Genomic DNA, 56,431 nt, shown 5'->3' on the forward strand with positions numbered 1-56,431 from the left:
AACGACTTTCCAGGCATTCCCATAGAAGAGGCCACTTATGCTCGATGCGACCATGCAGACCCAGCTCCAGCAATATCTCGCAAACCTGCGCGAGCCGATCGAGCTCGTCGCATCGCTCGATGACAGCGAGAAGAGCGCGCAGACGCGCGAATTGCTGACCGAGATTGCCGAGCTGCACGACATGGTCAGCGCGCAGTTCGATGGCACGCATGAACGCACGCCCAGCTTCATCATTCGCCGCGCCTCCGATGCGGACAAGTGGGTGCGCTTCGCAGGCCTGCCGATGGGGCACGAGTTTACCTCGCTGGTGCTCGCGCTGCTTTGGGCTGGCGGCCACCCGCCCAAGGTCGATGCCGACCTGATCGAACAGGTCCGCGCCCTCGAAGGCGATTACGATTTCGAGATGTTCTTCTCGCTCAGCTGCCACAACTGCCCCGACGTGGTGCAGGCGCTGACGCTGATGGCGCTCGAGAACACCCACATCACCGCGACCCTGATCGAAGGCGGCACGTTCCAGGACGAAGTGGAGGATCGCGGCGTCCTTGCGGTCCCGGCGACGTTCCTCAACGGAGAAAGCTTCTTCAACGGCAAAATGGAACTCGCCGAAATCCTCTCGAAGCTCGATAGCGGCGCAGACGAAAAGGCCGCCGAGAAGCTGTCGGCCAAGGAACCATTCGAAGTGCTGATCATCGGCGGCGGCCCCGCTGGCGCAGCCTCGACCGTCTATACCGCGCGCAAGGGCTTTCGCACCGGTATCGCGGCTGAGCGCTTTGGCGGGCAATTACAGGATACGCTCGGGATCGAGAACCTGCCCGGCACAAGCTACACCGAAGGGCCGAAGCTGTCGGACGCCCTCAAGTCGCAGACGCTCGAGAACGAGATCGACCTGATGGATCTCGCCCGCGCGGTCCAGCTGAAGCCCGCGAGCGAAGCGGGCGGGATGCACGAGGTTACGATGGCGAATGGCGCGGTGCTGAAATCGCGCGCGCTGATCCTTTCAACCGGTGCGCGCTGGCGCAATCTCGGCGCGCCAGGCGAAGCCGAATACCGCAACAAGGGCGTGGCCTATTGCCCGCATTGCGACGGCCCGCTGTTCAAGGGCAAGAAAATCGCGGTCATCGGCGGCGGCAATTCCGGCGTCGAGGCGGCAATCGATCTTGCGAAAATCGTCGGCCATGTCACCCTGATTGAATTCGACACCAAGCTGCGCGCCGACGAAGTACTCCAGCGCAAATTGCGTTCGCTCTCCAATGTCGAGATCATCACGAACGGCCAGACCACCGAAGTCACCGGAGACGGTGCGCGGGTGGACGGCCTCGTCCTCAAGGATCGCGAAAGCGGCGAGGAACGCCGGATCGAGCTCGAAGGCGTGTTTGTCCAGATCGGCCTTGTGCCGAACACCGAATGGCTCGAGGACACCGGCCTTGAACTCTCCCAATACGGTGAGATCGTGATCGACCGGCACGGCGCGACGAACCTGCCCGGCATCTATGCCGCGGGCGATGCGACCACCGTACCGGACAAGCAGATCGTGGTGGCGATGGGCGAAGGCGCAAAGGCAGGCCTCGGCGCGTTCGACTACCTCATCCGCAACGAGCCGGTCGAGGATATCGCACAGGCGGCATGATTAATCGTGCAAACCCATCCGGGCCAACAATGTCCTTGCTGAGGCGATCGTAGATCGTATCGTTCTAGCCGTGGCGGTCGCCCTGAGGCCGTTTGGCCGCCGGTGCGTTCGGAAGCTTTCTGCCTGCTGAAGCGGACATTCAAGCTTGTTCAAGCGCGTATTCGCTAGATGACTCTCATGCAGAAACAACTTGGCCTTCTCGCCCTTGCGCTTGGCGCTGCGGCGCTTGTTCCCGGCTCGCTTGTCGCCATGCCTCCTGCCAGCGCGTGGGAGATCGGCCCGTGGGTGCGGGGCAAGAACTATTCCGTCGGGATGCCTGAAACCCCGCGCGAGAACCGCGACGGATCGATCACCGTTGATTTCCCGCAGGCCGGGCGCGGCGAATGGGATGCCCTGACAACCTCGATCCGCCCGCTCGAAGGCGTGCAGACAATCACCGTGCGCTACCGCATTGACGCCCCGCGCAGCACGCGCTTCGTCGCTGTCGAGAAGCCGCGGGAGGCCGCGACCGTTTCGCTGTATTTCCAGCAGGCAGGCGACAATTGGACCGGGCGCGGCAAGTTCCAGTCTTACCGCTGGTATGCGCCATTAAACGGAGTCGTCCCGCTTTCGGCGGGTGAGCATTCGATCACGGTCAGGCTCGATGAGACGTGGACAAATGTGATGGGTCAGTCTTCCGCAAAACATGTCAGGGGCTTCAACACAGCGCTGGCGAATACATCGACCCTTGGTCTCGCCTTTGGATCGCGCACGCGCCGCAGCCACGGCGTCTTTGCTACCGGCCCGGCACGCTTCACGCTGCTCTCGGTCGAATTCGACTGATTGCGAACACGTCCGGTCGCTCATCTACTCAATCAATCAATCTTCGCGCATTAATCGATTGGACTGATTAGCCCGCTTCCATCATCCTCCTGACATCAAGCTCGGGTAATCCCGAGTCCTGAGAGAGATCAGAGGAGAGAGACATGGACGCGAAGACAGGCGATATGAGTGGTTGTCCCTTCAGTGGGAACGGCGAAATGCGCACCCTGCTGGGCCGTACCAACAAGGATTGGTGGCCCGAGGCAACGCAGCTCGACATCCTGACCGAACAAGGCAAGAGCGCCAATCCCTACGGCGAGGATTTCGACTATGCCGAGGCTTTCAACACGGTCGATTACAAGGCGCTGAAGGATGACCTCACCGCGCTGATGACCGACAGCCAGGATTGGTGGCCCGCCGATTACGGACATTACGGCCCATTCTTCATCCGCATGGCGTGGCACGCCGCCGGTACTTACCGCACCGGTGACGGGCGCGGCGGTGCGGGCACGGGCCAGCAGCGTTTCGCTCCGCTCAATTCCTGGCCAGACAATGGCAACCTCGACAAGGCGCGCAGACTGCTGTGGCCGATCAAGCAGAAATATGGCCGCAACATCAGCTGGGCCGACCTGTTCATCCTCACCGGCAATGTAGCAATTGAAAGCATGGGCGGACCGGTCTTCGGCTTCGGCGGCGGCCGTGCGGACGTGTACGAGCCCGAGAGCGTTTACTGGGGCACCGAAGAGCAATGGGTGAACGAAGGCGTCGCCACGCGCATCCAACCGGATGCCGGCAAGGCGCTCGAAAACCCGCTCGCCGCGATCCAGATGGGCCTGATCTACGTCAATCCGGAAGGACCCGGCGGTGAGCCAGATCCCCTGCAAAGCGGGCGCGATATCCGCGAAACATTCTCGCGAATGGCGATGAACGACGAGGAAACTGTCGCGCTTACCGCTGGCGGCCACGCCTTCGGCAAGGCGCACGGTGCAGAGCCTGCCGACACGTTCGGCGGCGCGCCCGAAAGCGAAGCGCTCGAACTGCAGGGCTTTGGATGGCTCAACGACGAAGACGAAATTGGCAAAGGCCATATTACCACCTCGGGAATCGAGGGCGCATGGACGCCGAACCCCACGCAGTGGGGCGGCGACTACTTCCGCTTGCTGTTCAAATACGAATATGAACTGGTCGAAAGCCCGGCAGGCGCGAAACAGTGGACGCCGATCGATCCGGACGAGTCCGACATGGCGCCCGATGCGCGCGATCCTTCGAAGAAGGTTCCGACCATGATGACGACCGCCGACATGGCGATGAAGATGGACCCGGAGTATCGCAAGATCTCCGAACGCTTCCGCGACGATCAATCAGCACTCGACGATGCGTTCGCGCGCGCGTGGTTCAAGCTGTGCCACCGTGACATGGGACCGAAGGTCCGGTATCTTGGCCCGGAAGTGCCTGAGGAAGACCTGATCTGGCAGGACCCGATCCCGGCTGGCACGCAGCCTTCGGCGGGCGCGGTTTCCGACTTCAAATCCAAGGTGCTGGATAGCGGCCTCAGCGTCAGCGAGCTTGCGAAAGCGGCATGGGCCTCGGCGTCTACCTATCGCAATTCGGATCATCGCGGCGGCGCCAATGGTGCGCATATCCGCTTTGATGCGATGAAGAACTGGGAAGCCAACGATCCCGATGAGCTGGGCAAGGTTCTGTCGAATCTGGACGAGCTTCGCGGCGACATTTCGATGGCCGATGCCATCGTGCTGGGCGGCGCGGCAGCGGTCGAAAAGGCGGCAAAGGATGCAGGCTACGACGTCAGCGTCGATGTCACGACCGGACGCGGCGACGCGACCGAGGAGCAGTTCGACTCCGAAAGCTTCGAGCCGATGGAGCCGTTTGCCGATGGCTTCCGCAACTACCTCAAGACCAAAGCGAACGTCCGCACCGAGGACATGCTGATCGACAAGGCGCACTTGCTGGGCCTATCGATCCCCGAACTGACCGTGCTGGTCGGCGGGATGCGGGCGCTCGGCGCGAATTCGGGCAATACCAGCCACGGCGTCTTCACGGACCGCGTAGGCCAGTTGACCCCGGACTTCTTCACCAATCTGCTCGACATGGGCAACAGGTGGACAATCGTCGATGGCAGCGGTGACGAGGAATATGTCGGCAGCGACCGGCAGACCGGCGAAGAAAAGTTCCGCGCCACCCGTACGGACCTCGTCTTCGGGTCAAACTCGCAGCTTCGCGCGCAGGCCGAAGTCTATGCCGAGGCGGGCAGCGAAGAGAAGTTCGTGAACGACTTCGTGGCCGCCTGGACCAAGGTGATGGACGCCGACAGGTTCGACCTCAGCTACGCCAGGTATCACTGAGCGATTTGGCGATAACCCTGATCCCGGGTGGGTCAGGGTCGCAAGAGACCTCCGGCAGACATGCCGGGGGTCTTTTTGCATGAGAGCCGGATGATTGGGATCACCGCCGCCGTTTCAGCACGAGGTAAAGCGCGCCCTCGCCGCCGTGGCGGATATGCGCGCGGCGCACGGCGGCAATGCTTTCGGCGTGGTGACTGGCCGCGATCCAGTCGAGCAGTTTCGCACGGATCGCGCCGCGCTTGCTGCTCCGGTCCGCGGGGTCGACCGGGCGCTCTCGCCCCGCAATCACCAGCACGAGCCGCGCATCCATCGCGCGCGCCTGATCAAGGCCGCTGACGATCCGCCCATAGGCGCTGTCGAGCGTATGGCCATGCAGGTCGAGCGTGTAGTCGGGGGCGATCTGCCCGGCCTTGAGCTTGCGGTTCCAGCCCGAATCGAGCTCGGAGGCGAACATCCGGCGCGGCGCGGCTGGCGCATTGCGCGTCGCGATCGGCGCTCTCTGCGGACGGGTGGGCTGGATGGGAGCAGGAGCCGGTTTTACAGGAGTTCGCGGTGTCACTGGCTTATCCTTGGGCAGGCCCGGTGCCTTGCGCCCGGCAAGCGGCGTGACACTGCGGGCGAGCCGTGCCCAGGCCTCCTGCTCATCGCCGCTCAGGCCGCGCGAGAAACTCACCGGCTTTCGCGAAGGCGGACTGCACTGGCCTTCGGCAGCAGCAGCAGCGCCTTGCCGCGCCCGCTCATCCCTCCTGCGATGGTCCGCGCCTCTGGCCCCGCGCCCCAGAACGTGTCGAAGCGATTGGCACCCTTGATCGCGCCGCCCGTGTCCTGCGCGATCCAGAGCCCGTCAGCCTCGCCCCGGTCAAGGTCGAGCCAGACCGGCGATCCCAGCGGCACGAAGCGCGGATCGGCGGCGACCGAGCTCTCGCGCCGGACAGGGACACCGAGTGTGCCCAGCGGGCCGTCTCCGGTCAGTTCGCGGAAGAAGATCCAGCTCTTGTTGAGCCGCATCAGGTTGCGCCCTTCTTCAGGATTCTCGCGGATATAGGCCATGATCCCCTGCATGGATCCGGCATACTGGCCCGGCCCATCGCCCAGCAGGCCGCGCTCACGCATGACGCCGCCGATCCCGGTATAGCCGCGCCCGTTCTGCCCGGCATAGCCGATGCGTATCACGTCACCCGATGGCGTGCGCAGGCGGCCTGAACCCTGTATCTGGAGGAAGAACAGCTCGACCGGGTCTTCGGCCCAGGCGATCACCGGGACTTTACCCTCCAGCGCGCCCTCTTCGATTTCGGCGCGCTCGTAATACAAGACGAAATCGCCGTTTTCGTCATAGCGGCCCAGCGGCGGACGCCCGGTTCGCTCGGCCTCGGGCATGTCTGCCGGCCATGCGCGCACGAGGTCGCTGGGCATGGCATAGACCGGCGTGTTGAAACGCGCGCTGCGAGTGCGGCTGCCTGAGATTTCCGGTTCGAAATATCCGGTGGCGAAAGCATCGCCCTCGCCCACTTCGACCGCTTCGAAATAGGTTTCGAAGAACGAGCGTGCGCGCGCGGATGGCCAGGTGCCCGCAGCCGCGCACGCAGGTTGCCAATCGGCATTGCGGGTCAGCCCGCTCGCATCGTCGCGGCGAAGCACTTGCGGGCAGGATTCGATGAAGCTCGAAAGCGCGGCGCGCGCGTCATCGGCTCCGAATCCGAGCGAGGCGATGGAAGGTCCGGCGGCTATACCGGCCAGCAATGCGCTTGTGGGGGCTGGCGGGACCGGCATATTGGAAGCGGGCGGAGCAGCGCCGGGCACGATCCGACCGCACCCGGCAAGCAAAAGCAGTAATGCCAATGCTGGCCAGCTACGCATTCGAATGTCCTGTGTCTTGCAGGGCCGGGAAGGCCTGCTGCCCAATCAGCCTTCGTCGGTTTCGTCGAGCACCCAGTTGGGATCGCGTGCGCCGACATTGCGCGAGAAGGTCCACACATCGCGGCTCTCGATCGCATCGTCGAGCGATCCGGCAACCACATTGCCATCCTTGTCGCGCGTGACCGCAGCGATATCGGCAACGAACAGCATTGCGATGCGGGCCATGCGGCCGTCCATCGATGCAGAGTGAATGCGGGTTTCCTCAACCCGGATCAGCTTGTTGTCGACCGTGTGCCCAGCCTCTTCGCGCGCGTCAATCGCTGCGCTGAAACCGGCATAGACATCGTCATCGCACAATTCGCGCAGGGTTTCCTTGTCCCCGGACCAGAATGCCTCGAGCACCATTTCGTAAGCGCCTTTCGCGCCTTCGATAAAGCTTGGCAGGTCGAAAGACCGGTCGGCATCGGCAATTTCGCGAACGCCGCGTTCTACGGCGGGCATGACACCCTCAAGCTCGGCCACGCGCTGCGGAGCGGCGGGCGCTGCGCCCTGCGGCTGCTGCGCTTGCGGCTGAGCATTCTCGCCCGCATCGAAACGCTGCGGGATCGATTCCTCTTCATGCTCGGCCCGGCGGCCAAGCACCGAATACAGCCGAAGCCCCAGAAATGCGGCGATCATGGCGAGAATGATGATTTCTAAAATCACGATATTGGTCCGATTACCTTTGCAGCCGGTCACGCCGGCCTTCATACAGTCGGGATACACGACAGGGCGTTAACGATACCTGTTCGCCTATCCGGGCTTTCCCGGGGATTCTCCCGAAAAAAACGTTACGTGCCTTAAATAGGCATCAATTACAATTCGCCAACGCCCATTAGGTTGCACTCTCGTGCGAATTTCGCGAGTTTCGTCCGGTTGCTTGCACCTCCCGCGCCTGCTAGGCGCGCGCCGCAACAATTGACAAAGTCTCCTGCTCTTGCCCGAAGGCGAGCTTAGCACATTTCAGTACCTCATATCCGAAAGATCCAAAGACATGGCCGACGAAGGCGACATCCTCACCAACCTCGACAACCAGAATGCGGGCGCAAATGGCGCTGACAACCAGCCGACCGCCGCAATCATCACGCAATATGTGAAGGATCTCTCGGTCGAGAACCCGAACGCTCCGGCGGTGTTCCAGTGGAAAGAACAGCCCGCCATCGATGTCCAGTTCAATATCGGCGCAGAAGCGCAGAGCGACGAGGTCCACGAAGTCACTCTGAAGATAAACATTTCCGCGAAATCGGCAGAGGGCACCGCCTACCTGATCGAGCTGGATTATTGCGGCCTTGTCGGCATTCGCAACGTGCCCGAGGATCAGGCGCACGCATTCCTGTTCGCCGAAGCACCGCGCATCCTGTTTCCGTTCGCGCGCCGCGTGATCGCCGATGCGGTCCGCGATGCCGGATTTGCGCCGCTGATGGTCGACCCGATCGACTTCAATGGCCTCTATGTCCAACAGCTTCAGCAGCGCCGCCAGGGCGAAGGCGCAGAGGGTGCCGCTCCGCCCGCTGAAGGCAACGCGTAATCGCGTGAAATCGCGGGCCTGACGCATGAGCCTGCTTAAGAACGTCGGAACCATAGGCGGGCTGACGGCGGTCAGCCGCGTCTTCGGTTTCGTGCGCGACATCCTGATTGCGCGCGTGCTCGGCGCGACGGCGATGGGCGATGCCTGGCAGCTTGCCTTCATGCTGCCCAACATCTTTCGCCGCCTGTTTGCCGAAGGGGCCTTTGCCAGCGCCTTCGTCCCGCTGTTCAACCGGCGGATGAAGGAGGATGGCGACATGGGAGAGGCGGAGAAATTCGCCACGTCCGTGCTCGCGGTTCTCCTGCCGATCCTGATCGTGTTCGGCGCAATCGCCCTCATCGCGATGCCGTGGGTGATCGACTTCTTCGCGCCCGAGGGACTTTCCGACGAAGCCGGTAATCTCGAAATCGCGGTTTTCATGGGGCGGGTCACGTTCCCGTATCTGCTGTTCATGAGCATCGCGACGCTGGTTGCCGCAGTGCTCAATTCGCTGTCGCGCTTTGCCGCCGCCGCTGCTGCGCCGGTGCTGCTCAATATCTGCCTGATCGCTGCGCTGGCGTACGGCCTGACGCTCGGCGGGGACCTGGAGGCGCGCCGCATGACCGCGCAGGCGATGGCATGGGCGCTGTCGCTGTCGGGCCTGCTGCAAGTGGTGTGGCTCGGGTTTTTCATGCGCCGCGCGGGCTTTCGCCTGTCGCTGGCCTTCCCCCGGATCACCCCGGGTGTGAAGGAGCTTGGCATCCTCGTCGTCCCGGCGATCTTCGGTGCAGGCGTGTATCAGATCAGCCGGTTCGTCGACCTATTCTTTCTCTCGACCCTGCCGGTCGGCAGCTACACCTATTTGCAGATGGCCGACCGCTGGAACCAGCTTCCGCTGGGCATTATCGGGATCGCGCTGGGCACGGCGATCCTGCCCGCACTCTCGCGCTATCTCGGGCGGGAGGAGAACGAGGAGGCCGCGCGCCTGCAGTCCAACGCTATCGAACTCGCGATGCTGCTGACCGTGCCGTGCGCGGTCGCGCTGTTCTTTACCGGGACCGCTTTCGTGCGGGTCTTCATGGCGGGGCAAGCCTTCACGCAGGAGGATGCCAGCGTCACCGGCCTCGTCGTGCAGGGGCTCGTGCTAGGCCTGCCCGCCTACGTGCTGGTCAAAGTGCTCACGCCCAATTTCTTCGCGCGCAAGGATACCCGCACCCCGGTCATCACGGCGGCAATCTCGTTGGTGGTGACTATCGGACTCAACATCATGCTGGTGCCGATCTACGGCGTGACAGGGCTTGCCATCGCCGGAGCCGTCGGGGCGTGGTGCAATATCCTTCTGCTCGGGGGCATCCTCCATATCCGGCAATTCTACCGCATGGAGCCGCGCCTCGTCTAGCCGCATCGTTCGCATCGCGGCCGCCGCAGCGGTAATGGGCGCAGCGCTGTATTTCCTGATGGAGCAGATCGGTCCGTGGTTCACGGGGTCGGTGGCAGAGAAAGCCGCCGGGATCGCTGCGATCCTCGGCACGGGCGCGGTCACCTACGGGTTCGGCGCGGTGGTGCTCGGCGTGCTCGACAAGGCGACGCTTCAGCGCCTAATGCGCCGACAAGGTTAGATAGAAAGAATTCTGAATGAGAGTCGTCTCCGGCATCCAGCCCACGGGCAAGCCGCATCTTGGCAATTACCTCGGCGCGATCGTCAATTACGTGAAGCTGCAGGAAGAGGCGCGTGCCTCGGGCGGGGAGTGCTTTATCTTCCTCGCCGATCTCCATGCGATCTCGCAGCCGCATGACCCTGCCGAGCTGACCACCAACACCCGCGAAATGGTCGCGACGCTGGTAGCCTGCGGGGTCGATCCGTCGAAGACAGTGCTGTTCAACCAGGCGCAGGTTCCCGCTCATGCGGAGCTGCAATGGCTGCTCAACGGCACGGCGAGGATGGGCTGGCTGGGCCGCATGACGCAGTGGAAAGACAAAGCGGGCAAGAACCGCGAAGGCCAGTCGATTGCGCTGTTCACCTATCCTGTCCTGCAAGCCGCCGACGTGCTGCTGTATCAGGCAACGCATGTGCCGGTGGGCGAAGACCAGAAACAGCATCTGGAACTCGCCCGCGACATCGCGCAGAAATTCAACACCGATTTCTGCGCCGAAGACGCGCCGCTGTTCACCCTGCCCGAACCCTACATCCCGCCCGCCGCCGCTCGGATCATGTCGCTGCGCGACGGCACGGCAAAGATGAGCAAATCCGACCCGTCCGAAATGAGCCGCATCAGCCTTACCGACGATGCCGATACGATCATGAGAAAGGTCAAGAAGGCCAAGACTGATCCCGAGCCGCTGCCCTCGGAGAAAAAGGGCCTCGAAGGCCGCGCCGAAGCGCTCAACCTCGTCGGGATTTACGGCGCGTTGACTGGCAAGAGCGTGGACGAAGTGCTCGCCGATCATGGCGGTCAGGGTTTCGGCGCGTTCAAGCCTGCGCTGGGCGAAGTGCTGGTCGAAACGCTTAGCCCCATCAATGCGCGGTTCGCGGAATTGAAGGACGATGAGGAAACTCTCGACGCGATCCTTGCCCGCGGAGCAGCACAGGCGCGCGAGCACGGCCTCCCGACGCTCGACAAGGCATACAGGGCGCTTGGGCTGGTGCGCGGCTAATCGCCCTTCACGCGCGTTCAAACGCGGTTCAGACCAGTTCTTTACAGTGCACAGGCTCAGTGACAGATTGACGATTGAGGTCAGGGCCTGCGATGCGGGTCCAGCAAGGGGAAAGCGCGGCTTCACTGGTGGATGCACTTACGTGTTTAATGGATAGGGTACGTTATGACTAAACCGCTTAAGACCACCGCCACTCGGTTGGCACTCCCGCTGCTGCTTGCAGCCGGGCTTTCCGCCTGCGCGCCTTCGTTTAAGGCCGATGTGTCGCGCTTTGCTTCAACTCTCCCCGCACCGCAGGGCCAGACCTTTGCGGTCGTTGCCGAAGACCCCAAGCTTGCCGGCGGGCTCGAATTCGCGCTCTACGCCGACATGGTTGCGGACGAGATGCAGCGCCTTGGCTATAGCGAGGCGTCGTCGCCCGCCGATGCGAGCCTGCTCGTGCGGTTCGATTATGGCGTCGATAATGGGCGTGAGCGCATTCGCACCAACAATGTCGGCGCCGGATTCTACGATCCGTTCTTCGGTCCATGGGGCCGCGGCTTCGGCTTCCGCCGCGGCTATGCATTCGGCTTTCACGACCCGTTCCTCGCCGGGCCGCAGGTGCGCAGCTACACCGTCTATGTCAGCGATATCGACCTGAAGATCGATTCGACCGCCACGGGCGAGCGACTGTTCGAAGGTCAGGCGCAGGCCGCATCGCGGTCCAACCGTCTGCAGACGCTTGTGCCGAACCTTGTCGACGCCTTGTTCACTGATTTTCCCGGGAATTCCGGCGAAACACTGCGGATCACGATCAAGGATGACGGAAAAACCGTGCGCGCGGTCGATTAATCGGTTACGTTGCATTCGTCACAACCCTTGGACGGGAACGAAAGGGCGGCGCAAGGGATCAGCGCCGCCCTTTTTGATTCCAAAATCGTTAAGGTGGTCAGGGCTATGAAAGCCTGATGCGCGCGCTTCCGCTCCTTTCCGCACTGATCATTTCGTTGTTCACCGCGACTGCGGCGCACGCCTGCGCCGTGAATCTGCCGGTCTCCATGCGAATCGAACGGGGCCTCGCTCAGGGCCACATCAGCGGCATCGCCATAGTCTCCGTCGAAAGCGCGCGGCACATCGCCGATAAGCAAGGCGACGCGTATCCGTGGAAGGCGAGCGCCGCGATCATCCGGACCGTCCGGGGCTCTGACCTGCCTGCAACCGCCGAATTCGAGCGCGGCTGGGGATCCTCGGCATGCGAATGGAACAGGCCGCCGCTGCCGGAAAAGGGTGACCGCTGGGCGGTCTATTTCTGGAAGGACCGCGCGGGCAATTACAAGCCCTGGCTTGCCATGCCGGTAAGCGAGGCGCGCGAATTCGATCCTGCTTTCCCGAACGGCTATTGACTAAAGCGCCGCGTGGCCCCCAGTCGACCCGAAACCGCCCGCGCCGCGCGTCGTCGCGTCCAGCTCCTCAACCTCGCTCCACGCCGCCTGCACCACCGGTGCGAGCACCAGCTGCGCCACGCGGTTGCCGCGCGCGATTACGAACGGCTCGCTGCCGTGATTGATCAGGATGACCTTTAATTCGCCGCGATAATCGCTGTCGATCGTGCCGGGCGTGTTGGGGACCGTGATCCCGTGCTTGAGCGCGAGGCCTGAACGCGGGCGCACCTGTATTTCGAAGCCGTGCGGGATCGCCAGTGCAAGACCTGTCGCAACCGGGTGGCGCGCACCGGGATCGAGCGTCACGTCCTCTGCCGAAACCACATCCATCCCCGCCGCACCGCTGGTCGCATAGACCGGCAGCGCGAGGCCTTCGCCGTGGGGCAGGCGTTTGATCTTTACCGGCACTGATACCTGTGTTTGGTCGCCTTCGCCGCCAGCCTGACGCGCGCTCATTCGGCAGCCTCGGCCTTGAAGGACGCCGCGATCCGCTCGACCAGCGCCATCGCAACCGCACTCTTGGGCATTTCATCGAGGCTTTCGACGCCCTCGCCGCTGACGATATGCACGCGGTTGTCGTCGCCGCCCATCACGTCTCCAGAAACATCGTTGGCGATAATCCAGTCGGCGGCCTTGCGCTTGCGCTTCGCCTTGGCATTGGCAAGCACATCGTCGGTTTCGGCAGCGAAGCCGATCACGAGTTCGGGCCGCTCCTTGCCCGCGGCGATATTGGTCAGGATATCGGGATTTTCGGTGAGCATCAGCGCAGGTGGTGCCGATCCGCGCTTCTTGATCTTCTCGCCGGCGTATTCCTTGGGCCGCCAATCGGCGACAGCGGCAACCATCACCGCTGCATCGGCGGGCAGTGCCTGTTTCACCGCCTTGTTCATGTCTTCGGCGCTTTCGACATCGATCCGATCGACACCGGCGGGCGTCTTGAGCGAGACTGGCCCGGCAACCAGCGTCACCCTCGCCCCCAGCGCCGCAGCAGCGGCGGCAATGGCAAAGCCCTGTTTCCCGCTCGAACGATTGGCGAGGTAGCGCACCGGGTCGAGCGCTTCCCAGGTCGGTCCGGCTGTGACCAGCACGTGCCGTCCGTCGAGCGGGCGGTAACCGGCATCCACATTGAAGCCTTCTCCGCCCAGCGCATCGTCTTCGACCGCCTCGATCTCGCCCGCCGCCGAAGCAGCTGCGCCATCGATCACTTCCGGCGCTGTCTTGCGGTCATCCACTTCGTGGTTGATGGCGCCCGGGTCGATGGCCGGAGCGGAGCCAGCAGCGCCCTTCTTGGCCAGCAGCGGACCGCCAAGGTCGGGATTGAATTCGGGTGCTTCTTCTTCGGTCAGATCGGCCAGCTCTTCATCTGGCAGATCTTCAGCGCCCAGTTCTTCCTCGATCTGCTCGTCGAGTTCGGCATATTCCGCCTCGAGATCCTCATGCGTGCGCTTGGCTGTCGAGCGCGGGATGATCCGCGACAGCAATCCGCCTAGTCCGCCGAGCGCACTGCCTTCATCTTCTTCTTCGGGTTCGAGCGCTTCGACTTCGATGTCGGACGCTGCCGGTTTGGCTTTTGCGTCCTGCTGATCGTTCGCTGGCACCGGTGCGGGCTCGGCCTCCTCGACCTCGATGCCGAGTTCAGCGGCAATCTCGCGCCAGATCGCGTGCGGTTCGGGCAAGCGGCCATAGCCGAATTCGCCGCAGGCCATCGGCCCCTCGTCGGGATTGAGAACATTGACGCCCGCCTGCTGGAGCAGGTCGAGATTGCGCTGCGTTGCCTCGTGCTCCCACATGCGCACATTCATCGCAGGCACGGCCATCACCGGCTTGTCCGTGGCGAGGATGAGCGTGGTCGCCAGATCGTCTGCAATACCGACCGCCATCTTCGCCATTAGGTCGGCGGTGGCCGGACAGACCACGACCAGATCGGCCTCGCGGCTGAGCTGGATATGGCCCATCTCCGCCTCGTTCTTGAGGTCGAAGAGATTGGTGTAGACCTGGTTTTCGCTCAGCGCCGCGAGCGACATGGGGGTGACGAATTGCTGTCCGCCCTTGGTCACGACGCAAGTCACATCAGCCCCGCCCTTTCGAATCAGGCGCACAAGCTCGCACGATTTGTAGGCCGCGATCCCGCCGCCCACGACCAGCAGCACCTTGGGTGACGCCTTGCTCAACGTGTGTGTCCCATGCCTTCAGCGGTGCAAAGGCTCTGCCAGCCAGTCATGCTATAAAAAACTCCCGTGCGATGCGCGCGCGTTCCGATGAGAGCGCTGCTGCGCAGCCTAGCCGCACAGCGCCGCGCAGCCAAGACCCCGCAGGCTCCCGGTATGCCTTGCGATACAATGGTTAATTTTTCTTGAGCGTGGAGGCCCTGCAGGCGATAGGTGGTGCAGGAAACAGGGGGGAATTGTGGTCATACTGATATTACGCGCGGTCTTGATGCTGCTGGGCCTGCTGTTCGTCTGGATGGGCGCGGGTTTCCTGTTCCAGCCGATGGTCGCAGGCAGCGATTTCGGGGTCGAAGCAATCGGCAATCGCGGCCTCTCTACAATCCGCGCCGATTTTGCGGCGTTCTTCTGGGTATCGGGCGGCGCGTTGATCCTAGGTGCATGGCGGCGCAGCGGGACTCTACTGCTGGTTACCGCTGCGCTGATGGGGATCACTCTGGCTGCGCGCGGGCTGAGCCTCGCGCTCGACGGCCCTTATGACGGCTGGTACGTGCCCATGACCGTCGAGGCGGTGGCGGTCATCGCCGCCGTCATCGGCAGCCGCCTGCTGCCAGAGCGCACCGCCCTCAACTGACGCGGACCAAGCGGACAGAGCGGCTTTCGGCTATCCCAGCCAGCCCATGCTCGCCGCGCCCCACATGGCGCCCGCACCAGCGAGCAAGGCAACAAGGTATCCCAGCCGAGAGCCGCCTGTGCGCTCCTTGCGGTCGGTCAGCAGTTTGATCTCGGGCAAAGGCGGCGGTTCGGGCGCGCCCCCTTAGGCGGGAATTGCTCCTCTAGTCGGCGGATCAGGCCCGGTATGCGCAACAGCGTTTCGGTGTCTTCCTTGATCCGGTCGGCGACGGCAGCCTCCGGTCCCAGCTCGTCGCGAATCCAGCTGCGCACATAGGGCGCGGCGGTATCCCACATATTGATGTCGGGATTGAGCTGGGTGGCGATGCCTTCGACCATCACCATCGTCTTTTGCAGCAGTAACAAATGCGGCTGGGTCTGCATGTCGAAATCGCGGGTGATTGCGAACAGCCCGTCGAGCATCTGCCCGACGCTGAGTTCCTTCACCGGCTTGCCGCGCATCGGCTCACCCACTGCGCGCAGGGCGGTCGCGAACTCGCCAACCGAATGGTAGCTCGGCACATATTGCGCCTCGAAATGGATCTCGGCGACGCGTTTGTAATTGCCGGTCGTGAGACCGTAGAGGATTTCCGCAAGCCATTGGCGGGCGCGCCGGTCGATCCGGCCCATGATCCCGAAATCGATCGCGACGATAGTGCCGTCATCCTCGATAAACAGGTTCCCCTGGTGCATGTCGGCGTGGAAGAACCCTGCGCTGATGGCCTGCGTCAGGAAACTGATCACCAGCCGCTCGGCGATCGCGTTGAGGTCGTGGCCGCGCGCGACCAGTTCCTCGCGGTTGGAAATCTTGACCCCGTCCACCCATTCGACGGTGAGGACCCGGCCATTGGTACGGTCCCAATCGATGGCAGGGATGCGGTATCCGCCGACCCCGGCCATCTGCTCGGCCAGCTCCGAAGCGGAAGCCGCCTCGCGCCGCAGGTCCAGCTCGGAATTGGTCCAGCGCTTGAAGTTCGCAATGGTGAGGCGCGGGCGCAAACGCGTTGCCTCGCCCCCCATTTCCTCGACATGCGCAGCAGCCCATTCATAGGTCTGGATATCGCGCGCGAATTTCTCGCGAATGCCGGGACGCAGCACCTTGATCGCAACTTCGTGGCCTTCGGTGGTGACACCCTTGTGCACCTGCGCGATGGAGGCTGCCCCGACCGGCACCGGGTCGATCTCGGCAAACACGGTTTCCAGCGGCTGGTCGAAGCTTGCCTCGATCGAAGCCTCGATCTCGCGGAAGGGAACTGGCGGCAGGCTGTCCTGCAAGCTCAACAGGTTCTCCGCAGCCTCTTCGCCCACCAGATCGGGACGGGTCGCAAGCGACTGGCCCAGTTTGATCGCGGTCGGACCGATCGCGCGAAATGCCTCGCCGTAATCGCGCGTTCCGTTCTTGCTCGTGAACGTCGCCCAGCGCGCCAGCTTCACAAGGCGGCGCAGTTGCGCGGGAGCGTTGGGGTCTTGCTCGATCCCCACCAGCGCGCGGCGGCGCGCAAGCGTGACGCCCCAGCGGGCCAGACGAGAGAAGTGAATGACGGGAGATGTCATGATGCTAATGCGTGTGGGCGAACTTTCCGTTCCCGCTCGCTCAAATCTTCCAGCCGGAATGAATGGCGACTGCACCGCCCAGGATCGGCTCGACGCGCGTATTGGCGAAGCCGGCGGCGCGGATCATGCTTTCAAATTCAGGCATGGAGGGGAACTTGCGGATCGATTCGACCAGATAGCGATACGATTCGGCGTCGCCGGCGATTGCCTGCCCCATGCGCGGAAGCAGCTTGTCCGAATAGACGTCGTAGACTTCCTTGAAGCCAGACCACTCGGTGGTCGAAAATTCCATGCAGTAGAACCGCCCGCCCGGCCTCAGGACACGGTGCGCTTCGGCGAGGGCCTTGTCCTTGTAGGTCACATTGCGGATGCCGAACACGATCGTGTAGGCATCGAAACTGTTCGATGCGAAGCTCACGTCCTCGGCGTTTTGACAGGTGAAGACCAGGCTTCCGGTCTCGTCGCTTTCAGTGCGCTCCATCGCTCGTTCCGCGCCGACATCGAGCATGTCCTGATTGATGTCCGCGACGGTAATGTCCGCGCCCCGGTCCGCCATGCGAAACGCGATGTCGCCGGTGCCGCCCGCCATATCGAGGATCTGCTCGCCAGGCTGCGGCTTGACCCGTTTGACGAAGCGGTCCTTCCAGCCGCGATGCATTCCGATCGACATGGCATCGTTCATGATGTCGTATTTGCGCGCCACGCTGCTGAAGACCTCGCCAACGCGGCGGGTCTTTTCCTGCGGTGTTACGTTCTCGTAGCCGAAGCTGACGGTTTCATCGGGCGTGTTCGGGGATGCGTCGGTCATGGGTGCGGGCCTTAGATGGAATTGCCCGTTCGGCAAAGGGTGTTAGAGCGCGTCACGATAAGATGCCACATCACCGGCCCTCTCCCCCGACCTTCCACCCGGAAGGCTGACCATACGATCTCCGGGCGGAAGGGCGGGTCAGAGGGCTGGCTCGGCAATCAAATACGGAACAGCAATGCCTGAACTACCCGAAGTCGAAACCACAGTGCGCGGGCTTGCGCGATTCCTCGATGGCGAGCGGATCACGCGCGTCCAGCTCAATCGGCCCGATCTGCGCCGCCCTTTCCCGCCCGATCTGGTGCAGGTGATGACCGGGGCGGTCGTGACAAGCCTCTCCCGCCGGGCAAAATACGGCCTGCTCCATCTCGACCGCGGGTCGGCGATGATATTTCACCTTGGCATGAGCGGGCGCTGGCGGATCGACCCGGAGGAAGCGGACACGCACGATCACCTGGTGCTGGAAACCGAGGGTCACCGGTTCGCCTTGTGCGATCCGCGCCGGTTCGGCTCGGTCGACCTGGTCGGAGAGGATGCGCTCGATGCGTGGCCGCAATTCGCCGCTCTTGGCCCTGAGCCCCTCGGCCCCGGCCTCACGCCGGAGCATCTCAAGGCCGCGCTCAAGGGCAAGACGCAGAGCATCAAGCTGTGCCTGCTCGACCAGCGGATCGTCGCCGGGCTCGGCAATATATATGTGTGCGAGGCGCTGTGGCGCGCTGGCATCCACCCGCGTAAGGCCGGCGGCAAGGTGACCAAGCCGCAGCTCGCCCGGCTCGTTCCCGCGATCAAGGATGTGCTGGAAACCTCGATAGAGGACGGCGGCTCGAGCTTGCGCGATTACGCGCAGCCCGATGGGGAGCTCGGGTACTTTGCGACCCGCTTCGATGTCTATGGCCGCACCGGCGAACCCTGCAGCCGCGACGATGGCGGCCTGATCCGCCGGATCGCGCAGGGCGGGCGCAGCACATGGTATTGTACAAAGTGCCAGAAATAGGGGCGGCCGGTTGGATGACCCAAGCCGTCCTTGCTCTTCCCAACAATCCTTGACCTTTGCGCCCCCTCCCCTTATGTCGCGCGCTTTCCGGCAGTTGGGGCGAATCCCCTGCGCCGATTTTCGAGCATTACCGATTCAGACATTCGGTCGCCCCCTGGCGGCCATCACAGAACGCGAGACAGACAAGAATATGGCCAATTCGCCGCAAGCCCGTAAGCGTATCCGCCGCAATGCAAGCCGGACCGAGGTCAACACCGCCCGCATGAGCCGCATCCGCGGTTTCGTGAAAAAGGTCGAAGCCGCCTGTGAAGCCGGCGACAAGAAAGCCGCCGCCGAAGCGCTCAGGGCCGCACAGCCGGAAATGGCTCGCGGTGTCGCTCGCGGGGTGATGCACAAGAACACGGTCGCGCGGAAGATGTCGCGCCTCTCGAAGCGCGTCGCTGCGCTCTGATCTGTTTTTCGCGAGCGGCGATCTCGCCGTTTGCGTTAGGCAAATTTACGTTAAGGAAAGTCTTGGGGCTGCGCTGATGAGGCGCGGCCCTTTTGGTTTGTGACGATTGTGACATCAGCCGCGTTCTGCAACTGGCGGTTTTCCTGCGATTCTGCGTCCCTGAAAACGCACTTATCCTTTAGATTCAATGGCTTCAACGCAGGTCTGCGGGTTAGCACTGAGTCAACCGGAATATTTCAGTTTTTTTAAAATTCAGCGCTTGCACTCGAAGCCAATGCGCTCTTTATTTGTGGCTCACCCGGGTCGGGACAGCTCGGGTCTTAACAATTTGGCCGATGGGGGGACGCTTGAAAACTGCGGTTTTCAGGCATGGGTAAACTGCACCTATCGCGAGGATGAAATGCGCTCCGGATGCGGCTCCGGGACGGGAAATTATTGGGGAAAAACTGGTGCATAGTACCGATAAGGCGCGGGCCACGCGTCGGAAAGCAGATGATGATTTGATGGAAGATGCAGAAGCCGTGAATCTCGCTGCCGACTGGGCCGATATAAGTCAGGGACTCCGCAAGGACCTGGGTCATCAATTGCACAGCCAATGGATCAAGCCGATCCAGGTGGGCGGCATCGACAAGGAAACCGGCACTCTCGACCTTTTCCTTCCGACCGAATTTTCGGCGAACTGGGTGAAGGATCGTTTTCACGACCGCCTCCAGCTTGCATGGAAAATCGCACGCAGCGAAGTGCGCATCGTCAACATCCAGGTTCACCCTGGCCGCCGCCAGCTGCCAGAGCTGCGGCTCGACGATGGCCGCCGCGCCGCCAATGACGGTGCCAGCGCGATTGCGGTTGCCGCCGGGACGATCGGCGAGGCGGGTTTCACCAGCTCGGTCGGTCTCGATCCATCCTTGACCTTTGCCGCATTCATTACAGGTGAGGCCAATGTGCTCGCCTGCAATGCAGCGCAGCGCATGGCCGCGACTGAACAGCCGCAATTTTCGCCGCTCTATCTCAAGGGGGCGACCGGTCAGGGCAAGACACACTTGCTCCACGCCATCGGCCACGCTTTCCTGCAGGCCCATCCGCGCGCCCGGATTTTCTACTGCTCGGCAGAGCGCTTCATGGTCGAATTCGTCCAGGCGCTCAAAGCCAACCAGATGATCGAGTTCAAGGCGCGCCTGCGTAGTTTCGACCTGCTGCTGGTGGATGACATCCAGTTCATCATCGGCAAGGCGAGCGCGCAGGAAGAGCTGCTTTACACGATCGATGCCCTGCTCGCTGAAGGCAAACGGCTCGTATTTGCAGCCGACCGCGCGCCGCAGGCTCTCGACGGGGTCGAACCGCGCCTGCTTTCGCGACTCTCGATGGGTCTCGTCGCCGATATCCAGGCGGCTCGATATCGAGCTGCGCAAGAAGATCCTTACCTCGAAACTGTCGCGCTTTGCCCCGCTCAACGTGCCCGACGATGTGCTCGATTTTCTCGCGCGCACAATCACGCGCAACATTCGCGAGCTGGTCGGCGGTCTGAACAAGCTCATCGCTTACGCGCAGCTCACAGGACAGGAAGTTTCGCTGAACCTCGCGCAGGAGCAGCTAACCGACATCCTGTCGGCCAATCGCCGCCGCATCACCATTGATGAGATCCAGCGCACGGTCTGCCAGTTCTACCGGATCGATCGCAGCGAGATGTCATCGAAGCGCCGCGCGCGGGCCGTTGTTCGCCCACGGCAGGTCGCGATGTACCTCTCGAAAGTGCTGACGCCGCGCTCTTATCCCGAGATCGGCTCGCAAATTCGGCGGACGCGACCATTCGACGGTTATCCACGCCGTGCGCCTGATCGAAGACCTGCGCCAGCGCGATGCCGACATGGACGGCGATGTGCGGAGCCTTTTGCGGCAACTCGAAAGTTAATTCGCACATACTTTTCCCATTCAATGCACATGCCTGTCGACAGGGCTACCCACAGCCCTGTCGACAGGCTGTGCACATGATGCCAACAGCTTATCCATGAGCTTGTCCGCGCCTTTGTCCCCAGCCCGACTCGATCGGTTTGCGCGTCATATCGTCCTGCCGGAGATCGGCGGCGCCGGTCAGGTTGCGCTCGCGGGCAAGCATGTTGCGCTGATCGGACTCGGCGGGATCGGATCGCCCGCGCTGCAATACCTCGCCGCGAGCGGGATCGGGCGCTTCACTCTGGTCGATGACGATGCTGTCGATGTGAGCAATCTCCAGCGGCAGACCATCTTCACCAGCCGCGATGTCGGTCACGGTAAGGCGACCAGCGCGCGCCGCTGGCTCGCCAATTTCGACGATGCGCTCGACGTTTCGATTTCGGATCTCGCGCATCACGGCAGGCAATGCGGGCGAGTTGATCGCCGGGGCGGACCTCGTGCTCGACGGCACCGACAATTTCGCAACTCGGCTTGCCGTCTCCGATGCCTGTGTGGCCGAGCGCACACCGCTGCTGTCCGCCGCCGTGGGCCGGTTCCAGGGGCAGGTTGGTGCATTCGCCGGGCATCTCGCCGACCGTACCGTGCTACCGCTGTTTCGTGGGCGATGCCTTCGATGCGGAGGACTGCGACACCTGCGCCGAAGACGGGATGCTGGGCGCGATGGCCGGGTGGGCGGGAAGCTTTGCCGCATTGCAGGCCGTTCGCGTCTTGCTGGCCGGGGTGAGCGCATTTGGCGAACCGCAATTCGGCAAGCTTCACATTCTCGACGGAATGAAGCCGGGGCTAAGGACGCTCAACCTGTCAAAGGACCCGGCCTGCAAGGGCTGCGGGGCCTGATTTCCACTCACGCTTTGCGGACGCCGCGCGATCGCCTAGAATCGCGGCTCAGGAGGCAAAGCCATCATGGACGCAAATTTCCTTCGGCAAAGACGCTCACGGTGAGCCCGATCGCTAGCCAGACCCGCGACCTGCGGGGCGAACACACGCACCGAAGCATCCGCTCACGGCTCGCAAACCCGCGCGGAGAGAGCCCGCTTGGCGACTTTATCCTGGGCGGGATCGACGGGGTGGTCACCACATTCGCGATCATTGCCGGGAGTGCGGGCGGCCAGCTCTCCGCCACGACGGTCATCATCCTCGGCGTTGCGAACCTCCTTGCCGACGGGTTCAGCATGGCCGTGAGCAATTACCTCGGCACAAGCGCCCGCCAGCAGGAGGTGCAGAAAAGCCGGGCCGACGAAGAATGGCAGATCGACGCATTTCCCGAAGGAGAGCGCGCCGAGATCAGGGAAATCTTCGCGAAAAAGGGCTTCGATGCGGCGCTACTCGACGAGATTGTCCGGGTCATCACGCGCGACCGCAAAGTGTGGGTCGACACGATGATGGCCGAGGAATTGAAGTTGAGCGAAGCGGCAGCGCGGCCCGTGCGCGCAGGGCTTGTCACGTTCCTCGCTTTCGGTGTGTGCGGACTGGTCCCGCTGCTGCCGTTTCTCGCCGGGTCCGCCAGTTTCGATACGGCATTCGGCATAAGTGCCATGCTCGCCGCCCTCACCTTTTTCGGACTGGGCCTGGCCAAGGGGATCATTCTCGGCGGCCCCAAATTGCGCTCCGGCCTGCAATCGCTTGTCATTGGCAGCGCAGCAGCAGCCCTCGCCTATGGCGCCGGCCATGTGCTGCGGATGATTTTCGTCGGCGTCGGGGGCTGACTGATCGGCTCACCGCTCGGCTGCCTCAAGCTGTCCTGTGCGGGCTCGATTGCCGGAACTCGGCCCGGCCCCAGGCCATTAGTCTCCTGAAACCAAAGGAGATTTATCATGGCACTCCCCGTAGCCGCACTATCACTCGTAACCCTCGGAGCCGCCGCTGTGTTTGGCGGAAAGTCCTATCTCAACGCCAAGAAGGCGCAGAAAACCGGTGAAGCCGGTCCTTTCGCCGATAGCGAAACCGACCCCGTCGGCATCAAGCTCGAATCGCCGTATAAGGACGACGCAGAGCTTCCTGGGACACTCGAGGATCGCAAGGACCCGCCCAAGGCCCCTAAATCGCCTGGCCGCAAGGCTGGCAAGGTCAAGGCCGAAACCAGCGCGGACACACCGCATGTGACTGAAAACGCCTGATCGCGTTTCAGCGCTAACCCAGGATTTCTTCGGTCCAGTCGGGAACGAGCGTCCCGGCTGGACCGTGGCGCGCTTCCTCAAAATAATGCGCGCCCTCGCTTGGTTCGAGGTTCAATTCTAGCGTGTGCGCGCCTGATTGCCGCGCCTCCTGCACGAATCCAGCCGCAGGGTATACCGCGCCGCTCGTGCCGATGCTGACAAACAGGTCGGCGAGCGCAAGCTCGGCGTAAATTCGCTCCATCTGATAGGGCATTTCGCCGAACCAGACGACATCGGGTCTGAGACTGGGTGCCTGGCAGACCGGGCATCGCGGTGCGTCCGACATTGGCGCATCCCACGCGCTGCGCATCCCGCACGCACTGCACAGCGCGCTCTTCAATTCGCCGTGCATGTGCAGCACGCGGCTCGATCCGCCGCGCTCGTGCAAATCGTCGACATTCTGAGTGACCAGCAAGAGCTCGCCTGCAAATTCGCGCTCGAGCCTGCCCAATGCCTTGTGCGCCGCGTTGGGCTCGACTCTGGCCAAGGCCTCGCGCCGCATGTCGTAAAAGCCGAGCACCAGCGCAGGATCGCGCGCGAACCCTTCTGGCGTGGCGACATCTTCGACCCGGTGCTGTTCCCACAAACCTCCTGCCGAACGAAAGGTATCAATCCCGCTTTCTGCGGAAATTCCGGCTCCTGTAAGGATGACGATGCGTTCGATCTCTGCCATGCTTCGCCATGAAACACGGCAAGCGGTTGAGGATCAATGGCACAATTTGGGGTTATCGGACACAAGGGCCGCATGGGCCGCGCGATTATCGAGGCGATCGAGGAAGCCGGGCATGAATTCCGCGTCGGCGTCGATCTCGGCGGCGATCCTGCACCCCTGCTCGGCCAATGCGAAGTGGTGGTCGATTTCTCCTCACCCGAAGCGATGAAGCAGAATGTCCGCGCCGCAGAAAATGCGGGCATTCCGATCCTGATCGGAACAACCGGGCTGGAAGAGCCGCACTTCGTCATTTTGGCCGAAGCAGCGGAGGCGATCCCCGTCCTTCAAACCGGCAATACGTCGCTTGGCGTCACCCTGCTCGCGCATCTGGTGACGGAGGCAGCGTCGCGGCTGGGGCCGGACTGGGATATCGAAGTGCTGGAAATGCATCACCGCATGAAGGTCGATGCGCCATCGGGCACGGCGAAACTGCTGGGCGAGGCTGCGGCACAGGCGCGCGGAATCGACCTCACCGACAATATGGAAAGCGGGCGGCACGGACAGACCGGAGAGCGGCGCGAAGGTGCGATCGGCTTTGCGACCCTGCGCGGCGGAACCGTGGCGGGCGAGCACAGCGTCATCTTTGCCGGAGCCGAAGAGCGCATCACTCTGTCGCATTCGGCCGAGAACCGCATGATCTTTGCCCGCGGAGCAGTGCGCGGCGCGGCGTGGCTGATCGGCAAGGATGCAGGGCGCTACTCCATGAATGACGTGCTGGGTCTATAGCGCGAGCACCATGACCAAAGACCAGATTTTCGAATTCTTCCGCCGCCTTGCGGAGAACAACCCGGAGCCCCAGACCGAGCTCGAATTCGGCAATTGCTATCAGCTTGTCGTCGCGGTGGCACTTTCGGCGCAGGCGACCGATGTTGGTGTGAACAAGGCGACGCGGGCGCTGTTTGCGCGGGTTCAAACGCCGCAGCAAATGCTCGACCTGGGACTTGAAGGGCTAATCGAGCACATCAAGACCATCGGCCTGTTCAACTCCAAGGCGAAGAACGTGATCGCGCTCTCGCAATTGCTGATCGACGAATATGGCGGAGAAGTGCCTGATACCCGCGAAGACCTCGTGCGGCTGCCCGGCGTGGGCCGCAAGACGGCCAATGTCGTGCTCAATTGCTGGTTCAAGCAGGAGACTTTTGCGGTCGACACGCACATCCTGCGCGTGGGCAACCGCACGGGTCTGGCCAAGGGCAAGACGCCCGAGCAGGTCGAGGCTAAGCTTGAAAAGCGCGCGCCCCAACCCTTTCGCCTGCACGCGCATCACTGGCTGATCCTGCACGGGCGCTATGTCTGCAAGGCGCGCACGCCGGAATGCTGGAGGTGCGAACTCACAGACTTGTGCAGCTTCAGGAAGAAGGTGCTGGAGAAACCGAAGGGGCGCTAGCCGCGCATAAGGGGGCGTTCAGATTGGCAGGCGCTTAATGTCCGGCAGCGAAAGGAGACGTTCCATGATCCGATTTGCATTCGTAGCCGCCAGCGCAGTGGCAATTGCCGGCTGCGCGCCAGTAGAGCGCGGCGACCGCGCCGATCCTGCCCTCGCCGGGCCGGCGGTCAAAGTGCTCGGGGAGCCTCGCAATTGCATCAACCGCTCGCAAATCCGCAACACGCGCGTACGCAGCGATCAGGTGATCGATTTCGAGATGCGCGGCGGACGCGTGTTCAGAAGCGTCCTGCCGAATAGCTGCCCGAGGCTCGGCTTCGAGGAGGCATTTACCTACACCACCTCGATCAACCAGATCTGCAACACCGAGATCATCTATGTTCTCGAACAGATCGGCGGCGGCCCGCCCCGGCGCGGTGCGGGATGCGGTCTAGGCGAGTTTGTGCCGGTTGAGTATGTGGATGAGGATGCGGCGGAGTAGCAGGTCTCCGAGATCGCTCGTTGAAATCATTCGTGCGCAATATTCACGGCTGTCTCGATCAGCGTCAACGAAATAATCGCTCCGGTCCAAAGCAACCGTGACGCATTCAATCAAACATCGTCCGCAGAAATCATCTCGGCACGATCGATCTCGTTCGTCAGCGCCGCCACCGTTGTCGCCACTGCTGCATCGCCGCTGACATTGGTCGTCGTGCGCATCATGTCCATGATCCGGTCGACGCCCGCGACAAAGGCAATTGTTTCCAGCGGCACGCCGACCGCGCCGAACACCAGCGCCATCATGATGAGGCCCGCGCCCGGAATGCCTGCCGCGCCGACAGCGCCCAATGTGCCAAGGATCGAAATCAGGAAGTAATCGCCCCATGAAAGATCGACACCGAATATCTGCGCGCCAAACAATGTCGCGAGGCCGAGATACATCGCGGTCCCGTTCATGTTGATCGTCGCGCCCAGGCTGATCACAAAACTCGCAACCGAATTGCTGATGCCGAGGTTGCGCTCGGCGCAGCGCAGCGTCACCGGCAATGTCGCGTTGGAGCTTGCAGTCGAATAGCTCACCGCGATCGCATCGATGATGCCGCGGAAGAAATCCACGACCGGCAGGCGCGCGATGAACTTGATCATGGAGCCATAGATCAGGCCGATGATCAGCAGGCAGCCGAGATAGTTGAGGAACACAAGCGCGCCGAGCGCCTGCAAGGCATCGAAACCGAGCGCGCCTGCGACCCACGCCATAAGGGCAAAGACGCCAAAGGGGGTCAGCTCCATCACGACCATCGTGACCTTTTGCATCACGACCGACCCGCTTTCGAAGATCTTCAGCACGGGCTCGCCATCTTCCTTCGCCATCAGGATACCGATCCCGATCAGGAGCGAGAACACAATCAGCGGCAGCACGTTGACGTCCGCCATGACCTGCACCGGGCTTTGCGGGATCATGCCCAGGATCATGTCGTTGAAGGTGGTCTCATTGGGCTCCGGCACAGCGCCCATTTCGATCGAGCTGGTATCGACGCCCGATCCCGGAGCTACCAGGGTGCCGAGGCCCAGCCCCAGCCACACTGCCATCTGTCCGGTCACAACGAACAGCAGCAGCGCGCGCCAGCCGACGCTGCCCAGCTTGCGCAGGTCTCCAATACTGGCGACGCCCGCGACAAGGCTGAAGAAGATGAGCGGCACGACCAGCATCTTGATGAAGCCGATGAACACATCGCCGATAATCTTGATGCTCGTCGCTTCCGGTCCCCATATCCGGCCCACGATGACGCCCAGAACGAGCGCCGCAATCACCCGCTGCCATAGCGGTATCTTGAACCAGGCTTTCAGCACTTCAGATCCCTTCTTCGAGTGCCAACGCCCCCAGCGCGGCCCTTGTGTATATTCTGGCTAGCGTATCGAGGTCGGCAATGGCCACAGCCTCGTCGCGTTTATGCATGGTCGCGTTGCACAGGCCAAACTCGATCACCGGGCACACGGCGCGCAGGAACCGCGCATCAGACGTGCCGCCGCTGGTCGAAGCCTCCGGCGCGATCCCGGTTTCCGCCTCGACTGCTCTGGCCAGCATGTCCGAGAACGCGCCCGGCTTGGTCAGGAACGGCTCGCCGGAGATGACGGGCCGCGCGCTACCGCCATGCTTGTCGGCGATTTGAGCCACCTTGCGCGAGAGCGATGCGCCCGAATGCCTGTCATTGAAGCGGATCGAGATGCGCGCCTTGGCCTTGGCCGGGATGACGTTATGCGCGCGGTTCGGCACGTCGACTTCGGTAATTTCGAGATTGCTCGGCTGGAACCAGTCGGTCCCTTCGTCGAGGTACAGGTTGTTCAGGTCCGACAGCATCGCCACCATTGCAGGCAGTGGATTGTCGGCGAGGTGCGGATAGGCGACGTGGCCCTGCGTTCCGCCCACCTCAAGCCAGATGTTGACCGAGCCGCGCCGCCCGATCTTCATCATGTCACCGAGCTGGTTGACGCTGGTGGGTTCGCCGACAAGGCACAGGTCCGGTTCGATCTCTTCCTCGCGTATGTAATCGATCAGCGCGCGCGTACCGTGCAGCGCCGGGCCTTCTTCGTCGCCGGTGATGATGAAGCTGATCGTGCCTGCGTCCTGCGGCACTTCGGCGACCGCCGCGATCATGCTGGCGATCGAGCCCTTCATATCGACCGCGCCGCGCCCGTAGAGCAATTCGCCGCGTTCTTCGGGTTCGAAAGGTGCGCTGGTCCAGCCCTCACCGGGCGGCACGACATCGAGATGGCCGGCAAAGGCGAAGTGCCTTGTGCCTTCCGGTCCTCGCCGGATCGCGAACAGGTTTTCGACCGGAGCCTCGTCGCTGCCTTCTTCGCCGTCACCGCGCTGGAAGCGGTGGACCGCAAAGCCAAGCGGCGCAAGCATCGCCTCCATCTCATCGAAGACCGCGCCGGTGGCGGGAGTGATGCTGGGGGCGGAAATGAGGCGCTTGGCATAATCGAGGGCTGTGGTCATCGCAGGGGGCGTAGCAGGCTGGTTTCGGCGTGCAAGCGGCGGATCATTGGCGCTGCGGTTCTGGCAATAGTCCCGGAGCAAAGGCGCTCTCGAGCAGGGCGGCAATTCGAATACCGGCCTGCTGGACCCGCCGCCGCGCGATCGGCACGCCGCGCACGATGTCCTCCTGGCTCAAAGCGGTCTTTTGCGGCAGGTCCGCGCCGCACACATCCTCGGTGTCGAAGGCGCTGGGGTACACGAAACTGCGACTGATCGACCAGCTTTCCCGGCCCCAATCGGCTGCCGCTCCGCCGCCGAGCTCACTGCGCTCACTAGCCGAGTAGCGCCGGATGACGGGCCGTTCGCCGCTGGTGATCGCGCGCTCTGCCAGCGGCCCATCCCAGATCCAGTGAAGGTTGAGGCTTGGCACGATGCCGTAATCTGTCTCACGGTCATTACCGCCGCGGTCGTTCCTGTCGCCCGAATGCAGCGGCATGTGCACGTCGCCTGCGAAATGCACCATGAAGGCCAGTGCTTCCAATCGGACATGATCGGGCAGGCTTTCATCGGCGAGAATACGGTGATTGCGCTCGATCTGTGCGGTCACGCAGTTTCCGCCGGAGCAATTTGCGCGCGCATTATAGGCCTCGCAAATGGGCGCCGTGCGGTAATGCCACGCGGCGGTGTAGCCCCAGCGCCAGCGGGTCCGGCGCACGCAGTCCGGCCAGACGCTCGCATCCTGAATGCTCGCCAGATCGCACTCCGGCGTGCCCAGCAATTCCTGCGCGCGCATCAATTGCCTGATCTTCGCGCGGGTCTGCGGCGAGACATTTGCCTCGGCGATTTCGGCTGTGGTCCGGTGGGCGTAGAACCCCCAGGCATGGACCGGAGCGGGCAGAACCGCGAGCAGCGCCCAGAGGGCTGCGAGGATCAGTCCGAACCGACGCTCTCGTATTGCTCGATTACCCATTGTTCGTCCTCTGCCGCCGCGATCCATTCCTGCGTCCAGGCATGTTCCCAGACCGCTTCCATGTAGCTTTGCGCGAGATCCGGGTACACCAATGCCGTAAGTGGTGAAGCGGGAAACGATCGGCGCAAAGAAAATATCCGCAGCTCCGTAAGTGCCGAACAGAAATGGGCCGGCCCCGCCATGACGTGCGCGCGCCTCGGCCCAAAGCTGCAGGATACGCACGATATCGGCGCGGGTAGGCTCGGACACGTCCTGCAATTGCGCCCGGCGCCGTACATTCATCGGCATCTCGGTGCGCAGCGAGGCGTAGGAAGAATGCATCTCCGCGACTATTGCTCGCGCCATGCCGCGCGGCGCGTCTTCCTTGGGCCAGAACCGGTCGCGCCCGACCTTGTCGCCGAGATATTCGAGGATCGCGAGACTGTCCCAGATGACCGTTTCATCATCCCACAGGATCGGCACCTTGCCGTGCGAGGGCGCCATTTCGCCCATCTCCTGCTTTTGCTGGTCCCAGTGCTCGCCCAGGATAGGGACCGTGATCTCTTCGAAATGCAGCCCGGATTGCTTGGCCGCGAGCCAGCCGCGCATCGACCAGCTCGAATAATTCTTGTTCCCGATAATGAGCTTCATGCACCTGCTCCACCTTGCTGGCCGGTCCCCATCTGCTTGCCCTAGATATTCAGTCTTTCGCTGTCGAGCCTGAACGGGTTACTATCGGCGCGAATATCTCCCGGAGACACCGCAATGAACATGCCGCCCTTTCACCTCGCCTTTCCCGTCGACGACCTGGCGGATGCGCGCGAATTTTACGGCGATGTGCTCGGCTGCAAGGAAGGGCGCAGCAGCGAGCACTGGGTCGATTTCAATTTTCACAGCCACCAGATCGTGACGCATCTTGCTCCGGGAAAGGCAGGGGACCGAATGAGCAACCATGTCGATGGGCACGGCGTCCCGGTACCGCATTTCGGACTGGTGCTCGGGATGGAGGAGTGGGAGGCGCTCGCGAAGAAGCTGCGAGCAGCAGGAACCGAATTTGTGATCGAGCCGACTGTCCGCTTCAAGGGCAGACCCGGCGAACAGGCGACGATGTTCCTGCGCGACCCATCCGGCAATGCGCTGGAGTTCAAGGCGTTCGCTGACATGGGCCAGCTGTTTGCGAGCTGACAAGGGCCGCAGTTCCGTATTCCGTCAATCGGGATCAGCTAATCATGGGCTTACCCTGCCGGCCAAGTACCCGGATTGGAACTGCGACTAACCCTTTTTGGCGATTGTCCGGCAGAGGGGGCATGGGATAGCTTGATCTCTAGCTGATATCACCAACGAGCCAGCGGGTCACATCGATAAATAGCGCACAAACGCCGCCTTCTTGCGCGCGGCCTGGATGGGCGGATGCATATGACCTGCACAGCGAAAATGACATCGGGGCGGCGTTCCGCGCCACCAAGTGAATGCGGAGCGCTCCGATGAAACCAGCCTTGCTCATACTCGCCCCGGTAAGCGCCGCTTCGATTGGCGCGTATGCCATTGCCCCGACCTCGACAGCGCAGGTCTTCTCCTCGCCGATTGCGATGCTGGCGGCGTTGCAGCAATCCTCAACCCTTGCAATCGGCACCCGGATCGAAGTGAAGCGCTGGGTGAGCGCAACGACAGCGCCGGGCGGAGCGCAGCTTGAGCTGAAATCACCGGGTTCAACCGGCACGATTGTCGGCGGTCCTGTCACGGCGCAGAGCCGCGTGTGGTGGAATGTCGATTTCGATAGCGGCGCGGATGGATGGGTAACGCAAGATCATATCGGTGGTAGCTCGTCGCCGACGCCAAGTCCGACGCCCACTCCGACGCCAACTCCAACTCCAACTCCGACCCCAACGCCAACGCCAACGCCAACGCCAACGCCCACTCCAACTCCGACGCCAACTCCAACGCCAACGCCAACGCCAACACCTCCGCCAGGCAGCAGCTGCACCAGTTTTGCGATCACGTGCGGTGTCGAGGTTGCCTCGCATGTCTGGGTGCGTTCGAACGTGGGCGGCGTGAGGCTCGAGCTCAAGGCACCCGGAGCGCTTGGATCGATCATCGGCGGACCGGTCACGCAGGACTCGCGCACATGGTGGCTGGTCGATTTCGCATCGGGTGAGGACGGCTGGGTGACGCAGGGCAACCTGTCACTCTCAGGCGTGCCGACGCCAACTCCCACTCCGACTCCCACTCCTACGCCAACGCCAACGCCAACTCCTACTCCGACACCAACTCCCACCCCTTCACCGACACCTACGCCAACGCCGACCCCCACTCCGGGTCCGACATTCGGTGCGGCCTTCGTAAACCCCGATGACGGCAACATTCCCGACGCCGCGCATCATCCCAAGGCTTTCCCAACAGCCATCGGGTTCGGCGCCGGGGCGTCGGTCCGGTCGCCCGACGCGGTGGTCTACAAGATCAACAGCCTCGAGGATTCTGCCATTCCCGGCGATGGCAAGATCACCTACCGGGAGTGCGCGCTCGCCCGCGAGGTTACCGCGCCCTATTATATTCCTGCCGCCAGGCCGCGCTATTGCGTGTTCGACGTGTCGGGCCAGATCGTACTGCAAAGCTCGGCATGGATCATTCACCCCGGCATCTACATAGCCGGGCAGACCTCTCCCGGCGGGATCGAGCTGACCCTGGGCGCGCAATACGATCCAGTGGATTCCCTCATCGATACTCGTCTGGGAGGCGATCACGCGATCGTTCGGCATATCCGCACCCGGCTGGGCGAGCATCCCGATCGCATCTCGGATAACGGCGATTCGCTGCGCACGAATTCAACCAGCTTCCAGATTTTCGACCACATCTCCGCGATGTTTGCGACCGACGAGAGCGTCAATCTGGCCGGCTGCGAAAACTGCACAATCCAGTGGTCGATCATCGGGCCGAACATTTGCGAGGACGCCGGGCACAGCAAGGGACAGCACTGCAATTCGCTGTTTATCAAACCCGCTGATTACGTGACCGTCGCCTACAATCTCAGCCAGCACGGCGAGCGGCGGGGCCTGAACCTTGCACCCGGCACCTTCACCCCGACCACCTCGACCGCATCGCAGGCAGACGTCATTGGCAACTTCCTCTACAATTTCGTCGAAGAAAGCGGTCTGCTGTCTAATGGGTCAGGCAGCGTCTACGCCAATTACATCTCGAACTCGCTGTATGAGGGGCCGCGCTGGTCCAATCGCACCGGCAATTATCTCGCCTCGCTGTATATATCCGAAGACCAGATCGGTTTTGGATTCTCGATCTACGGGACCGGCAATACAAGCCCGTGGAACAGCAGCGCCTCCGATTACCTCGCGCCGTTTGGACTTTATGGACAAACGACAGCCTGGACGGTCTGCGGCACACGGCCTGGCAACCGGCGCGATTGCACGGTGACCGGGCTCGACGTGATACAGAACAATGCCCCGGTCACGGCAGCCGGCGCGCCCGTCAATTGGCTGCAGGACTGGATGGTCGTCTCGGGCGAGCAAGCTCGCCGCAACGTGCTGACCTTTGCCGGAGCCGATCTGTGCCGGGATGGATCGTGCCGGGACAATGTCGATGAGATGTTCGTCGAGGATGTGCAGACCTGCGACCGCGCGCCGTTCCTGTTCGAAAATGCATGGACATCCACGGTCGCAGCGACTGGCGGGTACGCGCAGCTTGCCAGCACCGGCGCTGCCTGGCCCGACAGCGACAATGACGGTATGCCCGATATCTGGGAGATCCAGTACAACAGCACCGATCCCAATGTGTGGGATGCGAACGAGGATCCTGACGGCGACGGCTATCCCAATATCGAGGAATACCTCAACATGCTCGCCAATGACGATGCGCGGTACCGTGATATCTATCAGGCCGGAGATGCTGCCCTGCCGCCCCACAATTGCGGACGGCCAACCCGCTGACGTTCTAACCGTGAGCTGGAGGCGGGATGGTCTGCAAGGGGCGGGTTATGCTCTCGCTGGCCTCAGCATCGGCGTCATGACAGGTGATGACCTCGTCTCGATCTTGCCGATGACTTCGAATCCGTGCCGTTCGTAAAGTGAGATATTCCTCGGGTTCGAAGATTCGAGATAGGCCGGCAGCCCTTGCTCGTCACACTTGTGCAAAGCGTGCTTCATCAATGCCGCACCAAGGCCCTTGCCAGTCTGAGACGGGTCGTACCGCGATCAGAGGCAGATACCAGCATTTCTCGTGCGGGTGGAACTCATCCATCTGAGCGAAAAACGAACCGATCTCTTCCATCCGCTCGTCCGCTACACTGCTTGCGAGAATAGCCTCGATTGCATCTCCATCCGGTTCGGTTTCAGGAGGCAGCCACATGGCAGCCGCGTGCCCGCAATCGGTCTTGAATACGCTGGAATGGTCGAAACCCCTGCCCCCGAACGCCGCGATAAACCTTGGCATGACATCAAGATATGTGCCCGCAGCTGGCCAGACCCATCGCGCAACCGGGTCCGCGGCAAATCCCAAGGTAATTGCCTGTACTATGCGATCGCGATCCGAGGGATCGGCAGTTTCGACAAGTGGCGGGGACATACGATTTCCTGACGGCCATGAACCAAGGCGCAAGATTAACACAGAAGCAGACGTGTGTCCGCCTCTCAGTCCAGCGCGTCTTGCCCAAGCGCATCCTGCACGAGAGCGGCCCTTAGCGCGTCGATCCCCATGCCTTTTTCCGCGCTGGTCAGGTGCAGTACCGGGTAGGCCGCCGGATGTTTGCGCGCTTCGTCGGTCACCTCGCCAGCCACGCGGTCCAGATGGCTCGCCTTGATCTTGTCGGTCTTGGTCAGGACGATGCGGTAGCCAACCGCTGCCTCGTCGAGCATTTTCATCATCTCGCGGTCGACATCCTTCAGACCGTGGCGGCTATCGACCAGGACGAGATTGCGCGCCAGCACCTGCCGGCCGCGCAGGTAACTGCGAACGAGCTTTTTCCACTTATCGACCACCGATTTGGGCGCCTTGGCAAAGCCGTATCCGGGCATGTCGACCAGCCGAATTTGCGTTGGCTCACCCACCTCGAAGAAATTCAGCTCCTGAGTGCGGCCCGGTGTCACCGAAGCGCGGGCGATGGACCTACGTCCGGTCAGCGCGTTGAGCAAAGAGGACTTGCCAACATTGCTGCGCCCGCAAAACGCGATCTCCGGGACGGTCGGCTCGGGCAGGAATTTGAGCTGCGGGGCCGACAGAAGGAAGTCGACGCGGCCAGAAAACAGGCGTGCAGCGCCCTTTTCGCGCCGCTGCTGTGCGCGCTCCTCGATCTCCGCGTCCGAAAGTTCAGACCCGCTCACGCTTTGCTCTTTTCTTCCTTGGCTTTCTTCTTCGCTTGCTCGGCCTTGTCCTTTTCCGCCTGCGCTTTCAGCTGCGGATGCTTGGAATAAAGATAGCTCTGCTGCGCCAGTGTCAGGATGTTCGAGGTGACCCAGTAGAGTAGCAATCCAGCTGCAAACGGCGCCATTACGAACATCAGAATCCACGGCATGAAGTTGAATATCTGCTGCTGCATCGGGTCCATCGCCGACGGGTTCAATTTGAATGTGAGCCACATCGTCACACCCAGCAGCACTGCCAGCACGCCAATGCCGAGGAAGCCGGGCACTTCGAATGGAAGCAGGCCGAAAAGATTGAGGATCGTCCACGGATCGGGCGCGGACAGGTCCTTGATCCAGAAATCGATGAACGGTTCATGCCGCATCTCGATCGACAGGATCAGCACCTTGTAGAGCGCGAAAAAGATCGGGATCTGAAGCAGCATCGGAAGGCACCCGGCAACCGGATTGACCTTCTCCTCCTTGTAAAGCTTCATGATCTCCTGCTGCTGTTTTTGCTTGTCGTCCTTGTAGCGTTCCTGGACGGCTTTCATCTTCGGCTGGATCGCCTTCATAGAGGCCATCGAGGCAAAACCCTTTTGCGCGATCGGGAACATCAGCGCGCGCACGACCACCGTAAGCAGGATGATCGCGACGCCGAAATTGCCGACCAGTTCGTTGAGGGTGCGCAGCAGCCATAGCAGCGGCTTTTCAAACCATTCGAACCAGCCCCACGAGATCGCCTTGCCGAAATAGGTAATGCCGGTGTCCTCATACTGGTCGAGGATCACACTGTTCTTCGCGCCGGCAAACAGCTGGGTCGTCTGGGTCAGCGTTCCGCCAGCCGGGACGGTTTGAGCGTTGTAAATCAGGTCGCTTCGAAACAGGTCGCTGCCGAGCGACCGGAAGCCTGCGGTGTCGACGTCGCCGTCCCCTGGAATGAGTGCGGAGTGCCAATACCGGTCGGTAAAGCCAAGCCAGGATGCTGCGCCATCAGGGGTGTCGCGCCCGATCTCCGCCAGCTCTTCATAGCTGTTGGGGTCGTGCAGCGTACCGCCGAATACGCCGACAGGGCCGGAATGAACGATAAACTCGTCGGGAGAGGCGTTGCGCGTATCGCGCTTGATCAGCGCGAACGGCTGGATGATTGCGGCATTGCCGGACGCATTCTCGACCGACTGTTCAGCCGTGATCATGTAATTCTCATCGATCGCCAGCGCGATGCGGTAGGTGCTGCCGCCTGCATCTTCACGCGTCAGGGTGACGGGAGTTTGCGGGGTCAGACGCTCACCGTCGGCCTCCCACAGTTCGCTCGAAGAAACGCGCTCGCCGCCGACCACGAAACCAAACTCGGCGAAATACTGGTTGTCGGTCCGCTCAGGCGCGAACAGGCGAACCGGGCCGCTATCCGCATCGACGCTCTGGCGGTAATCCTTCAGCACGATATCGTCGATCCGCGCGCCTTGCAGGTTGATCGAACCGGCCAGTTTCGGCGTCTCGATCACAACGCGGTTCGGATCGGCCAAGGCGGCGGACAGATCAATTGGCCCGCTCGGCGGAGCGGCGCCTTCGGGCAGGTCGGCAGCAACCGTCGTGGTTCCCGGCGCGCCGCCTGCGCTGGTCTGTGCCGCAGGCTCGACCGCTTCGGTAGGCGCCGAAATGGACGCCTCCGGATAAAAGGTCCGCATCGCAAAATCCCAGCCCAGGATAAGCAGGCCGGAAAGTGCGACAGCGAGCAGTAGATTGCGCTGATTGTCCAAGGTGAGATCCCGTTAAGTCGTCGATTGCTGTGTTATATAGATACTACAGTGCAGAATGCTACGGTGCGGTCACGGCACTGGATCGTGTCCATGCCCGCCCCATGGATGGCAGCGCCCTAGCCGCTTTAGCGCCAGCCATCCACCCTTGAGAGCGCCATATTTGCGCAAAGCCTCGATCGCGTATTGGCTGCATGATGGCGAATATCGACATGTCGGCGGCAGGATGAGCGATGGGCCAAGCTGCCATGCGCGAGCCAAGGCTATCAGGAGATATTTCATCTGACGCGCCCGCCTTTGTTACCCCTGCGCGGTCTGCGGCCCCGGCCCGGGTCGGATTTTCCTTCACGCGCGCGTTCAAGAGCGCGGTCCAGTTCCTGCGCCATAGTCTCAAAATCGCGCTCGACCCCGCCCGATCGCCCGATCAGGACATGATCGTGGTCAGGCAGACCTCCGTCCGGCAACGCCGCCCGCAGCAGTTCGCGAAAGCGCCGCTTCATCCGGTTGCGCACAACCGCATTGCCAATCTTTTTGGTCACGGTGATCCCGTAACGCATCCCCAACCCGCCATTGGGACGGGTCAAGAGCACAAAACCAGCGCGCGCATTGCGCAGGCCCTTATTGGCAGCAATGAAGTCCGCGCGCTTGGTGAGAATTGGGATCATTGGGTTGGTTTTATTGGAAACGGTGCGGCTTCCCGAGTCTTTTTGTTTTGCGCCCTCGAACGCCGTGCAGGTAGCCTCTGGCCGTCCGCGCACAAGGCATCGACTTCGCGTGCGGCTCGCGACCATTCCAAGCCATTGACCGGGAATGCGAACGGGCTCCCGACAAGGGAGCCCGCAAAGGGCGACTGCCCGCCCGCAGCGATGCGACCGCAAGGCCGCATGAGCGAGGATATCGCACCCCGGATGGGGTGCGCCATAAAGTTAAGCGCAGAGTTTCTTGCGACCGCGTTTGCGGCGCGCACGGAGCACTTTGCGACCACCAGTGGTCGACTTGCGCGCAAAGAAACCGTGCCGACGGGCACGCACGAGATTGCTAGGCTGAAAAGTCCGCTTCATATCGTCCTCGATAAACTGGTTCTGTGGGCCACACGGGCGACAATCGGTCGCTGGCGGCTCATCAATAAAAAAAGCGGCCACCGAAAAAGGCAGCCGGTCAGGCGCGCGCCACTATGGGATAGCGCGGCCCGAGTCAAGATGCATCGGGCAAGGAAAGGGCGGTGCGAGCAGGCACCGTCCGCATCATTTCACCATATACGATAGCTGGGGCCGCCTGCCCAAGAACGGTCGGCAAAGCCACCGGCTCCATAGGCAATAGCGCAAGGTCCACAGGCTGCCGATCCGAACCTGCCTCGAGAAATTCGACATGCGCCAACTCCCCGGATGCACGCTCGGAGCGGACGAGCCACTTTTTCATGTCCCGCGCGCGTAGCCACAGCGCCTCGGCGTGCGGCACGGAATTGGTCATGGCGTAAAAGTCGCGCGCGGCCTCTTCGCTCATGCCCATTTCGATATAATAGTCGAGATAGAGGCGGTGCTCGGGCGCGTCAGCGGAGAAATCATCCGGCTCGCGCCCGTGATTGTCGAGCCACGAATGCACTGCAAACTGGGCGCCCGCCGCCATTGTCGACCGCTTCCCGGCGAGGAACAATTCCACCGCGCCCGACCGCACCGAACCACCATCGGGGACATGGGTGCGAAGTCCGGCGGCGCGAATTCGGCGACCTACCTCGAGATTGGCGATATCATTGCTGGTGCCAGGTGCCTCGACCATTTCCAGCACTTCGAGCTCGGGAAAGTCGCGCAGCATTGCATCGAACTGTGCAGGCGTTTGGCTTCCGGTCGATCCGGTAAGCTGCGCACGCTTCGTGCCGATCACGCGAAACGGGCCGTACTGCGCAAGAGCTCTGCCGCGCGCTCTCCGGGGCACGGGCGCGGCATAGCGCGCTGCGCGGTGCGGAGCCTGAGCGCCGGCTACAGTTTCCCGCGTTTGCGAGATCACTTCAGCATTTACAACATGGGTGGTGATCGTGGTGACGACCGTGACCTGGGCCGCATCGTCATCTTCAATCCGTACCCAGCTTTCGCTCTCCGGGTCCCATTCCTCGGTCCAGCTCGTGGTCGAAACGGTGCGCGAACCGTAATAGCCCTGCGCCTGCGCGGCGGCTGGCAGGACCAGTATCTGCAAGAATGCGATCAAGGCGGCGAATAATTTCACGCTCCGACGAATAGGTCCGGGGCGCTTGATTTTTTGCGAAGCTTTATGCTTGCAAAAACCTTTAGAGATTGTGCCTATTCGCTCGACAACCCTCTCTTAACCCTGCAATATCCGGCGCTTATGGGTTGCAAATCGGGCGGGGATACGAAGTGGTAGCGCTGGTGAGGACTGTGGCCTATCTCGGCCTCGATGCGCGCCAGGTGGAGGTGCAATGCCAGGTCGCATCCGGCCTGCCGCGCTTTTCCATCGTCGGCCTGCCTGACAAGGCAGTGAGCGAAAGCCGTGAACGCGTTCAGGCGGCGCTATCTGCGATGGGACTCTGCGCTCCCGCCAAAACGGATCACGATCAATCTCTCGCCTGCCGACCTGCCCAAGGACGGCTCGCATTACGACCTTCCGATCGCGCTGGCTCTGCTGGCGGCGATGGGCGTGACCGATGCCGAGCAGCTCGGCGACTGGATCGCGGTCGGCGAGCTTTCACTGGATGGCAGGATAGTCGCCAGCCCCGGCGTCCTTATCGCCGCGCTTCACGCAAGCGAGGCCGAGGCCGGACTGATCTGTCCCGCCGAACAAGGTTCCGAGGCCAAATGGGCAAGCGGCGCGCCGGTGCTCGCCCCGCACGACCTCGCCGCACTGCTCGGTCATCTCAAGGGAACGCAGGTGCTGGAAGAGCCAGCGCGCGGCGATGTTGCCGAGGCGCCGCCGGTGACCAACCTCAAACAGGTCAAAGGACAGGAAACCGCCAAGCGCGCACTCGAAATCGCTGCTGCCGGAGGTCACAACCTGTTGATGATGGGGCCGCCCGGATCGGGCAAGAGCCTGCTCGCGAGCTGCCTGCCGGGAATCCTGCCCGAGCTCACGCCCTCCGAAGCGCTGGAGGTGTCGATGGTGCAATCGGTTGCCGGGATGCTCGATGCAGGCCGCATCAGTCGCGCCCGTCCCTTCCGCGCGCCGCACCACTCAGCAAGCATGGCCGCGCTCACCGGAGGAGGCCTGAAAGTGCGACCGGGCGAGGTCAGCCTTGCACATCTCGGCGCGCTGTTCCTCGATGAACTGCCAGAGTTTCAGCGCTCGGTGCTGGATTCCCTGAGACAACCGCTTGAAACCGGGCAGGTCGATGTCGCGCGGGCCAATGCGCATGTGACTTTCCCCGCTCGCGTCCAGCTGATCGCGGCGATGAATCCGTGCCGCTGCGGGCATGCGGGCGAGCCGGGCCACACCTGCGCGCGCGGACCGCGCTGCGCGAGCGAATACCAGGCGCGGCTTTCAGGACCGCTGCTCGACCGGATCGACCTCCATGTCGAAGTCGCGGTCGTCAGCGCGATGGATCTCGGCCTGCCGCCGCCAGCCGAGGGGAGCGAGCAGGTCGCGGGCCGCGTGTCAGCCGCGCGCTCGCTTCAGGCGACGCGGGGCGCGCGCTCGAATGCCGAGCTCGAGGGCGAAAAGCTGGAGCGCTTCGCTGCGCCGGACGACGCTGGCAAACACCTGCTGATGCAGGCCGCCGAAAAGATGCGCCTGTCCGCGCGCAGCTACACACGGATGTTGCGCATCGCCCGGACAATCGCCGATCTGGCGGGCGTCGAAACGGTCGGACGGGTGCATATTGCCGAGGCGCTGAGTTACCGCCAGATGGTGGGGCGTAGCTAAAGCGCCCACGAAGTTAATCGCAGCGCAATGTCGAAGCGTGCTAGCGACAATGGTGTGACCTGTTAGGTCGATTCACCGGATTACATGGCATCATCTCTCCCCTCAGAAGCGCCTGAAAACGCGCCACGCCTTGGCCTGATCGGGAAGCTGCGCGACAGGAACCTCGATCGCCGCGCATTTGGACTTGCCGCAGCGCTCGTGATCGAGACGCTTTTCATCCTGTTATTGTTTACCCTTGGAAGCGGCATCATTGGCGAACCGGATGCCGAGGAGACTGTGACCACTTTCACAGCTATCGAACCGAGCGATCCGCCGGGCCCTGCCACCGAGGAAGCCTCGCCTCCGAGCGAACCAGAGCCCGCGCCCGTCTCGCCGGATCAGCCGACCTTGCAAACGCCGCCATCGCCTAACCAGCCCTCCCCTCTGACGGTCGAGACGCCGCCAGTGACCTTGCCGATCCCGATGCCGGCCCCGCCCCAACCTTCGCAGCCCGCTCCGAGCCCAGTTCCTCCCGAAAGGGCTTACGGACCGCCCGACACCGGATCGGCCAGCAGCTTTGACAGCCAGCGCGTGGGCCGTGCCCCGAATGGCGAGCCACTCTTTGCGGCGCGCTGGTATCGCGAGCCAACAGATGGCGAGCTGGCCGGCTACCTCTCAACCGCGTCGGGACCGAGCTCGGCGTTGATCGCATGCCGCACGGTGCCGGATTTTTATGTCGAGGACTGTGAATTGATCGGAGAATCGCCGCAAGGATCGCAGATCGGACGTGCTGTGCTCGCCGCAGCGTGGCAGTTCCGGGTTCGGCCCGCGACCATCGGCGGGCGATCGCAAGTCGGATCGTGGGTGCGGATCAGGATCGACTACATCAGTCGCAGGTGACCAAAGCCGCCGATCAAGCCTCCACGAATTCCCGGATCACCCCGCAGAAATCCTCGCCATATGTGTCCAGCTTTTTCGCGCCGATGCCCTGGATCTCTCCCATTGCGCGGATGGTCGCGGGCCGCTCGCTTGCCATTGCGCGCAGCACGCTGTCGTGGAAGATGATATAGGCCGGAATACCGTTGGCACTGGCGAGGGACTTGCGCTTTTCCCGCAAGGCATCGAACAGCGGATCGCCGACCGGGTTGGCCTCCTGCGCTGATCTTCCGTTGCGCGCTCTGCGCTGCTTCTTTGGCGGTTCACCGATCATGACCGCCCGCTCCCCGCGCAGGACAGGCAGCGCCATTTCGCCGAGAGCCAGCCCGCCATGCTCGGTGGTCGTCAGCATGTCATGCGCCATGAGATGCCGCATGACAGGGCGAAGCAGCGCCGCCTCGTCATCGCCGAGGATGCCGAACACTGACAGTCGGTCATGCCCGCGCTGGCTGACTCGGTCATCGTCGCGCCCCAGCAAGACCTTTTCGATATGGCCGATGCCAAAGCTTTGCCCGGTGCGATAGACCGCGCTCAGCAGCTTGCGCGCTGTCTCCGTCACATCGATGACGCTGGGCGGGTTTTCGCAATTGTCGCAATTGCCGCAGGTCGCGGGAGGCTCCTCGCCGAAATGCCTCAGCAGGATGGCGCGCCGACACCCCGCCGCCTCGACGAGCGCGGCGAGCGCATTTAGCCGCGCGCGTTCGCCCGCCAGTCGGTCCTGTTCGACATCGCCGAGCCACTGGCGCGCCTTGGAAAAATCGTTCGCGCTCCAGAACAGCTGCGCCTGAGCAGGGTCGCCGTCGCGGCCCGCACGGCCGGTTTCCTGATAGTAAGCCTCCAGCGATTTGGGTAGCCCGGCATGGACGACAAAGCGCACGTCCGGCTTGTCGATGCCCATCCCGAACGCAATAGTGGCGACCATTACCATATCGTCAGCGCTCACGAATTCGGCCTGCACCGCCGCGCGCCGCTCTGGAGGCAGGCCTGCGTGATACGCTCCGACAGCCCGGCCCGTTGCGGCGATGCGCGCGGCAAGGTCCTCGGTCGCCTTGCGGCTGTTGGCGTAGACGATCCCCGCGCCGGGATTGCGGCTGATGAACTCCGCGATCTGCTTCGCGCCATTGGCGCGCGGCGTAATGGCATACCGGATATTGGGCCGGTCGAAGCCTGCAACGATTAAGCCATCGCCGGGAATACCGAGCTGGAGCAATATGTCCCGCCGGGTCGTCTCGTCGGCGGTCGCGGTCAGCGCGAGCCGTGGGACATGGGCAAACTGGTCGAGCAGGGGCCTGAGCTGGCGGTAGTCGGGCCGGAAATCGTGCCCCCACTCCGAAACGCAATGCGCTTCGTCAATTGCGAAAAGCGATATGTCGGCTTGATCGAGCAGCGCCCTGAACGATCCGGTGTTGGCGCGCTCAGGTGCTACATAGAGCAGGTCGAGATTGCCGTCGCGCAGGTGCTGGGCCGTGGCCGCGTTATCATGGTCGGCTGACGTCATCGAGGCGGCGTTGATCCCGACAGCGGCGGCGGCGCGAATCTGGTCGTGCATCAGCGCGATGAGCGGAGAGATGACAATCGCGGTTCCGGGACGAGCCATTGCGGGCAGCTGATAACATAGCGACTTGCCTGCGCCTGTCGGCATCAGTGCGCACGTATGCTCGCCGCGCATTACTCGGGACACGACTTCTTCCTGACGTACCGCGAAATCCGCTGAAGCCGAACGTCGTGCGCAGAATGTCTTCGAGATCGGTGCTTACGCCCGTGTCCATCGCCCGGTCAGTCCCATTGCCGCTCGTCAGAAGGTCACTCCGGGCTAGCGCCTTCGCGCGCCTGCCACCAGTCTGCGTAGGTCGAGTTATGCACGAGTGTGCGATTCTGATCGGAGGCGCCGTCACTCCACCATACCGGACCGCGCTCGCCCAGAGCGACCTTGGCCGCCTGCACCTGCGTCCGCGCCGCCTGTTCTGCAGCAGCGTCGTCTGCGCGCTTGGCCGCCGCCACCGCGCGGCGCGCGTCCATCAGCTGGTTGACGAGGTTCTGCCTGCGTTCTTCGGACAGACCCGGATTGCTCGCGCGCCACAGGCGCCCCCGGACAACAATATACCTGCCATCAGGCGTGCGGGGCGGGCCGGGTGGCTTAGCCAGCGGCGGCTTTCTTGGCCGCTTCGATATCGACGATGTCGCCTTTGCCAAGCGCGCTGGCGGCATCAGCGAGCGACCCGTCGGCGCGTTTGCCGAGATCCTCTCGTTTCACCAGCCAGAGATCCTGGTGCGACAGAATCCTGCCATCATGGGCGAGAATCGACACCGGCCCGATCGGCAGGCGGTCGCGCTCATCGACGAGGACCGGGTTCTCGGTCATTTCAGTGCCGTATTTCTGCCCCCACTGGCGCAGCGCAAGCATGGCTGGCAGCAGGTCGAAACCCTTTTCGGTCAGCCGATACTCGATCTTCCGGCGATCGTCGGCGCAAGGTTCGCGTTTCAGGATGCCGTGTTCGACCAGCTTTGCGAGCCGGTTGGAGAGAATATTGCGTGCGATCCCGAGTTCGCTGAGAAATTCCTCGAAATGCTTGAGCCCGTTGAAGCTCGCTCGCAGAATCATGAACGACCAGCGTTCGCCCATCACCTCAAGCGCTTGCGGCAATCCGCATTCGATCAATTCGCGCAGTGGTTCTCTTATATCGCCCATATCAGTCCTCTTGTTGCAACCTATCTAGCGCGAATTTTGGCAATCGCAAAATCGCCTTCGATTGGCAACGCAAACAGCTCGGAAGAAAATTTCAGTTTTTAGTTGCAACCTGCAACCTAATCACATAGGTAGTGATTCGCAACTGGTTTCGATCTGAAACTGTTTCGCATAAACGAGCGCAACTCAAGACTGCCAATTGAAGGATAACGACGATGACCCTCTCCCTCCCCCGCTCCAGCCGTCTTTCGATCTTCGTGCTGGCCCTTGCCTACACTGGTCTGACTTTCGGGACCGCGATCGCCCCGGCACCCGCCGCGGCGCAATCCGCCCCGTACTACACCGCCAAACTGGCCCTGCCGGTCGATGACAACCGCCCGGTCGCTGGCGGCGTTGCCTGGGCGTGCAAGGACACGACCTGCATCGCGAACAAGGGCCCGTCGCGCCCGCTTCGCATCTGCCGCGGCCTCGCGCGCGAATTTGGTGAGATCATCAGCTTCACCGCCAAGGGCAAGGAAATGACCGAAGACAAACTGGCGAAGTGCAACGGCAACTGAGCCGTCAAACATCTGACCCCCGACGCGGTCGATCCCCCGCGTATGAACCGTCCGGATACTCTCCACTTCGGACGCCCCTGAAAACCCCCGGCGCAGCGCTCCCCAATAGCTGCTCCGGGGGATTTTTTCAGCTAAAGAAATCCCGAGGCTGTAAGCTGCGCTTCGAGAGAGGCGGCATCGGTGAACACATGCGCGTCCCAGCCGCGCGCGCGCGCTGCCTCGACATTGGCCGGATTATCATCAGTGAAGAACAGGGCATCGCCCGGCAGACCGGCGCGCCTTTCGGTTATCTCGTAAATGCGCGGATCAGGCTTTGCGATCTTTTCCGCCCCCGACACGATGATGTCCTGAAACAGATCGAAGATCGGATTTACTGCGCGAAACTGCCTGAACAGCTCGACCCCGAAATTAGTCAGGCAAAGTAGCGGCACGCCGCGTCCATGCAGGCGGCGAACCAGCGGATGCACGCCCTCGACCGGATCGGCGGCGGTTTCGTTGAAGCGGGCCGCATAGGCGGCGATCAGCAGGGCGTGGTCGGGATATCGGGCGATGCGCGCAGGCAGCATCTCACCAAGCGATACCCCCTTGTCATGCTGGAAATGCCATTCCTCGGTAATGACGTTGGACAGGAACCAGTCGAGCTCGCTCTCGTCCTCGATCAGTTTTTCGAACAGGCTGCGCAATTGCCAGTGAAACAGCACGCGGCCCACATCGAAAATGACCGCCTTGTCGCTTTTTCTCACCCCGTTTTCCTTTTCCTCAAACGGCTGCGGCCCGCACTCCTGTCGGAGGCGGGCCGCTGCGTTCGCGCGGTCACCCCATCGGGCAACCGGTACCGATCTGCCTGTTATCAACCCTGGCGGGCTTTGAAACGGCGATTGGTCTTGTTGATGACATAGGTGCGACCGCGGCGGCGAATGACGCGGCAATCGCGGTGGCGGTTCTTCAGCGACTTGAGGCTGTTGCGGACTTTCATGATATCTTCCCGAAAATAAAACAGGCACCGGAGATGGGCTCCGATGCCGGAAAATCAAGCCGCGCGCCTAAGCGGCGAATCGAACAAAGTCAATCGCCTTCGCGGATTTCGGTGAGTTTGCGCTCCCATGCGAGCGCATGAGCGATGATCGTGTCGAGGTCGGCAAATTGCGGCTCCCACGGCAGCGTCGCCCGAATGCGCGAGGGGTCTGACACGAGCGATGCGGCATCGCCGGCCCGACGCCCCTCGATCGTGCGCTCAATCTTCATATTGGTGACACGGTCCACTGCATCGAGCACTTCGAGCACCGAGAAACCCCGCCCATAACCGCAATTCATCGTCAAGGATCGCTGCGGCTGTTCGATCAGGGCCTCCAGCGCCAGCACATGCGCTGCGGCGAGATCACTAACGTGGATGTAATCGCGCACGCCGGTGCCGTCCGGCGTGTCGTAATCGGTCCCGTACACGCCCACGGATGCGCGCTTTCCCAAAGCTGCCTCGACCGCGACCTTTATGAGATGCGTGGCCCCGGCAGTAGACTGCCCGCTGCGCGCGCGCGGATCGGCCCCTGCGACATTGAAATACCGCAGCGCGCAATAATTCAACGGATGCGCAGCCGCCGTATCCTTGAGCATTTGCTCGGTCATGAGCTTCGACCAGCCATAGGGGTTGATCGGCTCGCGCGGGGTCTCCTCAGTAACTGGCGACCTCTCGGGCATGCCATAGGTCGCTGCGGTCGAGGAGAAGATGAAATGCGGGATACCGGCTTTCACCGCCGCTTCGATCAGTGCGCGGCTCTTCACCGTGTTGTTGTGATAGTATTTGAGCGGGTCCTCTACGCTTTCGGGGACCACGATCGACCCTGCAAAGTGCATTACCGCGCCGGTGCGCTGCTCGGCAAAAATGCGCAGTAACAGGCCGGAATCCTCGATATCGCCTTCGTAGATCGGGACATCATCGGGCACGGCAAAGCGGAAGCCGGTGCTCAGATTGTCGATTACCGCGACATCCCAGCCAGCGTCCTTCAAGGCGAGCACCGCATGGCTACCGATATATCCGGCGCCGCCTGTGACGAGGACCGAGGGCTTTGGATAGCTGGTCATGGTAACCCTTTTAACGGTGTAGACGCATTTGCGGTGTGGAACCTGTGTGCATAGCGAGACGTTTTGTAATTGAAAATGCGCTCATTCTGGACGTCTCATAAGGATTGCATCATGACCCGGCCTCTCAGCTTCCCCCGCACTGCCCTTGCCGCCCTTGCATGTCTTGCGCTCCCGGCTTGTGCGAGCACCTATACCGGCCCGGTCGAAGTGACTCGGTTCGTTGCCGACAATCCGGTTGGCCTTGGCGAAGGCCAGATCACGCTCATCTTCCCGGACGAGATGTCCAATGATGCGGCACGCAGCGCCTTTGCCGATGCGGTCGCGGGTGAACTGCAGCAGCTTGGCTACTCGCTCGTTATGCAAGAAGGCGACGGCGCGCAGATCGCTGCGATCCGTACCTCGCGCAATCCAATCGAGCGCGCCGGACGCCGCAGTCCCGTTACAGTCGGAGGTGGCGCATCGACCGGATCCTACGGCAGCGGCGTCGGCCTTGGCGTCGGCATCAATCTCGGCGGCGGGAACAGCAGCGCGCAGCTTGTAAGCGAGCTGTCGGTGCGGATCACCGCCGCCGGCGGGGAAACCTTGTGGGAAGGCCGGTCCCAGCTTCCGACATCGGTCAATTCGCCCTATTCCGAAGTGGGTGCGAGCGCCCGGACGCTTGTGGCGGCGCTGTTCCGCGATTTTCCGGGTGGCAATGGCGAAACGGTGCAAGTAACGGTCGATGAAATCGAAAGGACCCCATGACCTCCATCTTCATCGACTCCGCTTTTGACAGCGGGAATATCGAAACTCTCGGCATTGAAGACAACAGCGCGAAGCTGGCGATCCGCAAGGACCACAATTCCGAATTTGCACAGTGGTTTCACTTTCGGGTGACCGGGACTGCTGGCGAGGAATTCGAGCTCAAGATTACTGGCCTCAATGACAGCGCCTATCCCGGCGGCTGGCCCGATTACGATGCCTGCGTGTCGGAAGACCGCGAATATTGGGCGCGCGCGGCAAGCTCATTCGACAAGACGGAAGCGAACGGCGAGCTGACCATTCGCTATACACCGGCATCGAACACCGCATGGTTCGCCTATTTCGCGCCCTATTCGATGGAACGTCATCACGATCTCGTTGCGGAGGCTGCTGCCTGCGAAGGGGTGGAGCTGACGCGTTTGACCCAGACGCTGGACGGCCAGCCGCTCGACCTTCTCGAGATGGGCGAAGGCGGAACGCAGGTATGGCTTTATGCTCGCCAGCATCCGGGCGAGACACAGGCGGAATGGTGGATGGAAGGCGCTCTGGAGTGCCTCACCGACCCTTCCGATCCCGTGGCGCGCGGACTGCGCAAGCATTGCCGGCTGCACATCGTGCCGAACTGCAATCCCGACGGCTCGCGGCGCGGTCACCTGCGGACCAATGCGGCAGGCACCAATCTCAACCGCGAATGGTCCGATCCAAGCGCCGACAAATCGCCCGAAGTGCTGGCGATCCGCAACAGGATGGACGAAACCGGCGTCGACTTCGCGATGGATGTCCACGGTGACGAAGCGATCCCGGCAGTATTCCTCGCCGGGTTCGAAGGCATTCCCAGCTGGACCGATGAGCTTGGCGAACAATTCTACCGCTACCAGCGCATCCTCGATCGGCGCACGCCCGATTTCCAGACGAAACTCGGCTATCCCAAGGCGCCGGCTGGCAAAGCCAACCTCGCCATCAGCACAAATCTCGTGGCGGAGCGCTACGGCGCGCGCAATGACGCTGGAAATGCCGTACAAGGATCTGGCCGATTTCCCCGAGCCTGAACAGGGCTGGTCACCCGAGCGGTGCAAGCTTCTTGCGCGGGATTGTCTCGCCACCCTGCTCGAATGGCTGGAGACGGAGAAAGGTTAAGCCTCAATCGAGGTGGGCAGGACCGAAAGCGCGCGGGAGCAGCGCCGATAAAGCTGTCTTGCGCAATTCGTTCGTGCCGACGCACAGGATCACGGGATCGGTGCCGCCAAGCTGTGCGATCTCGTTCAGCACCTGACGGCAACGTCCGCACGGCGTGATTGGAGCTCCGTCACCTTTGTCCTCGGGACCAATAACGGCCACGGCGGTTAATCCGCCGCGCCGCCCTTCGCCGAGCGCGCGCGCAACCGCGACTGTTTCTGCGCAGAGAGCGAGACCGTAGCTGGCGTTCTCGACATTGCTCCCGGTGATGATCGCGCCGTCTTCGAACAAGAGCGCTGCGCCGACCTGGTAATCGGAATAGGGTGCGTAGGCATGGGCAGCCGCATCACGCGCCGCTGCAATCAGCTCGGCCTGAGTCTCGTCGTTCACGTTCATCGTTGCACTACCGTCCACTCTATCGGATCGGGTGAGGCTGCGCTCACCAATTGACTGTTCGCGCTCCATAGCAGCCAAGGCCGCCCCGCGTAATCAGGCCGGGCCCGGTCTCGCATCAGCCACAGATCGCGCGACAGGCTGCGCGCTGTGCCGTGCCGGGATTGGAAGTCTTTGCCCAGCTTGAGGATGGCGGGCTTGCCCGAATGCATCTCGATCTGGTTGACGAGCGTGAGCAATTCGCTTTCGACCGCGGCATCGCTGACCGCCGGATCGCAGCCATCTGCCAGGCGAGAGAGCGCGACCGCTGGCGGGAGCAAATCGGCGCTGCGCGGCACCATGCGGGTGAAGCGCGCGCTTTGCGGATCGGCGCGCAGGCATGGGTCGAACGGGTAGATGACGCCGACCTTCAGGCCCGATTCCCGTGCCGATTTCAGCCTTGTTGCAAATCCCGGATCGGGCGCGCCGCCGACAGGGGCAAGCTTGAGGTAGACGAACTCCCCGCCAAGCGCCTTTACCGTCTCAAACTTCGTGCCCGATGCACCGCTGGCGATAACCGCGCCCTGCTCAGGATACATAGCCTCATCGGGCCGCCACTCGCGCATGTCCCACCAGAACCAAACCGCGAAAGCGATCGCCGTCAGCGCCGCAAGCGCAATCAGGCGGAACAGCCAGCGACCCTTGCCTGCTTTCTTGCGCCGCGACGACTGCGCGCTCTTGGCCCGTGCCATAATTGCCGCTCAACCCTTGATATGAAGCACGCAAATCAGCGTGAAAAGTCGCCGAGCGGTCGCAAAATCGGTTTCGATCTTGCCATCGAGCCGTTCCAGCAGCAGCTCGGCGGCGTTATTGTGTATGCCGCGCCTCGCCATGTCGATGGTCTCTATCTCGGCCGGAGTAGCCTTGCGGATCGCCTGGTAATAGCTGTCGCAAATAGCGAAGTATTCGCGGATAGGGCGGCGAAAGCGGGCAAGCCCGATCAACAATGTCTCAAGCTCGCGCTCTTCCTCGTCGCTGATCTGCATCGCCAGCCGCCCGTCGCGAACGCCGAGTTGCAGCCGGTATGGCCCCTTCGCGCCGCGCTCGGCGCTGCGCACCGGCTTGAATGTGTTTTCCTCGATCAGGTCGTAGATCGCCACCCGGCGTTCCTGTTCGACATCGGCATTGCGCCACAGGATCGTCTCCTCATCGAGAGCGATGTGGGCGATGCGGTGCGAGTCGCTGCGCGCGCTCGCGGAATCAGGAGGCGTATCTGCCATGACGAAGCGCCTTCGCAGATAGTCGGGCCACACTTCAAGCACTTCGATTGGCAATCCCCGCTATCCACAACGCAAGCTACCTCTTCGAAAATATATTCAGGCGCTTTGGCCTTGCAAAAATGCATCGAAAAATCGCATCAGGGTTGCATGGCCGAACCAGAAAAACTGCAGATCGTCTCCGGCGATGACGCGACCGCGCGCAAGCTTCCCTCGAACCTTGAGGCGGAGGCCGCGTTTCTGGGTGCGGTGCTGATCGACAACCGAGTGATCGAGGAATTGCAGACTCCGATCCGGCCCGATCATTTCTTCGAGCCGCTGCATGAGCGGATTTACGAGCGAATCAAGACGCTGATCGATCGCAATGCGACCGCCTCGCCGGTGACCCTGCGCCCCTATTTCGAAGCGGACGAGGCGCTGAAGGAGCTCGGCGGTCCGAAATATCTTGCACAGCTCACGGCAAACGGGGCGGGCCTGCTCGCTCCGCGCGAATTGGCCCAGCAGATTTACGACCTTGCCCTGCTGCGCGAATTGGTGAGCGTCGGGCGCGGCCTTGTCGAAGGTGCTCTCGATACTTCGGAGGAAACCGATCCGATGGACCGGATCAGCCAGGCAGAAGCGGACCTGTTCAAGGTTGCCGAGGGTGCCGCGACCGGCAGTGAGGCGGCAAGCTTCCGCGATGCCGCGCTCACCGCGATCAAGATGGCGGAGGCCGCGATGAATTCGGGCGGCGGGCTGTCCGGGAAGACAACGGGTCTCGCCACGATCGACCAGAAGACCGCCGGCCTGCACGACTCCGATCTCATCATCCTCGCCGGACGCCCGGGCATGGGCAAGACCGCGCTCGCCACCAACATCGCATTCAATTGCGCCGAGGCGCATCTCGACTGGCAGCGCGATGGCGGCGAGTTCAATTACGGCGCGCCCGCGGCGTTCTTCAGCCTCGAAATGAGCGCCGACCAGCTCGCGACCCGTATCCTCGCCGAACAGGCCGAAATCAGTTCCGAAGCGCTGCGCAGTGGTAAACTGAGCCGTGACGATTTCCAGAAGCTGAGCTTTGCCAGCCAGCGCCTCGCCGAACTGCCGCTATATATCGACGATACGCCGGCGCTGACGATTGGCGGACTACGCACCCGTGCCCGGCGGCTGAAGCGGCGCCACGATATCGGGCTGATCGTGGTCGACTACCTGCAATTGCTGCAAGGCTCGGGCCGCGCCAACGACAACCGTGTCAATGAAATTTCCGAGATCAGCCGAGGCCTAAAAACGCTCGCGAAAGAGCTCAGCGTTCCGGTGATTGCACTCTCGCAGCTCAGCCGTGCGGTCGAACAGCGCGAGGACAAGCGACCGATGCTTTCCGATCTCAGGGAATCGGGCTCGATCGAGCAGGACGCCGACATGGTGTGGTTCGTATACCGCGACGATTATTATCTCGAATCCAGCCGCCCGGACGTACCCGATGGCTCAAGCACACCCGAGGCGGTCGAGAAATACCGCATGTGGGAAGAGCAATACGAGCAGATCAAAAACAAGGCAGCAATCAACGTCGCCAAGCAGCGCCACGGGTCGACCGGCAACGTCCCGCTTCTGTTCCATAGCGAGTATACGAGATTCTCATCCCCGAATAAGAAAGACTATTCGGAATGGGGCTACGAATAATTGCCCGCTAGATGGGGCGAAGGGTGCGGTCATTCGCAGCCGGATCTCGCGTCAGCCCGATAGCCCTCTGGCGACACTGTAATCGGCAAGGCTGATGTAATAGAAGAAGCGCCTGCGCAGCCGGTCGAAAAACTTGTTGTGCTGTTCGTACCACTTCTGGTCGACCACCATCGAGGCTTCTTCCAGGTGATCGATGAATTCGCGCAGACGCTCGGCAAGAGCCTCGTCTTCCACTCGGACCATCAGCTCGATATTGACGCGGACCGATCGCCGATCGAGATTTGCGCTCCCGAAGTAACTCGCATTGTCGACGACCAGCAGCTTCATATGGAGCTTGCAGGGCTGGAACTCGGCGATCTTGGCGCCCGCTTTCATCAGGCGTTTGTAGAACAGTCGAGCTACAGCAATGGTCGCCTGGATGTCGGATTTGCCTGCCGTAATAAGCCGCGCCTTGCCTCGCCGCGCGACCTTGCCGATCAGTCTCCGGAAACTAAGCGGCGGTCCGAAATAGGCGGTGACGAGATCCAGCCGCTTTGCGCGCACGAGGTCCTTCTTGAACCTGTAGGACCAGTTGCTGCGCCGTGTCAGCGGACCGCCCATCAAAAGCTGGACCGGCCCATCGCCGGGGTCCCAACCCTTGACCATACTGCGGACCTCGCGCAGCTGGGAGCCGTCGGAATTGGTCCAGTCATGAAGCAATTCGAACCATTCGCTGAAGCGTTCGGCAACGTCGCCTTCGATCGCAACACCAAGGTCGCACCATCCATTGTTTTCGGGTGGATCGAAGTAGTGGTCCGACACGTTGGAGCCGCCGGTCATCACACGTGCATTGTCGGCAATCGCGAATTTCTGGTGGTTGCGGATGAGATATTTGACATTCCAGTTGGCCGAGAAGATCGAAAAGTCGCCGCCCGCCTCGGTCAATGGCTCGAAAAAATCAGGAGGGGCGTCGGTGCCGAAATCATCAATGATCAGCGACACCGCGACTCCGCGCTTTGCCGCCTCGACCAGCGCACCGAGCACTTTCTCGCCCGCGCTGTCGTCTTGAAACATGTAATAGAACACGTCGAGAGTGCGTTCGGCCTTGTCGATGTGGTCTATCAAGGCTTCCAGCCGGTCCGAACCGGCGGGATAGAACGTGAAGACGTGCCCTTTGGCCTCCATCTGGAAGCTGTCCTTGTCGCTGTAATCGCTGGTCGGAGACCGCGCTGGATCGGGAGCTTGTTCTTCAGTCACGCAGGCCTAACGCATAGCGGCGCATTCGGTTGCCAATTCCTTGACTCAGCGCCCCTTCGTCCTTAGATGCAGCTCTCCTTCAGACAACTCGATTGAAAAGGCCCGCAGATGGCACGCGTTACCGTTGAAGATTGCGTCGACAAGGTCCCAAACCGCTTCGACCTCGTATTGCTCGCTGCGCAGCGTGCGCGCGAGATTTCCGGTGGCAGCGAACTCACGCTTGACCGCGACCGCGACAAGAACCCGGTCGTGGCGCTGCGCGAAATTGCAGAGCAGACGGTCAAGCCGAAGGAACTGCGCGAATCCCTGGTCACCGGTCTGCAGAAGATCCTTCCTGACGATGAAGACGATGCCGATGAAATCGGTTCGCTGAGCCAGTCGGCAGAGGCGCTCCGGATCACGGCAAGCGCGCCGACACGCTCGACGTCGATCGGTGCCGATTACGACGGCTGATCGCCGTGGAGACATTGCCGGGATACTGTCCCGGTTTGGAAAGGGCCGCCAATTTGGCGGCCTTTTTCGTTTCCAGTGTGCTTACTCATCGGCAAGACGACCAAAGCGCCGCTGCCACATTCTTGCCTTCGCTATAGCCGCATGTAACAATGTCTCGTGCGCGCCTCGCAATAAATATCACTGTTTCTCGTTTTCACAAGGAAATTTAGACCCGCCATGGCATCGATCGCAGTCTACAGTGTGAAAGGCGGGGTCGGCAAAACTACGTTTGCGGTCAACCTCGCATGGTGCGCAGCTGCAATTTCGCGCAGGCAGACGCTTCTCTGGGACCTTGACCCTGCCAATGGCTCGGGATTCATGCTGGGGATCGACCCGAAGAAGAAGCGCGCCGCGGAATCGGTGTTTTCTACCGATCGTGACCCGCGTAAATTGATCCGCAAGACACAGCACGACAATCTTCACCTGCTTCCTGCGGATGAAAGCATCCGGCACCTCGATCGGCAGTTCAGCCAGATCGGCAAGAAAAAGCGTCTCGCCAAACTCACCTCCGCGCTTGCGAAGGATTATGACCGTATCGTGTTCGATTGTCCGCCTGTGCTGAACGAAGTCAGCACGCAGGTCATGCGCGCGGCCGACCTGGTGATCGTGCCGCTGCCGCCATCACCGCTTTCGAGCCGCGCTTTAGAAACCGTGGTGGAGGAAGTACGCGGCAGCGGGAAAGGTCATCCTCCTATCCTGCCGGTGCTGTCGATGCTCGACATGCGGCGCAAGCTTCACAAGGAGGCGCGTGAGGCGAACCCGAATTGGCCCGCGATCCCCGCAGCCAGCGCGATCGAACAATGCGCGGTCGAGCGGCAACCGGTGGGTGCGTTTGCACCGCGATCACCGGGAGCGCGAGCCTTTGCGCAATTATGGACCGCGATCGAGCGCAAGCTCGCAAAACTCTAGGACCGAAGGCGAGGGGGCACACTGGCCCTTCCCACCCGCCGCCGCGATTGTCTATATGGATGCGCAGGTCTTGGGGGATCGGATGAACGACATTACCGAAGGTATTGGCGCCGCAATCGAAGGCGGACTTACCGGGCGAGCAGTCGAGCCGTCACACGGTGAGGCAAGGACTGCCGGTTCCGGCGACGGAGAATGTCTCAATTGCGGCGAGCGCCCGCTTGGGGGCTATTGCCAGAATTGCGGCCAGAAACAGCACGTGCACCGCACTTTGTCGGCTATCGTCCATGATCTGATCCACGGCGTCCTGCATCTCGACGGAAAGTTCTGGCGCACCCTGCCTTTGCTGCTTTTCAAACCGGGCGCGTTGACGCGCCGGTATATCGAGGGTGAGCGGGCAAAATTCGTAAGCCCGATGGCGATGTTCCTGTTCAGCGTATTTGCGATGTTTGCGGTGTTTCAGATGGTGGGCATCACCGCTCCGACCGATCTGGCCAGCAGCGCGCGCTCCGAAGTCGAAAAACTGGTCGCCGCTGAGACAGAGGAAGTGACAGCGCAGCTTTCCGAAATCCGTGCGCGCCTCGACGACCCGGATCTTCCTGAAGCTGAGCGAACCTCGCTCGACCAGCAACGCGTCTCACTCGAAGAGGCTCAGGCGTTGCTGGAAAGCCGCGGCGAAGGAGTGACCGCCTTGCTGACGAGCAACCTTGAGAGACGCGGCGAGGCCAACATCGCAGATGCGAAGCGGCGGCTCGAAACCCTGCCGAAGGGCTCGGAGGAACGCGCGGACCTCGAAGCCGAAATCGAGACTGCCGAAGCCGGCCTGGAAGAGCTTCAGAGGTACAAGGATGGGGTCATCGCGATCGTCCCACTCGATGAGGAAGGAAGTGCCCGGATGACGATCGAGAAATCCGGAATACCTGTGATCGACGACACGCTTGCCAAGTGGCGGCAGAATCCGAGCCTGATGATCTACAAGATGCAGGCAAACGGATACAAGTTCAGCTGGCTGCTGATCCCGCTTTCCGTTCCCTTCGTCTGGCTAATGTTCGCATGGAAACGCCGGTTCAAAGCCTACGATCACGCGATCTTCATCACCTATTCGCTCAGCTTCATGTCGCTCCTGTTCATCGCGTTGTCGCTGCTGGGCGCAATCCAGATGCCGGGGACGCTGATATTCGTATTGCTCGTTACGATTGCACCGCTGCATCTCTACAAGCATTTGCGGCACACTTATGCCCTATCTCGCCTCTCGGCGGTTTGGCGGTTTTTCGCGATGTTCGCGTTCATAGTCGTGGTGCTGGTGCTGTTCTTGCAGTCGCTCTTGCTGCTCGGCGCCTTCTGAGCCCGCACCGGGCAGGCACGAAAAAGGCCGCCCGAATCGCTCCGGGCGGCCTTTTCATTCAAATCAGAGGCGGGATCAGGCGCCTTGCGGGGCTTCGTCTCCCGAGCCTGAATCCTTCTGACCGAAGCGCTTGCCAGCCTTGGGGATCGCCGATCCGTGGGAGGGCTTGACCGCAGTCGGCCCCTTGGGCTCGTCCGGCCGGTCGATCTTCCCGTCTTCCAGAAGCTGGTTGATCTCGTCGCCGGTCAGGGTCTCGTATTCGAGCATTGCCTGCGCCAGCAAGTGGAGCTTGTCCTCCTGCTCGGTAAGGATGTCGGTCGCGCGCTTCAATCCGCCTTCGACCAGGTCCTTGATTTCGGCATCGATCAGCTTGTTCGTTTCAGCGCCAGCCATCGTGCGCGCAGTCTGACCCATGCCGAGATAGCCTTCCTGGCTTTCCTCGTACTGGAGCGGGCCAAGCTTGTCGCTCATCCCCCACTTGGTGACCATGTTGCGCGCAAGATCGGTCGCATACTGGATGTCGCCCGATGCACCGGACGAGACCTTGTCGTGTCCGAAGATGATTTCCTCGGCCACGCGCCCACCCATCGCCACAGCGAGGTTCGCGTGCATCTTGTCGCGATGATAGGAGTAATTGTCACGCTCGGGCAGACGCATGACCATGCCCAGCGCGCGGCCGCGCGGGATGATCGTCGCCTTGTGGATCGGATCGGATGCAGGCTCATTGATGCTGACAAGCGCGTGACCGGCTTCGTGATAGGCGGTCATCTTCTTCTCATCATCGGTCATGACCATGGAGCGGCGTTCCGCACCCATCATGACCTTGTCCTTCGCGTCTTCGAATTCCTGCATCGCGACGAGGCGCTTGTTTCGGCGCGCAGCCAGCAAAGCAGCTTCGTTGACGAGGTTTGCAAGGTCCGCGCCCGAGAAGCCCGGAGTGCCGCGCGCAATTGTACGCGGGTTCACGTCGGGTGCGAGCGGCACCTTTTTCATATGGACG

The 56,431-nt window shown here is 62.1% G+C and carries 54 protein-coding genes and 7 pseudogenes (1 of these 61 running past the window's edge); 30 read left to right on the top strand and 31 right to left on the bottom strand.

Translation table 11 applies throughout. The annotated features are described in order from the left end of the window. The first annotated feature begins 37 nt into the window (after positions 1–37). The 3 genes from ahpF to katG all read left to right on the top strand — a co-directional run bounded on the left by ahpF (position 38) and on the right by katG (position 4,791). A complete protein-coding gene (gene ahpF / locus AC0L39_RS14620; protein ID WP_473258965.1) occupies positions 38–1,627 on the top strand; it encodes an alkyl hydroperoxide reductase subunit F in 1,590 nt (529 codons plus the stop codon). A 177-nt stretch (positions 1,628–1,804) separates the two neighbouring features. Next, entirely contained in the window at positions 1,805–2,449 is a 645-nt protein-coding gene (locus AC0L39_RS14625; RefSeq protein ID WP_473258967.1) for a hypothetical protein, read from the top strand. A gap of 143 nt (positions 2,450–2,592) precedes the next feature. Continuing rightward, positions 2,593–4,791, top strand: a complete 2,199-nt coding sequence (gene katG / locus AC0L39_RS14630; RefSeq protein WP_473258969.1) for a catalase/peroxidase HPI — start codon at positions 2,593–2,595, stop codon at positions 4,789–4,791. Between the two features lie 100 nt (positions 4,792–4,891). Here the strand turns inward: katG and AC0L39_RS14635 are convergent, their stop codons facing one another. Genes AC0L39_RS14635 through AC0L39_RS14645 form a run of 3 tightly spaced genes read right to left on the bottom strand, consistent with a single transcriptional unit; the run spans position 4,892 to position 7,353 of the window. Beyond that, a complete protein-coding gene (locus tag AC0L39_RS14635) occupies positions 4,892–5,464 on the bottom strand; it encodes a Smr/MutS family protein (RefSeq protein ID WP_473258971.1) in 573 nt (190 codons plus the stop codon). After that, positions 5,461–6,648 (bottom strand): murein transglycosylase A, encoded by a 1,188-nt coding sequence (mltA, locus tag AC0L39_RS14640; protein WP_473258972.1) that lies wholly within the window; start codon positions 6,646–6,648, stop codon positions 5,461–5,463. Before mltA ends, AC0L39_RS14635 begins: the two co-directional genes overlap by 4 nt. A gap of 45 nt (positions 6,649–6,693) precedes the next feature. Next, on the bottom strand, positions 6,694–7,353 hold the full coding sequence (locus tag AC0L39_RS14645; RefSeq protein ID WP_473262408.1) for a Tim44/TimA family putative adaptor protein: 660 nt from the start codon (positions 7,351–7,353) through the stop codon (positions 6,694–6,696). A 328-nt stretch (positions 7,354–7,681) separates the two neighbouring features. Here AC0L39_RS14645 and secB point away from each other — a divergent pair, with 328 nt between their 5' ends. The 6 genes from secB to AC0L39_RS14675 all read left to right on the top strand — a co-directional run bounded on the left by secB (position 7,682) and on the right by AC0L39_RS14675 (position 12,231). Beyond that, positions 7,682–8,215, top strand: a complete 534-nt coding sequence (gene secB, locus AC0L39_RS14650; protein WP_473258973.1) for a protein-export chaperone SecB — start codon at positions 7,682–7,684, stop codon at positions 8,213–8,215. A gap of 25 nt (positions 8,216–8,240) precedes the next feature. Beyond that, on the top strand, positions 8,241–9,593 hold the full coding sequence (gene murJ, locus AC0L39_RS14655; RefSeq protein ID WP_473258975.1) for a murein biosynthesis integral membrane protein MurJ: 1,353 nt from the start codon (positions 8,241–8,243) through the stop codon (positions 9,591–9,593). Positions 9,594–9,627: 34 nt separating this feature from the next. Next, entirely contained in the window at positions 9,628–9,813 is a 186-nt protein-coding gene (locus AC0L39_RS14660; RefSeq protein WP_473258977.1) for a hypothetical protein, read from the top strand. 16 nt (positions 9,814–9,829) lie between these two features. Continuing rightward, on the top strand, positions 9,830–10,849 hold the full coding sequence (gene trpS / locus AC0L39_RS14665; protein ID WP_473258979.1) for a tryptophan--tRNA ligase: 1,020 nt from the start codon (positions 9,830–9,832) through the stop codon (positions 10,847–10,849). Between the two features lie 165 nt (positions 10,850–11,014). Continuing rightward, positions 11,015–11,680, top strand: coding sequence for a DUF4136 domain-containing protein (locus AC0L39_RS14670; protein WP_473258981.1), 666 nt, complete (start codon positions 11,015–11,017; stop codon positions 11,678–11,680). Between the two features lie 116 nt (positions 11,681–11,796). After that, entirely contained in the window at positions 11,797–12,231 is a 435-nt protein-coding gene (locus AC0L39_RS14675; protein ID WP_473258982.1) for a hypothetical protein, read from the top strand. On the opposite strand, the gene dut is transcribed toward AC0L39_RS14675, so the two are convergent. Together dut and AC0L39_RS14685 are read right to left on the bottom strand one after the other, a co-directional pair. Beyond that, positions 12,232–12,726 (bottom strand): dUTP diphosphatase, encoded by a 495-nt coding sequence (dut, locus tag AC0L39_RS14680; RefSeq protein WP_473258984.1) that lies wholly within the window; start codon positions 12,724–12,726, stop codon positions 12,232–12,234. After that, complete coding sequence (locus AC0L39_RS14685) at positions 12,723–14,441, bottom strand: bifunctional phosphopantothenoylcysteine decarboxylase/phosphopantothenate synthase (protein ID WP_473258986.1); 1,719 nt, start codon at positions 14,439–14,441, stop codon at positions 12,723–12,725. Before AC0L39_RS14685 ends, dut begins: the two co-directional genes overlap by 4 nt. Before the next feature lie 235 nt (positions 14,442–14,676). On the opposite strand from AC0L39_RS14685, the gene AC0L39_RS14690 reads away from it, so the two are divergent. Continuing rightward, positions 14,677–15,069, top strand: coding sequence for a hypothetical protein (locus AC0L39_RS14690; RefSeq protein WP_473258987.1), 393 nt, complete (start codon positions 14,677–14,679; stop codon positions 15,067–15,069). 30 nt (positions 15,070–15,099) lie between these two features. Here AC0L39_RS14690 and ubiB read toward each other — a convergent pair. After that, a pseudogene (gene ubiB / locus AC0L39_RS14695) lies at positions 15,100–16,661 on the bottom strand (2-polyprenylphenol 6-hydroxylase). Between the two features lie 40 nt (positions 16,662–16,701). Next, the gene (locus tag AC0L39_RS14700; RefSeq protein WP_473258989.1) at positions 16,702–17,469 is read right to left on the bottom strand and encodes a class I SAM-dependent methyltransferase; all 768 of its coding nucleotides are present in this window, start codon (positions 17,467–17,469) and stop codon (positions 16,702–16,704) included. A gap of 175 nt (positions 17,470–17,644) precedes the next feature. On the opposite strand from AC0L39_RS14700, the gene mutM reads away from it, so the two are divergent. From mutM to AC0L39_RS14730, 6 genes and pseudogenes are all read left to right on the top strand, one after another. Further along, positions 17,645–18,460, top strand: coding sequence for a bifunctional DNA-formamidopyrimidine glycosylase/DNA-(apurinic or apyrimidinic site) lyase (gene mutM / locus AC0L39_RS14705; protein ID WP_473258990.1), 816 nt, complete (start codon positions 17,645–17,647; stop codon positions 18,458–18,460). 190 nt (positions 18,461–18,650) lie between these two features. Further along, positions 18,651–18,911 (top strand): 30S ribosomal protein S20, encoded by a 261-nt coding sequence (rpsT, locus tag AC0L39_RS14710; RefSeq protein ID WP_473258991.1) that lies wholly within the window; start codon positions 18,651–18,653, stop codon positions 18,909–18,911. Between the two features lie 503 nt (positions 18,912–19,414). Continuing rightward, a pseudogene (gene dnaA / locus AC0L39_RS14715) lies at positions 19,415–20,820 on the top strand (chromosomal replication initiator protein DnaA). Between the two features lie 96 nt (positions 20,821–20,916). Next, positions 20,917–21,698 (top strand): annotated as a pseudogene (locus AC0L39_RS14720) (HesA/MoeB/ThiF family protein). A 230-nt stretch (positions 21,699–21,928) separates the two neighbouring features. Then, on the top strand, positions 21,929–22,567 hold the full coding sequence (locus AC0L39_RS14725; RefSeq protein WP_473262410.1) for a VIT1/CCC1 transporter family protein: 639 nt from the start codon (positions 21,929–21,931) through the stop codon (positions 22,565–22,567). A gap of 108 nt (positions 22,568–22,675) precedes the next feature. After that, complete coding sequence (locus AC0L39_RS14730; RefSeq protein WP_473258992.1) at positions 22,676–22,978, top strand: hypothetical protein; 303 nt, start codon at positions 22,676–22,678, stop codon at positions 22,976–22,978. Positions 22,979–22,991: 13 nt separating this feature from the next. Here the strand turns inward: AC0L39_RS14730 and AC0L39_RS14735 are convergent, their stop codons facing one another. Beyond that, positions 22,992–23,690, bottom strand: coding sequence for an NAD-dependent deacylase (locus AC0L39_RS14735; RefSeq protein ID WP_473258993.1), 699 nt, complete (start codon positions 23,688–23,690; stop codon positions 22,992–22,994). 36 nt (positions 23,691–23,726) lie between these two features. On the opposite strand from AC0L39_RS14735, the gene dapB reads away from it, so the two are divergent. The 3 genes from dapB to AC0L39_RS14750 all read left to right on the top strand — a co-directional run bounded on the left by dapB (position 23,727) and on the right by AC0L39_RS14750 (position 25,594). Then, positions 23,727–24,455, top strand: coding sequence for a 4-hydroxy-tetrahydrodipicolinate reductase (gene dapB / locus AC0L39_RS14740; RefSeq protein ID WP_473258995.1), 729 nt, complete (start codon positions 23,727–23,729; stop codon positions 24,453–24,455). A gap of 10 nt (positions 24,456–24,465) precedes the next feature. Continuing rightward, entirely contained in the window at positions 24,466–25,116 is a 651-nt protein-coding gene (gene nth, locus AC0L39_RS14745; protein WP_473258997.1) for an endonuclease III, read from the top strand. Between the two features lie 64 nt (positions 25,117–25,180). Further along, complete coding sequence (locus AC0L39_RS14750) at positions 25,181–25,594, top strand: hypothetical protein (RefSeq protein WP_473258999.1); 414 nt, start codon at positions 25,181–25,183, stop codon at positions 25,592–25,594. A 110-nt stretch (positions 25,595–25,704) separates the two neighbouring features. Here the strand turns inward: AC0L39_RS14750 and AC0L39_RS14755 are convergent, their stop codons facing one another. The 4 genes and pseudogenes from AC0L39_RS14755 to AC0L39_RS14770 form a co-directional block, all read right to left on the bottom strand. Continuing rightward, positions 25,705–26,943, bottom strand: a complete 1,239-nt coding sequence (locus tag AC0L39_RS14755) for a dicarboxylate/amino acid:cation symporter (protein ID WP_473259000.1) — start codon at positions 26,941–26,943, stop codon at positions 25,705–25,707. A 1-nt stretch (position 26,944) separates the two neighbouring features. Next, complete coding sequence (gene dapE, locus AC0L39_RS14760) at positions 26,945–28,093, bottom strand: succinyl-diaminopimelate desuccinylase (protein ID WP_473259001.1); 1,149 nt, start codon at positions 28,091–28,093, stop codon at positions 26,945–26,947. Positions 28,094–28,136: 43 nt separating this feature from the next. After that, entirely contained in the window at positions 28,137–29,069 is a 933-nt protein-coding gene (locus AC0L39_RS14765) for a S1/P1 nuclease (RefSeq protein WP_473259003.1), read from the bottom strand. Beyond that, positions 29,003–29,672: pseudogene (locus tag AC0L39_RS14770) on the bottom strand (glutathione S-transferase family protein). The gene AC0L39_RS14765 and the pseudogene AC0L39_RS14770 overlap by 67 nt, the downstream one beginning before the upstream one ends. Positions 29,673–29,786: 114 nt before the next feature. Between AC0L39_RS14770 and AC0L39_RS14775 the strand changes: the two are divergent. Continuing rightward, entirely contained in the window at positions 29,787–30,206 is a 420-nt protein-coding gene (locus tag AC0L39_RS14775; protein WP_473259005.1) for a VOC family protein, read from the top strand. Positions 30,207–30,505: 299 nt separating this feature from the next. After that, complete coding sequence (locus AC0L39_RS14780) at positions 30,506–32,959, top strand: hypothetical protein (RefSeq protein ID WP_473259007.1); 2,454 nt, start codon at positions 30,506–30,508, stop codon at positions 32,957–32,959. 45 nt (positions 32,960–33,004) lie between these two features. Here AC0L39_RS14780 and AC0L39_RS14785 read toward each other — a convergent pair whose 3' ends face one another. From AC0L39_RS14785 to AC0L39_RS14820, 8 genes are all read right to left on the bottom strand, one after another. Further along, on the bottom strand, positions 33,005–33,175 hold the full coding sequence (locus tag AC0L39_RS14785) for a GNAT family N-acetyltransferase (protein WP_473259009.1): 171 nt from the start codon (positions 33,173–33,175) through the stop codon (positions 33,005–33,007). Further along, positions 33,150–33,593, bottom strand: coding sequence for a hypothetical protein (locus AC0L39_RS14790; protein WP_473259011.1), 444 nt, complete (start codon positions 33,591–33,593; stop codon positions 33,150–33,152). The genes AC0L39_RS14785 and AC0L39_RS14790 overlap by 26 nt, the downstream gene beginning before the upstream one ends. Before the next feature lie 65 nt (positions 33,594–33,658). Next, positions 33,659–34,318, bottom strand: a complete 660-nt coding sequence (gene yihA / locus AC0L39_RS14795; RefSeq protein WP_473262412.1) for a ribosome biogenesis GTP-binding protein YihA/YsxC — start codon at positions 34,316–34,318, stop codon at positions 33,659–33,661. 26 nt (positions 34,319–34,344) lie between these two features. Beyond that, positions 34,345–36,126, bottom strand: a complete 1,782-nt coding sequence (yidC, locus tag AC0L39_RS14800; RefSeq protein WP_473259013.1) for a membrane protein insertase YidC — start codon at positions 36,124–36,126, stop codon at positions 34,345–34,347. Between the two features lie 69 nt (positions 36,127–36,195). Further along, positions 36,196–36,405, bottom strand: a complete 210-nt coding sequence (yidD, locus tag AC0L39_RS14805) for a membrane protein insertion efficiency factor YidD (protein ID WP_473259015.1) — start codon at positions 36,403–36,405, stop codon at positions 36,196–36,198. After that, on the bottom strand, positions 36,402–36,788 hold the full coding sequence (gene rnpA / locus AC0L39_RS14810) for a ribonuclease P protein component (RefSeq protein WP_473259017.1): 387 nt from the start codon (positions 36,786–36,788) through the stop codon (positions 36,402–36,404). The genes yidD and rnpA overlap by 4 nt, the downstream gene beginning before the upstream one ends. A 261-nt stretch (positions 36,789–37,049) precedes the next feature. Beyond that, the gene (rpmH, locus tag AC0L39_RS14815; protein ID WP_473259019.1) at positions 37,050–37,184 is read right to left on the bottom strand and encodes a 50S ribosomal protein L34; all 135 of its coding nucleotides are present in this window, start codon (positions 37,182–37,184) and stop codon (positions 37,050–37,052) included. Between the two features lie 133 nt (positions 37,185–37,317). After that, positions 37,318–38,343, bottom strand: coding sequence for an alpha/beta hydrolase (locus AC0L39_RS14820; RefSeq protein ID WP_473259021.1), 1,026 nt, complete (start codon positions 38,341–38,343; stop codon positions 37,318–37,320). Positions 38,344–38,492: 149 nt separating this feature from the next. Between AC0L39_RS14820 and AC0L39_RS14825 the strand changes: the two are divergent. Further along, positions 38,493–39,990 (top strand): annotated as a pseudogene (locus tag AC0L39_RS14825) (YifB family Mg chelatase-like AAA ATPase). 84 nt (positions 39,991–40,074) lie between these two features. Beyond that, entirely contained in the window at positions 40,075–40,869 is a 795-nt protein-coding gene (locus AC0L39_RS14830) for a hypothetical protein (RefSeq protein WP_473259023.1), read from the top strand. Positions 40,870–40,882: 13 nt separating this feature from the next. Here the strand turns inward: AC0L39_RS14830 and recQ are convergent. From recQ to AC0L39_RS14845, 3 genes and pseudogenes are all read right to left on the bottom strand, one after another. Beyond that, positions 40,883–42,674: pseudogene (gene recQ / locus AC0L39_RS14835) on the bottom strand (DNA helicase RecQ). A 34-nt stretch (positions 42,675–42,708) separates the two neighbouring features. Beyond that, complete coding sequence (locus AC0L39_RS14840) at positions 42,709–42,924, bottom strand: hypothetical protein (protein ID WP_473259025.1); 216 nt, start codon at positions 42,922–42,924, stop codon at positions 42,709–42,711. 118 nt (positions 42,925–43,042) lie between these two features. Then, positions 43,043–43,594, bottom strand: coding sequence for a winged helix-turn-helix transcriptional regulator (locus AC0L39_RS14845; RefSeq protein WP_473259027.1), 552 nt, complete (start codon positions 43,592–43,594; stop codon positions 43,043–43,045). A gap of 212 nt (positions 43,595–43,806) precedes the next feature. Between AC0L39_RS14845 and AC0L39_RS14850 the strand changes: the two genes are divergently transcribed. Next, a complete protein-coding gene (locus tag AC0L39_RS14850; protein WP_473259029.1) occupies positions 43,807–44,148 on the top strand; it encodes a DUF8200 family protein in 342 nt (113 codons plus the stop codon). 131 nt (positions 44,149–44,279) lie between these two features. Here the strand turns inward: AC0L39_RS14850 and AC0L39_RS14855 are convergent, their stop codons facing one another. From AC0L39_RS14855 to galE, 3 genes are all read right to left on the bottom strand, one after another. Next, positions 44,280–44,891: an HAD family hydrolase gene (locus AC0L39_RS14855; protein WP_473259031.1), complete on the bottom strand. Its 612-nt coding sequence runs from the start codon at positions 44,889–44,891 to the stop codon at positions 44,280–44,282. Positions 44,892–44,998: 107 nt separating this feature from the next. Continuing rightward, entirely contained in the window at positions 44,999–45,124 is a 126-nt protein-coding gene (gene ykgO / locus AC0L39_RS14860; protein ID WP_011415100.1) for a type B 50S ribosomal protein L36, read from the bottom strand. 89 nt (positions 45,125–45,213) lie between these two features. After that, positions 45,214–46,227: a UDP-glucose 4-epimerase GalE gene (gene galE, locus AC0L39_RS14865; protein ID WP_473259034.1), complete on the bottom strand. Its 1,014-nt coding sequence runs from the start codon at positions 46,225–46,227 to the stop codon at positions 45,214–45,216. A gap of 111 nt (positions 46,228–46,338) precedes the next feature. Here galE and AC0L39_RS14870 point away from each other — a divergent pair, with 111 nt between their 5' ends. Further along, entirely contained in the window at positions 46,339–46,971 is a 633-nt protein-coding gene (locus tag AC0L39_RS14870) for a DUF4136 domain-containing protein (protein ID WP_473259036.1), read from the top strand. Then, positions 46,968–48,105 (top strand): annotated as a pseudogene (locus tag AC0L39_RS14875) (M14 family metallopeptidase). Before AC0L39_RS14870 ends, AC0L39_RS14875 begins: the two are co-directional and overlap by 4 nt. A gap of 3 nt (positions 48,106–48,108) precedes the next feature. Here AC0L39_RS14875 and AC0L39_RS14880 read toward each other — a convergent pair. Genes AC0L39_RS14880 through AC0L39_RS14890 form a run of 3 tightly spaced genes read right to left on the bottom strand, consistent with a single transcriptional unit; the run spans position 48,109 to position 49,796 of the window. Continuing rightward, a complete protein-coding gene (locus AC0L39_RS14880) occupies positions 48,109–48,540 on the bottom strand; it encodes a cytidine deaminase (RefSeq protein ID WP_473259038.1) in 432 nt (143 codons plus the stop codon). Further along, entirely contained in the window at positions 48,537–49,268 is a 732-nt protein-coding gene (locus tag AC0L39_RS14885) for a glycoside hydrolase family 25 protein (protein WP_473259039.1), read from the bottom strand. The genes AC0L39_RS14880 and AC0L39_RS14885 overlap by 4 nt, the downstream gene beginning before the upstream one ends. Before the next feature lie 9 nt (positions 49,269–49,277). Further along, positions 49,278–49,796, bottom strand: a complete 519-nt coding sequence (locus AC0L39_RS14890) for a UPF0262 family protein (RefSeq protein WP_473262413.1) — start codon at positions 49,794–49,796, stop codon at positions 49,278–49,280. A gap of 147 nt (positions 49,797–49,943) precedes the next feature. Between AC0L39_RS14890 and AC0L39_RS14895 the strand changes: the two genes are divergently transcribed. Beyond that, complete coding sequence (locus AC0L39_RS14895; protein ID WP_473259040.1) at positions 49,944–51,452, top strand: replicative DNA helicase; 1,509 nt, start codon at positions 49,944–49,946, stop codon at positions 51,450–51,452. Positions 51,453–51,503: 51 nt separating this feature from the next. On the opposite strand, the gene AC0L39_RS14900 is transcribed toward AC0L39_RS14895, so the two are convergent. Continuing rightward, positions 51,504–52,688, bottom strand: a complete 1,185-nt coding sequence (locus tag AC0L39_RS14900) for a phospholipase D-like domain-containing protein (RefSeq protein ID WP_473259041.1) — start codon at positions 52,686–52,688, stop codon at positions 51,504–51,506. 108 nt (positions 52,689–52,796) lie between these two features. Here AC0L39_RS14900 and rpoZ point away from each other — a divergent pair, with 108 nt between their 5' ends. From rpoZ to AC0L39_RS14915, 3 genes are all read left to right on the top strand, one after another. Beyond that, the gene (gene rpoZ, locus AC0L39_RS14905; RefSeq protein WP_473259042.1) at positions 52,797–53,141 is read left to right on the top strand and encodes a DNA-directed RNA polymerase subunit omega; all 345 of its coding nucleotides are present in this window, start codon (positions 52,797–52,799) and stop codon (positions 53,139–53,141) included. 216 nt (positions 53,142–53,357) lie between these two features. Beyond that, positions 53,358–54,089, top strand: a complete 732-nt coding sequence (locus AC0L39_RS14910) for a ParA family protein (protein WP_473259043.1) — start codon at positions 53,358–53,360, stop codon at positions 54,087–54,089. 82 nt (positions 54,090–54,171) lie between these two features. Then, complete coding sequence (locus AC0L39_RS14915) at positions 54,172–55,431, top strand: DUF3667 domain-containing protein (protein WP_473259044.1); 1,260 nt, start codon at positions 54,172–54,174, stop codon at positions 55,429–55,431. A gap of 75 nt (positions 55,432–55,506) precedes the next feature. Here the strand turns inward: AC0L39_RS14915 and ftsH are convergent, their stop codons facing one another. Then, on the bottom strand, positions 55,507–56,431 hold the final stretch of the coding sequence (ftsH, locus tag AC0L39_RS14920; protein WP_473259045.1) for an ATP-dependent zinc metalloprotease FtsH. Its footprint extends 1,049 nt past the window's final position; only the last 925 of its 1,974 coding nucleotides appear in the window; its start codon lies off the right edge, out of view; it ends in the stop codon at positions 55,507–55,509.

The organism is Erythrobacter sp. K21-9 (genome assembly GCF_055808355.1).

Excerpts from the sequence above, each read along its gene's own strand:
- ahpF (WP_473258965.1), top strand. The coding sequence starts at position 38 with ATGCTCGATGCGACCATGCAGACCCAGCTCCAGCAATATCTCGCAAAC.
- AC0L39_RS14625 (WP_473258967.1), top strand. The coding sequence starts at position 1,805 with ATGCAGAAACAACTTGGCCTTCTCGCCCTTGCGCTTGGCGCTGCGGCG.
- katG (WP_473258969.1), top strand. The coding sequence starts at position 2,593 with ATGGACGCGAAGACAGGCGATATGAGTGGTTGTCCCTTCAGTGGGAAC.
- mltA (WP_473258972.1), bottom strand. The coding sequence starts at position 6,648 with ATGCGTAGCTGGCCAGCATTGGCATTACTGCTTTTGCTTGCCGGGTGC.
- secB (WP_473258973.1), top strand. The coding sequence starts at position 7,682 with ATGGCCGACGAAGGCGACATCCTCACCAACCTCGACAACCAGAATGCG.
- murJ (WP_473258975.1), top strand. The coding sequence starts at position 8,241 with ATGAGCCTGCTTAAGAACGTCGGAACCATAGGCGGGCTGACGGCGGTC.
- AC0L39_RS14660 (WP_473258977.1), top strand. The coding sequence starts at position 9,628 with ATGGGCGCAGCGCTGTATTTCCTGATGGAGCAGATCGGTCCGTGGTTC.
- trpS (WP_473258979.1), top strand. The coding sequence starts at position 9,830 with ATGAGAGTCGTCTCCGGCATCCAGCCCACGGGCAAGCCGCATCTTGGC.
- AC0L39_RS14670 (WP_473258981.1), top strand. The coding sequence starts at position 11,015 with ATGACTAAACCGCTTAAGACCACCGCCACTCGGTTGGCACTCCCGCTG.
- AC0L39_RS14675 (WP_473258982.1), top strand. The coding sequence starts at position 11,797 with ATGCGCGCGCTTCCGCTCCTTTCCGCACTGATCATTTCGTTGTTCACC.
- dut (WP_473258984.1), bottom strand. The coding sequence starts at position 12,726 with ATGAGCGCGCGTCAGGCTGGCGGCGAAGGCGACCAAACACAGGTATCA.
- AC0L39_RS14700 (WP_473258989.1), bottom strand. The coding sequence starts at position 17,469 with ATGACCGACGCATCCCCGAACACGCCCGATGAAACCGTCAGCTTCGGC.
- mutM (WP_473258990.1), top strand. The coding sequence starts at position 17,645 with ATGCCTGAACTACCCGAAGTCGAAACCACAGTGCGCGGGCTTGCGCGA.
- rpsT (WP_473258991.1), top strand. The coding sequence starts at position 18,651 with ATGGCCAATTCGCCGCAAGCCCGTAAGCGTATCCGCCGCAATGCAAGC.
- AC0L39_RS14730 (WP_473258992.1), top strand. The coding sequence starts at position 22,676 with ATGGCACTCCCCGTAGCCGCACTATCACTCGTAACCCTCGGAGCCGCC.
- AC0L39_RS14735 (WP_473258993.1), bottom strand. The coding sequence starts at position 23,690 with ATGGCAGAGATCGAACGCATCGTCATCCTTACAGGAGCCGGAATTTCC.
- dapB (WP_473258995.1), top strand. The coding sequence starts at position 23,727 with ATGGCACAATTTGGGGTTATCGGACACAAGGGCCGCATGGGCCGCGCG.
- nth (WP_473258997.1), top strand. The coding sequence starts at position 24,466 with ATGACCAAAGACCAGATTTTCGAATTCTTCCGCCGCCTTGCGGAGAAC.
- AC0L39_RS14750 (WP_473258999.1), top strand. The coding sequence starts at position 25,181 with ATGATCCGATTTGCATTCGTAGCCGCCAGCGCAGTGGCAATTGCCGGC.
- dapE (WP_473259001.1), bottom strand. The coding sequence starts at position 28,093 with ATGACCACAGCCCTCGATTATGCCAAGCGCCTCATTTCCGCCCCCAGC.
- AC0L39_RS14765 (WP_473259003.1), bottom strand. The coding sequence starts at position 29,069 with ATGGATCGCGGCGGCAGAGGACGAACAATGGGTAATCGAGCAATACGA.
- AC0L39_RS14775 (WP_473259005.1), top strand. The coding sequence starts at position 29,787 with ATGAACATGCCGCCCTTTCACCTCGCCTTTCCCGTCGACGACCTGGCG.
- AC0L39_RS14780 (WP_473259007.1), top strand. The coding sequence starts at position 30,506 with ATGAAACCAGCCTTGCTCATACTCGCCCCGGTAAGCGCCGCTTCGATT.
- AC0L39_RS14785 (WP_473259009.1), bottom strand. The coding sequence starts at position 33,175 with ATGAAGCACGCTTTGCACAAGTGTGACGAGCAAGGGCTGCCGGCCTAT.
- AC0L39_RS14790 (WP_473259011.1), bottom strand. The coding sequence starts at position 33,593 with ATGTCCCCGCCACTTGTCGAAACTGCCGATCCCTCGGATCGCGATCGC.
- yidD (WP_473259015.1), bottom strand. The coding sequence starts at position 36,405 with ATGAAATATCTCCTGATAGCCTTGGCTCGCGCATGGCAGCTTGGCCCA.
- rnpA (WP_473259017.1), bottom strand. The coding sequence starts at position 36,788 with ATGATCCCAATTCTCACCAAGCGCGCGGACTTCATTGCTGCCAATAAG.
- rpmH (WP_473259019.1), bottom strand. The coding sequence starts at position 37,184 with ATGAAGCGGACTTTTCAGCCTAGCAATCTCGTGCGTGCCCGTCGGCAC.
- AC0L39_RS14830 (WP_473259023.1), top strand. The coding sequence starts at position 40,075 with ATGGCATCATCTCTCCCCTCAGAAGCGCCTGAAAACGCGCCACGCCTT.
- AC0L39_RS14840 (WP_473259025.1), bottom strand. The coding sequence starts at position 42,924 with ATGGACGCGCGCCGCGCGGTGGCGGCGGCCAAGCGCGCAGACGACGCT.
- AC0L39_RS14845 (WP_473259027.1), bottom strand. The coding sequence starts at position 43,594 with ATGGGCGATATAAGAGAACCACTGCGCGAATTGATCGAATGCGGATTG.
- AC0L39_RS14850 (WP_473259029.1), top strand. The coding sequence starts at position 43,807 with ATGACCCTCTCCCTCCCCCGCTCCAGCCGTCTTTCGATCTTCGTGCTG.
- ykgO (WP_011415100.1), bottom strand. The coding sequence starts at position 45,124 with ATGAAAGTCCGCAACAGCCTCAAGTCGCTGAAGAACCGCCACCGCGAT.
- galE (WP_473259034.1), bottom strand. The coding sequence starts at position 46,227 with ATGACCAGCTATCCAAAGCCCTCGGTCCTCGTCACAGGCGGCGCCGGA.
- AC0L39_RS14870 (WP_473259036.1), top strand. The coding sequence starts at position 46,339 with ATGACCCGGCCTCTCAGCTTCCCCCGCACTGCCCTTGCCGCCCTTGCA.
- AC0L39_RS14880 (WP_473259038.1), bottom strand. The coding sequence starts at position 48,540 with ATGAACGTGAACGACGAGACTCAGGCCGAGCTGATTGCAGCGGCGCGT.
- AC0L39_RS14885 (WP_473259039.1), bottom strand. The coding sequence starts at position 49,268 with ATGGCACGGGCCAAGAGCGCGCAGTCGTCGCGGCGCAAGAAAGCAGGC.
- AC0L39_RS14890 (WP_473262413.1), bottom strand. The coding sequence starts at position 49,796 with ATGGCAGATACGCCTCCTGATTCCGCGAGCGCGCGCAGCGACTCGCAC.
- AC0L39_RS14895 (WP_473259040.1), top strand. The coding sequence starts at position 49,944 with ATGGCCGAACCAGAAAAACTGCAGATCGTCTCCGGCGATGACGCGACC.
- rpoZ (WP_473259042.1), top strand. The coding sequence starts at position 52,797 with ATGGCACGCGTTACCGTTGAAGATTGCGTCGACAAGGTCCCAAACCGC.
- AC0L39_RS14910 (WP_473259043.1), top strand. The coding sequence starts at position 53,358 with ATGGCATCGATCGCAGTCTACAGTGTGAAAGGCGGGGTCGGCAAAACT.
- AC0L39_RS14915 (WP_473259044.1), top strand. The coding sequence starts at position 54,172 with ATGAACGACATTACCGAAGGTATTGGCGCCGCAATCGAAGGCGGACTT.